The following is a 57671-nucleotide window of genomic DNA, read 5'->3' as shown; positions in this document are numbered from 1 at the left end:
TGAAACGCCAGAACCGTCTCTGTGTTTCACGCTTTTAGGTTTATCTTTGATAAATTACCTAAATTAATCCCAGGTTGTGCAGAAACCACTTGGAAAAATTTAAGTGATTTTTTTAAATCAGAACGCTGCATCAAATATTTTAAATAATTCGGTTCATAATGTGACGAAGCACGCATTATAGCTACACTTCTTAGAAAGACAATTTCTTTATCCATAAATTTTTTATAAATTGCAATTTCTCCAATAGATCCTGGACGTGGGGACGGTTCTTCTGCTTCATCACATTACATAATTTAACAATTTGTGAAACGCTAGAACCGTCCCTGTGTTTTACTGAGATAGAACCATCTCTCTATTTCTCTATAACTGAGAGCATTTTTACCTGAAAACAACACAGCAGCAATCCATTTTAGTGGATTGCTGCTGTTTTTAAATGAATAATTGTTGCATGAAAGCCTGTTTTTGGTGTTTAAGAAAGCTCAATTTTATTTCTTCATGTTGAATTTTATTTTCGAATGCTATAAAGAAATTAGCTATTGCCAATTGTTCTTCTCTTTGGGGGAGAAATATCTTTAAGGACTTTAAGATATTTGCAGATAAATTCCCTTGTCCACCTTGTAAATATATATTTAAGATATTTTCTTTCATGTATTCTAACCAATATTTAATAAAGAATTTATTTTCATCAGTTCTAATACAAAGAATAGCTTGATTAATAGCCCCAGTTATCTTAGAAATAGCGACTTCACCACTAGTTGCTCCATATAAAGCATATAAAAGATCACCTTCATTTACCATTTTAGCTGAGGATTTAGTCAAGGCTTCTTCAGTTATAAATAACTCTGTTTTATTAGAATGAAGTTCACCGGATCTAATAAACGGAATAGAACCATTGTAATATTTCCGATTTGATACAGATGGGGTACCTCCTGAAAACGTATTTGATATTTCTCCTAGTTTAAAATCTTTCCATTCAGAATAATTTTGTCCGTTCTCATCATGAAATCGCAATTCCTGATTAAAAATCTTATCCATATAGCCTTTCTTCTGCTGTTTAAGTAAGTCAATTTTCTCTTGTTGAAGGGCTACTTTTTGAGTTAACTTTTTAAATAAAGATACAACTTTTTCTTGTTCTTCTATAGTAGGTATATAAACAAATCGTTTTTTCCAATCTTCAATATTAAAAACCATTTTTTCGATATCTATTCCGTAACTACATAAAAAATAAAGTTTCTTCATAAAAGTGGTTTTAGAAAGCAAATTAAAATACTCTGTTAAAGTTAAATCTTCTTTCCCTCTAGCAATGGTGTATTCATTTGAAACAATAGCGCCATCAAATTCTTCAGGAACTATTTCACAAGCACCATGTACTATTTGACGTTTTGAAATAAGAAAATCCCCACTTTTTATATAAAATTGAGTTGGGGTTTTAATATTTGATCCCTTATATATACCTCGACTTACAATACCCTCATTACGTCTTTTAACAGTTACAAGTTGGTATTTTTCTTCTGATACTAATTTACATGGTCTTTGATAAAAATCTAACAGGTCACCGATTTTATACTCTTTAAATTTAGTGGGATTAGTAAAAGTTTTAGACGGTAACATAAACTACACCCCTAACTCTTTAAAGAACTTCTCTAACTCTCTATCCACTTCTGCAATTTCTTCATCGATTTCCTTCAGACGTTGTACCACTGCTTGTAAATCAATTGGCTCTTCTTCTTCAAATGTATCGACATAGCGAGGTATATTTAGATTGAAGTGATTCGCCTTAATATCATCCAATGTTGCTGCATAGGAATATTTGTCAATTGTTAAGCGGCTTTGGAAACTTGTAATTATTTTTTCAACATGTTCGTCTGTTAGATGGTTTTGGTTTTTGCCTTTTTCGAATTCATTCGAGGCATCAATAAATAATACATTATCGTCATGCTTACGCCATTTTTTAAATACAAGTATACATGTGGTAATACTTGTACCGTAGAAAATGTTTGGGGGTAAACCAATCACAGCATCTAAGTAATTTTTCTCTTCAATTAAATACTTTCGAATTACTTCCTCTGCGGCCCCGCGGAATAGGACGCCGTGTGGCAATACAACTGCCATCGTACCGTTATCATCTAAATGATGGATAAAGTGCTGGATAAAGGCGAAGTCTGCCTTGGATTTTGGCGCTAGTTTTGCATAGGCACTAAAGCGTTCATCATCCTTGAATTTGTCATCTGCGCTCCATTTAGCTGAGTATGGAGGATTAGCGACAATTGCTTCAAATCGTTGGTCGATATGTTGAGGTTCTTCTAATGTATCGGCGTTACGAATATCAAAACGCTGGTATGGTACGTCATGCAGTAGCATGTTCATTCGAGCTAGGTTGTATGTTGTTGATACTTTTTCTTGCCCGTAGTATTTGTGAACCCTTGCTTCTTTCCCTACACGAAGCAGCAATGAACCTGAACCGCAAGCCCCGTCATAGACATCACGAATTTCTGTTTTTCCGGCAGTAACGATTTTTGCTAAGATCTTTGAAACCTGTTGTGGTGTATAGAATTCGCCGGCCTTTTTACCAGCATTTGCTGCGAATTGAGAAATCATATATTCATAGGCATCGCCTAGTACATCAATTTCAACATCGTCCTGTAAAAACGGGATGTCAGCAATGTTCACAATGACTTTACTTATTAGGGTCGTACGATCCTTTACTGTACGTCCCAAACGTGATGATGTTAAGTCCATATCATCAAATAGATGTTGGAAATCGTCCTGGCTGTCTGCTCCTAGAGTAGAAGATTCAATTGCTTTAACACCGTTTTGAAGCATTTCGATATCGAAGCTGCCATTGGCACCTTTTTTGATTTCTTCCAGGAAGTGAGAGAATAGGAATTGTGGCTCGACAACATAGCCTAATTCATCGATTAGGTACTCAGCTAAATCATCTCGATATTCTTCATTTTTCCATGCTTCAGCATATGAAATATTGTCTTCTTGTAACAAGACATTTGAGCGTGCTTCTACTTTTTCAGAAAGGTAGCGGTAGAAGATTAATCCTAAAATATAATCCTTAAATTCGCTGGCATCCATCTGGCCTCGAAGATCATTTGCCATTGCCCATAATTTTTTATGCAGCTCCGCCTGTTGAAGGCGTTGTTTTTCGCTTGAAGTCATTAAAAATTCCTCCTAAAATAATTTTTCAAACTAAACTTTGAATGAGCTTTTGCTGTATATACACCTGTTGTAAATCTGTTCTTTCAGCCATCAATGCAGCTTTTCGTTTTTTGAGCTGCGCGATTTTGCCAATGATGACCTGTTGATGGACAGGTGGTAAATCTATTTCTATATCTTTAACATTTGATAATTTTAATGAAGGAGTCACTGTGCCTTCACATAATACCGCCAATTGCTTCTGTATAAATGGGTGTTCATTAAAGTACCATTCAAAGAAGGCTCTATCTACATTACTGGTTAATTGAATTTTAATAAAGTTATTTGTTAACAATAACCCACTGTATTTCTCTGGTAACAAAGCGATTTTCTGTGTTTGCGTATGTAGAATAAGACTATTCGAATCGGTTAAAAGCTGAGGTGTCATTTTATCCTTTGGTACAGTAATTACCCCATTTTTTTCTTTTGAAATACGGTAAGTAAAGCCGAGTGTCTGGTTAAATTCCTTTAAAGAAAGAGGTTTAACTTTAAATGTCATCTCATCAGAAGAAAAGGTTTCTAAACGGTTTGTAAAAGCACCCTGGGTAACTTCTGCGATTTCGCCGAGTTTCATCATACACCTTCTTGATATTTTTAAATATATCATAACATAGATGGTGATTGAAAATGATATTTTTAAAAATATCACAAAACGAGAAGAGCGCTTTGCTAGCGCTCTTCAGAATTATGCTCCATACTTTTCAGTAAAGTCTCGAATAAATGTGGTTATCGCTTTGATGGCTTTGTTCTTTTTGAGGAAGGAGCCTGATAAAGAATCCATGATTGCATTCTTTTCAATCAGATTGGAATACTCGTACGTGGAGACTTGTTCGCGTAATACGCTGTCTTCAATATCTACTGTTTTCGCAAACATGGCGAGTTCATGCTCGCTCATTTCTTCTTCGTAACGATTGTAAGCATCTATAACTGATTCATTAGGAGCAAGTTTTGGTGCTACCTTATCCAAAAATCCTTTAATCAGTTCAATCTTAAGACGAAGCTTTGGATCTGATGCATGATCCAGTTCCTGTTTGATGAAACGAATCTCTCTGTCACGTTCTTCATAATTTTCAGTGTTGAGGTTGGCGATAAGATTCAAGATGTAGCTGACATTAATTTTGTCTGTGTGCATGAGTTCCAACTCGAAATCGATGTCATGCAAAATCGATTCTTTCGGCACTTCGCTACGCTTGAAATCTTCGTATACTTTGAAGTATTTGCTCTTGTAATCCTCATATGATTGCTGCGAAATTGTCAACTCTGTCTCGTTAAATTCAAAATCAGAAAATGATTGCAAGCGCTGAAGGAACTTCGTTATATTCTTGAATGCAACGATAAAGCTTCGTTTATCTTCTTCTCGTTCTAGTTCGTCAACTTCTTCTGGAATGACTGCAATCTCCCGTAAATTTTTCACCGCTTCTTTGAATGCGTTTAAATATTCCTCGTAGCTGCCCATTAAAACGGTATCAACATTGTCAGTTCGAGAGAATAACTTGATAGCATCATCTGTATTTTCTTTTAAGTTGCGGTAGCAAACGATATTTCCGTACGGTTTCGTTGCCTTCTCAACACGGTTCGTACGGCTGTATGCCTGCAGCAGGTCATGATACACCATGTTCTTATCTACATAGAGAGTATTGAGCGGCTTACTATCGAATCCGGTCAAGAACATTTTTACGACTAGCAGAATATCAATCTGAGCATTTTTCACTTTTTTCGATACGTCAGAAAAATAACGATCCCAAGTTTCTGTCGAGTAGTCTGTGTCGTACATTTCGTTATAATCGTCAATCATGCGGTCAAGCGCTTCACGAGAATGTTCGCCTGTTCCATCGCTTTCCTCATTTTGTCCATATGAATAGATACCTGCGATTTTTAAGTTGTGATCTTTCGACTTAGAAATATCGTAATACTTAATTAATGTAGGAATAGAATCGACTGCGAACATGGCGCAATATCCTTTGCTCTTCGAACGCCGTTGATGATTTTCAATGATGTGGTCAGCAACGAGATTCAAGCGGCGTTCATCATGCCAAACTTCATCGGTATCAATTCCTGGTACTTTTGTTTTATCATTTTCATTAATCTTGGCGTTGAACGTACGAATATATTCAACTGAGAAACCTAATACATTTCCATCTCTGATTGCATCCTTAATGAGGTAATAATGCAGACACTTTTCAAAAAGGTCAGCAGTGGTACGTCCGTCCTGGCTCTTGTTCTCTTTGAAGCGAGGCGTTCCTGTAAAACCAAAGTACTGGGCATTTTTAAAGTGATGATCAATTTCCTTGCGCATGTCTCCGAATTGACTGCGATGGCATTCATCAATGATGAAAACAACACGTTCCTGTTTATATGGTTCCATGATATGAGCGTACTTAGGATTCTTAATCGCATTGTTCATTTTCTGGATGGTGGTCACAATGAATCGCTTCATTGGATTCTGAATCTGTTCGATTAGAACCTCTGTTTTATCAGTCCGGTCAACAGCGCCTTTTTGGAACTTGTTGAACTCTGCGGTCGTCTGGCTGTCCAGGTCTTGCCGGTCCACTAGGAAGAACACCTTAGTGATGCTTTCCTCATCAGCTAGAATTTGCCCGGCTTTAAAAGAAGTCAAGGTTTTACCAGAACCAGTCGTGTGCCAAATGTAGCCGTTATTATTTGTTTCCGTTGCTCGTTTTACCAAGGCTTCTACTGCATAAACCTGATAAGGACGCATAACCATCAAGGCCTTGTCCGTATCATTAATGACCATATAGCGACTGATCATTTTTGCCAGATGGCGTGGCTGCATGAACGCTCTTGCAAAATCTTGTAGGTTTGTGGTCAGTTCATTGTTTTCGTCCGTCCAGAAGAACGTAAAGCCAAACTGGATGTCATAGTCGGAGTTAGAGAAGTACTTTGTATCCACTCCATTACTCACCACAAAGATTTGCAAGAAACGATACAGGCCATTGAAAGTATGACGGCGGTAACGCTGGATTTGATTGAAAGCTTCTTTGAAGTCCAGTCCACGTCGCTTCAGTTCGATTTGAACAAGGGGCAGGCCATTGATCAGGATTGTCACATCATAACGATTAACATAGGTGCCTTTTACCGTAGTTTGCGTCGTCACCTGGAACAAGTTCTTGCACCAATCTTTTGTATTCATAAGTTCAACATATAGCTGCGTGCCGTCTTCACGCTCAATCAGCAATTTGTCACGCAAGATTTTCGCAGAATCGTATATGCTTTTACCTTCAATGAGTGTAAGGATTCTAATAAATTCTTTATCAGTTAACGGCTGCCCGTTTAATTTATGATGGTTGAACGTATTTAGCTGCTGTTTGAAATTAGCTAATAACGCCTCATAGTCAGCAATTTTTACTGCTTGATAACCTAGATTAACAAGTTGAATATGTAAGTTCTTTTCAAGCGCTGCTTCGGATTGGTATGCCATGCTTATAACCTCCTTTACATGGTCTTGATTTTATTATACTTAAAAATTGGGGACATGGTTTCATTTATTATACAAATTTCCATATATTGTTTTTATCTGATTATATCTTCCCCAGCCTTAAAGATCTAATAAAGAAAGTATGGATAAGCCCACCCTTTAAAGTGGCTATAGGGAATTATAATGCAAATAATTGGAATGAATAGGGTATTATTCAGTCAGATGAAATGGTACAATTTGGATAACAAATGTAATACAAAACTCAATTCTAAAAATCTAAAGAAAAAATTAATTAATCAAAGTAAAGTTGGAAGGCTGATAGAAAATGAGTAGAATATTAAGAATGTCCAGACTGGAACCAGAAGATGTTTTTAGTCCTCGTAAAGAATATGATCCAGAAATGTATGTATCTCGCCCAGTACATGAACGACAATTTAAAAACGCTCTTAGAAATGATTTATGTATCTTGGTTCATGGTCAGAGTGGTACAGGAAAGACTTGGCTTACGAGAAGGGTTTTAATTGAAGAAGAATATTATTTTAAACCGATTAACTTAGCTAGTGCATCATCAGCACAAAGTATATCTATATGTTTTAAAAACATAATGGCTAGAGAAAATTGGCAAATAAGGACTAAATATACTGAGACAAAGAAGGCAAATGTAAAAGTAGCTGTAGCGGATGGTGGAATAAGTCATACATCGGAATATATTAATGATATTGATTATTTTTTAGAGTTCTTAAAATTTATGAAATATCGAGCAAAAAATAAAGATAAAAAGAGATACATAGTATTTGAGAATTTTGAAGCAATCGCTAATAATGAAGAACTGTTAAAGGAACTTACCAACCTTATCATTCTAATTGATGATGATGAGGTCCTTAAATATAACACTAAAATTATTGTGGTAGCTGCAACGAGTGATATACAGAGTTATTTTAAAAAGGTCTCTAATATTAATACTATTGATAATAGAGTCATGGAGCTTCCGGAAATAAGAACACTTTCAACACAGCAATCATTTGAATTGGTTGAGAGAGGTTTCTCTAAATTAGATATAACTTTTCAGTCTATTGCGGATAAGCAATTATATAAAGAAAAAATTGCGTGGGTCACAGGTGGTGTACCTCAAAGATTACATGAATTCTGCCTGGAATTAAGTTTAATGTGTAAAGAAAATGACTGGACCGCAAAGAAAGAATATTTGCTGGAAGCAACTAAAACTTGGTTAACCACTTCTTTAGGCAAGAATTACGCAGCAATATCTAAAATTTTTATATACGATTCACAGAAAATATCTAGGAAGAATCAAGTTTTATTTTGTTTAGGGTTAAAAGAGAAAGATCAGTTTACTTCAGGTGAAATTGCTCAAGACATGAGCGATGAATTTCCTAATTCAATAGGGGACAAAAAACCGAATGTTACACAAATAATGAATAATCTCTGTAAAACAGACCCTGTAATACTTTATAAAGATGAAGATACAAGGAAGTATAGGTTCGCGGATAATAAATTCGCTCTATGTTTAAGATCAATGTTATATAAGCAAGAAGGAGAAAGTATTGGCATATACGATTTGGATGAAATTTAATATTCGATATTGGATTGGTCATTGGTTCTGCTTTAAAGATCTTAAAGGCATTGAATCGAAAAAACGATAAGCATTTCAATCTGCTTATCGTTTTTTTTTTAGGAAACGTGGCGACGGTTCTTTTGTTTCAGTAAATTTCATATTTTTACAATTTATTAACCGCAGGAACTTTCCCTCTGTTTTCGCACTGAGAACTAGGGCTTGATTGGTTAGTCTTCCTTCATATCCATCTGGATAGAATGTCTACACTTAGGGCATTGTGCTCGTACTTTAAATGTTTTTTTCTGAGGATTAACAATCTGAGCAAGTTGTTCTGCAATTCCTGGTAAAGAAAGTATCGCTGTTACTATTGCTACTGTATTTATTAACTCTGCATCTTTCAAAGAATTCTTATCTATTAATAGTAGATAAAGCAAAAACATAAATCCAACAATGAATAGTGCTAATGACACTCTAGAAATAAAATTAATAAATTTCTTTATTTTTTTCCACATTTTATCTCCTCCTAAAGGTAATACGAAACGACTTACAGGGAGGATTCAATTTAATGTTACTCTCAAAATTGTCAATAACATCGTAATTACCAACCAACTTGCTAAAATTCGACTAAACCCTCCAATTTCCTCTTTTTTCCTCGGTAATAACTCTCTATACAAATCCATATTATGTTAATATTTAATTATAAATGGGTGAAATAGGGAGTGGGGTTATGTCTGCTGATCCTTCAAAAGTAGCTAGGATATTCGAATATTTACTTGCGGTGAAGAATTTAAAGGAAAAGGTTATTCGAAGCGTAAATGAATATGAAAAATTATGGTGGGAAAAGGACTTCCCTAAATTCGATGGTTTGTATATTGGGGGGAACGGAACGAACGAAGAGGCCTGGTATGAGGTTCATAAACAAGAAATCCCTCCGGTACCTAAACTGCCTACTGAGCTTAAAAAGTGGGTCCAAAAATATGATAGTCCAGAAAAAAAGCCTGAATTACATACTAGCTTGGTAAATGGTACAGATGAAGAAGGGAATGACATTATAGAGTCGTTTGAAGATGATTCCGATAGAGTCGATGTATATCATATCTGGTTAAAGAGCTGGGAATCATGGGCTGAAGAAGCTGCACCTAAAAATAAGATTCAAAAAATTTATATGGAGCTCTTTACCTTGTTCCAACGTTTTCAACGTGAGGGAGAAGATTTGGAGCTCGGCTGCGGGCATGGACTTCTACAATGGGACATCGAGGGCCATCAAATTTCACGACATGTATTAGTTACAAAGTTGGAACTAATTTTTGATCCAAAGAAAGGGATCTTTTATTTAATCCCAACAAGTAAAGGTACAGTCATGGAGACCGATATGTTACTTAATGTTGATTTTCCAAATGCAACAAGGCTAATACAAATGGAAAATCAGGTGAGGGAGTTTGATTTTTCTCCTTTAGAAATAAAACACATTAAGCCATTTCTCCAAGAAATTGTTCATACAATTAGTCCTGATGGGATGTATGGTGAAGATAAAAAAGAAATTGTAAGGGGTTTAAATACTCCAACTATCTCATATAGCCCTGGTTTATTTTTGAGAAATATAGGCGGTAGGTTATGGCAACAGGAATTAACTAAGGTTATTGAAAAAGTTAAAGAGGGTTTTCCTGTTCCAAAAACAATTGAGGTATTGACAACTACAGAAATCGAAGGTTCAAGTGATACAACTCATCAAGATAATGCTAATCACGCTTGGAATTCAGTTGGAGAAGAGTTACTATTTCCTCTGCCAACTAACAAAGAACAACAATTGATTGCTCAAAAACTTGCCTCTAATACTGGTGTTGTTATACAGGGACCACCTGGGACCGGGAAAAGTCATACGATTGCAAACCTGATTAGCCATCTACTTGCTCACGGTAAGAGGGTACTTGTTACAAGTGAGAAGGAAAGGGCACTTAAAGTATTAAAAGACAAAATTCCAAAAGAAATTCGTTCACTATGTGTTAGTGTTTTAGGCGGAGATTCTAAGTCAGTTAAGGAAATAGAGGATTCGATTCGGATAATTGCTGAGAATCTAGATACGAAGCAACCGGAAATACTTGATAAAAATATCAATCGGTTAAAGATAGAATTGAAAACCGTAAAAAGAAATATCGCTAAATTCAATACACTGATTAATGAGGCAGCGGCTAGAGAAAATGAAACAGAAACCTTTAGTGGCTTGAACTTAAATCCACTTGAGGGTACGAAGTGGTTACAAAACAATACAACCCATTCGTGGATCCCTGATCAAGTTAAACCGGCTACTGAATTTCCGTTATCACATAAACAACTGTCTCAATTCTTTGAGTTCTTAGGCACTCTTTCAAAAGATGATATTCATTCACTTGAATTGACTAGACCAAGAAAAGAGATATTGCCCAACCCGGACACATTTTCTCAAAGAGTAGATGAGTTCCTTGGAATGGAAAGTGAAAGGAACAAAACAAAGAAATATATTGAAGGTTGGACACCAAAAAACATTAACACGATAAACTTTGATGAATGGATCAGTAAAACCAAAGCTGCGCTCAATAAATTAGAGGAGCTACAAAGTCAATCATGGCTGGCGACTATAATTGATGATTGTATAAAGAGCCCGGAACAATCAAATTATTGGAAACAGTTGGTTGAAGAAGTCCGTGCATCAGTAAATGAAATCCAAGCTCTAGAAAAAGAGTTAATTGAACACAAATTCCATCTACCATCAAGTAAGAGTATGCCGCAGATAAAAGAAGACTTATCAATCCTAAAAGAAAGATTAACTGTAAAACCGAAAATTGGTTGGGTATATAAGAATCTTACAGGAAGGAAGCTGAAGTATTTATTCGAAGAAATAAAAGTCAATGATGTTCCTATACGTGGCTTAGAAGAAGTAGAACTACTGATAAAGAACATCGAACTTAACACACTTAAACAAAAGTTGACGACTAAATGGAACAGAATGTTAGCTGAAATCGATGGACCAGTGATTGAGGTGGATCAGCGAAGGTTTGTGGTTTATTTAAAGGAAATGTGTTCTTCTATTGAGGTTGCTTCAACGTGGGTATTATCTTCGGATAAAGAATTCTCTGAATTGATTGAAGCCATAGGGAAGCAAGGAGTATCGAGATACGCCGATTCTCAATGGTTCAATGAACTTGTTAATGGCTTACTTGCGTTGAAAGTTCAGGAAGACTGGAAAAAGGCGAAGGAGTTCTTTGAAAAGATTGAAGCTTTACTAACCAATGGTAAGAACGAATCATCTTCCCATTCAATCTGGAATGCGTTTTATAATGCATTGAAGAACTTGGATAAAGTAGTTTGGAAAAATAGTTATATAGAAGTCTCCAGGTTAGAAGATTTAGAAGAGGATTATAGAAATTTTGTAGAGTTAAAAGAAGCATTATTTGGAGTTGTCCCTAAGTGGACAATGGAGTTGATGGAAAAAGGCGGTCAGGGAACTCCACTCCTTCCACCTGCTGACTTTAAGGAAGCCTGGTTGTGGAAACAAGTCGACTTTTGGTTAAAGGATTTGCAATCAAAGCCAAAAGTTGAACAGCTAGAGGAACAAAGAAAATTAGAACAATTAAAAGAGCAAAAAGTTATAAAAGAATTAGTTGCTGAATCCACTTGGAAGGAACAAATTCTTAGAACTACAAATAGTCAAAAAAGAAGTTTGTTTGCATGGTTAAAGGCAATTAAGCGTATAGGAAAAGGCACAGGCAAATATACAAACGTATATCGTAAAGATGCAAGCAATGAAATGATGAATGCAAAGGGAGCAATACCTGTTTGGATCATGCCAGTACAGAAAGTGATTGAAAACTTTGAGCTGGCAGAGGATATGTTCGATGTGATTATAATCGATGAAAGCAGCCAAAGTAATTTATTTGCACTCAGTACCTTAATGAGAGCAAAGAAAGCAATCATAGTTGGGGATGAAAATCAGATAAGTCCTGAAAGTGTAGGTACTGAGATTAGTGAAGTTCATGACTTAATCGAACGATATCTGTTTGATATTCCAAATAGCATGCAGTTCGATATTCGCACTAGCTTATATGACACAGCTAACAGGGTTTTCGATAGTAAAATCGTATTGAAGGAGCATTACCGCTGCGTGCCAGAAATCATTCAATTTAGTAATGATTTGATGTATGGCGGTATGATTGACCCTCTTCGTTTACCTCTGGCCAAGGATATGTTTGATCCACCAGTGAAAGCTGTCAGAGTTAAAGATGGATATCGTATTGAGGGTACTTCTAAAGCCATTAATGAACCTGAAGCGGAAGCAATTGTTGATTATATATCAAAATGTGTAGAAGATCCAAAGTATAAAGATAAAACTTTTGGTGTCATCTCTTTACAGGGTCCTGATCAAGCAAGAATTATTGAGAACTTATTACGAGAAAAAATTGGTGAAGAAGAAATGATAAATCGAAAGCTCATTACTGGAGATGCATATGCTTTTCAAGGTGATGAGAGGGATATCATTTTCCTATCCATGGTGATCGCACCGAATGTTCGTTATGCAGCTCTTGCAAAGACATCAGACAATCAACGATTCAACGTTGCAGCTAGTAGGGCAAGAGACCAAATGATACTATTCCACTCAGTAGATGCTAACGATTTGAATCCAAACGATGTTCGATTCAGATTGCTTCAACATTGTAAGAATCCACATCGTGTCCAGGAAGAATTGGAGAATTTTAAAGATGAGTTTGACTCCAATTTCGAAAGAGATGTTTATTCATTGATTTCTTCGAGAGGTTATCGAGTGATACCACAAGTTAAAGTAGGTACCCTAGGTAAGCGAATTGACTTAGTAATTGAAGGTGTGCGCACGCGATTAGCTGTTGAGTGCGATGGCGACAGGTGGCATGGACTAGATAAATGGGAAGAAGACATGGAACGTCAACGTGTACTTGAAAGAGTGGGCTGGACATTCTGGCGTGTGCGAGGAAGTGCTTTTTATGCAAACCCAGCTAAAGCAATGGAATCTTTATGGACTAAGTTAGATGAGATGGGGATAGAACCCAACGTGATAACAGCAGAAGATATTCCTGATGAAAATATTTCTAGACCTATTAGGACGCAAGAGATAGTCCTAAAACCGTCATCTACTCGACAAGTTGAAACAAAATCAAAGTCGGGAAAAAACGCTATTTTTAATGTAGAACAGAAGGATTTGTTTACTTTAGAGTTAGAGGGGCTTCATAAACAAGAGAATTTGTTTGATTTCTTGGAGGAAGATCAGAAAGGATCTTGATATTTTAAATTAATTAAATACATTACTGCCCCTTGTCCTTAAAGGATAAGGGTATTTTTTTGTTATCATGTATGAGAATATTTATAAAATAGGAAACTATATTTTATACAAACTAGAAATGTAGGATGAGTACTATAGAGTATCAAGTTTTTGGATAATTTTGTTAAGTGGTATAGTATAATAGTGGAAGAGTTCTCAAATTACTTTCAAAATTAGAGCTATTCTATTTAGAAAAAGTTGAGTTCTTAAGGTAGGTTTAAACATAGGGGGAGTAATATGGATTTAAAACGAAAAGACTTAACTTTCGAAAATATTTATAATGGGCTACCACAAAGACTCAATGAATTAACCAGTGCTCCTAGGTATGAAATAAAAAATTTAACTCAAGGAACGATAAAGAAGTTGTTAGGTGAAGAGAGTTTGCCGATAGAGGGAGTATTCCTTATTAGTGACCATGTCAAAGGTCAAATGGTCTACGTTGGTCGTTCAAGAAATTTAGCTACAAGAATAGGTGTAGACCTTAGAGCAACAACAAGAGAGCAGGCAACCATATCTTATAAATTAACCACATTAGCTGAATATCCTAATTTGAAAACAATTATAGATGCTAGAGAATTCATGTATAAACACTACTCTGTACAAATGATTAAAATACCTGATGAAAATGAACGAGCGATCTTTCAAATATATGCTGCAATGAAATTGGGAACGATAAAAGTTTTTAATAGTTTTCGAGAAACTTAATCGTTTAAAGGTTAGGTACCATTTAAATTGGATGACTTAAAGGTGTGTTGAAAACCATGAAGATTGATTTCAATATTAAAGAAATACTGACTTTACCTATTTCGATAATGGCTGCATTGTCATTGGCTAGTGGGGTTCTTCTTTTTTCTCCTTCAACATTTGTAGAAAAAATGTTCATGATTGAGTTTCGAGACAAATACGGTTTTACAATTGGAATAGTTTTCATAGTTTCTATTTCTATACTCATTGTCAACCTTTTATATACATTAACTAAATCTATTACTAGTGTAAAAGCGAAAAAGAAATTTTATGCATCAGCAGAAAAAAGGCTAGACAACTTGAATCATTACCAAAAGGCTATATTATTTGCTCTATATCAACAGGATAACCGAACATTACCTCTTCCTTTACATGATGGTGCTGTATTAGAACTTGAACAGAAATTCATGATTGGGAAAGCAACTTCACAATATATGGTAAGTGACCTGAATAATGCAGTTTTCCCATATTTATTGCAACCCTGGGTGTCAGATGAATTGAAAAATAAACCTCATTTACTGGATGATTTTCGAAACGCTTTTGAAAAACAATATAATTGAGCATAAACAAGGGACACATGTCTAACAATAAGAGGTTAGATATGGTAGGAAAGGTCCTCTGTCTTACTAATAATAACTAAGAAAAGAGTGAGATAATGAACGATGGATTAAATTCTTACTTGGATCGAAAAGAGTTGGCTTTGTTAGAAAGCCTCACAAGGGAATATGAAAAATTTATTGAGCCTGGACCAATACAAAAACAATTAATAAAAACAAAGGAAAAGGTTTCAGACATATTGCCAGAAAAGTTTAAGGAGATGACATCTGACGCAATAAATAAAGCGAGTGATTGGACGGTTATAAAAAAAGTTATAGAAAGTGCAGGTAAAGGATTCAGTGTAGTTAATGAAAATTCAGCAAGATATACTTTTAATAAGGACAGTATACTGAAATCTCTGAGGGATGATACCAATCAACTTTATAAGTTTGAGCAAATATGTCAATTAAGAAGTTACTATATAGAAAGTAATGTTATTAATAGAAGAAAATTATTAGATTTACCAACTACTTTCTTAGGTGGGGGAATTACCGGTTTTTTTGGGATATGGGGAGTTCCCTTTAACTTAGCATACACTTTTTTTATGTATTATAGATCTGTACAAGCAGTTGCTTTATATTACGGTTATGATGTGATAGATGATCCTAGAGAATTAGAATTTGCATCCAGTGTTACAATTACATGCTTATCCCCTCAGTTAGAATCAAATGTTGAAAATCTAGGCTCTATAATTTCTAGGATGATGTTTGCTGCCAATATAACAGCCTTAAAAGATTCCTTGTCAAAATTAACTTATCAACAAATGGCTCAAAAAGGTGGAGCTGAGTTATTGTATGTTCAAATACGAGCATTAGCAAATGCTCAAGCAAAAAAAGCACTTGAAAAGGCGGGAAAAGAAGGAGTAGAGGCAGGAATATTTAAAAATCTCCTCGAACAGATTGGAAAAAGGATGGGGAAAGAAACTGGAAAAAAAGCTGTCCCTGTATTAGGTGCTGTTGTGGGAGCTTTATCAGATACTCACACAATGAATAACATAATAAAAGGAGCAAACTTGATTTATCATAAAAGGTTCCTATTTGAAAAAAATATTAGAATGAATGAATTAAATCAGGATAATAGTGTTGATATATTAGATTATGATGAAATTATGAGAATTAATAAAAAAGAAATTGATTAAAAAAGTACTTGGAGTACTGTATTGCACCCGAAAAGTTAGAGTGAAATTTAACATTGGGGTGTTTATTTATGGCTATTTATAGTGATACTTGCAGAGTTTGATTAAATGCTCAGCAATCAATAAATACGATAAGCATTAACATTGCTTATCGTATTTTTTGGCATGAACCAGCAAACTATTTAAAAGCTCCTATCTAACTTGTTCACAAAACCGCCACAATCTTCCCTATCTCACCCTGTCCTTTCCACCCTTTCATCCATATATAAAGGGTGAAAGGGTGGTGCATTAGCATGACAATTAAATCAGCGGTTGTTGAGAGTTTTGCGGAGTATTCACAGTTTGGTTCGTTGAAGGAGTTTAACAATCATTTTGAGATGTGGATGGCGGATAAGAAGCGTTTTTTCAGTAAGGGTGAGTTGATTGGTTTGAAGCGGCTGGCTCGTTTTGCTGCGAAGGTTCCTGGGGTGGCGAATGCCAAGATCGGGACTGTCCTTAAGGCGATTTATGAGGAGTATGGGGAGATGGGGATTTCCCGTTCTACTTTTAAAAGGATGATCCAGAAGGCTAGTGAAATTGGTATTTTCACTGTATATGAAACTGCGCGCAAGAACGGCTCGCAGTCTAGCAACCTGTATGTGTTCAATCGTTTCCCGATAAATGAACTACCGGAAGGCGAGCAATTGAGCCACCAATATAAAACTATCATTCCTTCTGAAACTAACATAAAAAAGAATAATAAACGTGAAGAAAAGGCTGCTGAAGAACAATCTTCTGAAATCACAGAGGTAAAACGCGTTGCTGAAAAAGCACCGGAAGACCATCTTTTTGTCAGTGACCGAGTTCCAAGTGATTTCGTCAATCTTGTAAAATACTTTTATCCAACCGCAAAATCGATCGAAGAATTCTGGCGGATGAGCAAGGTCGCTGCCTACCGTAACAACTATGAAAAAGAAACGGATCTCCTGTTATCACTGTCCCTTGACTCCTTCAAACAGCTCGTCCGAAAGTTGAAAACGAAGGTGGAAGTTAAGAATCCGATTGCTTATTTTACCGGGATCCTGAATAAGAAGTTCCAGGAGCGTTATTTTGAAGAGCTTTATGGTATGATTCCGGTTTGTTGAATTAAGATAATTTTTTTTTAAGGGACATGGGGGCGGTTTTCAATGTCTCGTATAATTCCTTTAGACAGTGGAACCGTCTCTAGGTGTCAGGGGTACTAGAACTCCAATCCGTTACATTGATGGCGATGACGGGAGAGTAATTTTCGCCAAAAGATAAATAGGGTGTTCAAAAGCATTTTTCTAAAGTTACCTATATATAGATATAAATGTTTAAAACTTAATAATAAATGGATACACAAGGAATGGAGGGATGATGATGAAAATACTTATTATTGGTGGAGATGCGGCAGGTATGAGTGCTGCGATGCAAATGGTACGAAACAGCTCTGGACATGAGATCACTGTATTGGAAAAGGGAGGCGTGTATTCATACGGACAATGTGGCCTGCCTTATGTGATCAGTGGGAAGATTGAGTCCACCGATCAGTTAATTGCTCGCACTCAGTCTACTTTTAAAGAGAAGTATGGCATTGATGCACGTGTATTTCATGAAGTCCAAAAGGTGGACATAGAAAATAAAATGGTAAGTGGAATAAACCATAGTAATGGTGAAACGTTCAGCCTTCCATATGACCGTCTTCTGATTGCAACTGGTGTAAGCTCGGTCATTCCAAAGTGGGAGGGCGTGACACTTCCTGGTATTTTCTCATTAAAGACTATCCCCGATGCAAAGGCAATCATGGATTATCTGGAAAGAGATATACATAATGTGACGGTGATTGGCGGCGGATACATTGGGCTTGAAATGGCCGAAAGTTTTGCGGAGCTCGGCAAGAAGGTAACCATCATTGAAAGAAATGAGCAATTAGCCAAAATATTTGATACAGATATGGCCGAACTGATTCATGAGGAAGCAGTAAAGCAAAACATTGTGTTAAAAATGGGTGAATCCGTGGAAGCATTCGGTGGAAGTGACCATGTGGAATCTGTGAAAACCGATAAGGGAGAGTATGAAACAGATTTGGTGCTGGTCGCTGTAGGTGTGAAGCCCAATACTTCCTTTTTAGAAGGAACAGGAATCAAAACAATTGGAAATGGTGCGATCCAGGTAAATGCCTATATGCAAACGAGTATTGAGGATATCTACGCTGCAGGAGATTGTGCTACACAATATCACCGGGTAAAAGAAAAGGATGATCATGTCCCATTGGGAACACATGCCAATAAGCAAGGACAAATCGCCGGATTGAACATGGTTGATGTACATAAAACCTTTAAAGGAATTGTCGGCACTTCCATTATTAAGTTTTTCAGGTTAACCCTGGGGAGAACAGGTCTATCAGAAAAAGAGGCAAAAATAATGAACATCCCCTGTGGCTTTGTAACCATTACAGCAACTGATATCGCTGGTTATTATCCGGATGATAAAAAAATGAAATTGAAACTTGTCTATCATAAAGAGACACATAAGGTTCTAGGCGGGCAAATTATTGGGGAGAATGGCGTCGATAAACGAATCGATGTACTAGCGACGGCCATATATCATTCCATGACAACCGAAGAGCTGCTTGATTTAGACCTGGCATATGCTCCGCCGTATAATGGGGTGTGGGATCCTATTCAGCAAGCAGCTAGGAGAGTGGAGTAGAAACAGAGGGACGGTTCTTGTGTTTTGGTAGTTATTGCTACTTGAAACAGTAGAACCGTCCCTCTGTTTTTTTAAAAAAAGGGATATTTGGATATTTGTGGAATTATATATTGGTTATGTCTAATTTTCAGGAGTGGTTATGAAGAGTAATCATATGAGCGAGTCTTTTGATGATTTGCTGTCTGCGGCTATTGAGGAGCCTTCTAGGCGATTTCATTTTTATAAAGCATTGGTTGAACTTGAACTGGTCGTGATTGGGTCGGTTGCGAATGATGAGACTTTGAATTTAAAGTACATCGAAGAGGATGGCGAACTTGCACTTCCAGTTTTTACAAGCTGGGTGAAGTTCGATTCGGTAATCCAATCAGAGTATCCATATGTGAAAATCCCGGCAGAGTTGCTTTTGGAAATGGTGGAGACGGACATTCCGTGGGTGTTGAATCCTTTTACCGGTTTGAGTAAGAAGGTCATCTGTGAAGAACTGGAAACAATGAAGGACGGCAGAATTCTGCACTATTTTTTCGAACAGTTAAGTGACGAAGAGAAGGAAAGGATTCTGACTGAACAAATAGTGGAGCTTCCGGAAGGTGTAACGGAAAGGTTGCGCTCATGCCTTAAGAAGTTTCCATCTGTAAAAAAGGCCTACATGGTATATATATATAACCCATCGGCTGCTGAACGTCCTTTTCCTCTAATGGCATTGGATGTGGATGCCGTTGAAGAAAGTCTGACTCGAGCAGTTTTTGACGCTATAAATCAACAGGTAGAACAGCAGGTCGAAGTAATGATTCTCGATGATGCCATCCCACTGTCAAACTCCATTGTCGAAGACACTAGGCCATTTTATTTTCGTGAATCGTTAGAAGGATTTCGGACGATGTTTGAGTAGGGGGTAACCGAGTGTCCAAGATTAATATAAATGTGAAGCAGGTGAAGGCTGCCAATAAGGATTTAGTCAACCTATCGTTCCGGGTCGATGTGGTTGGAAACCAGATCTCGTCCGTCAGGCATCAGGTTGATGGCAGGATTGCCTCCCGAAGGAGCATAGGGAGGAATTTAAATGAAGCGGCTGCAAAGGTAAGAGAGGCTGAAAAGAAACTGAATAAAATTCATCAATTCGTTGATGTATCCATGGATTTGTATGTGAAGGCCGATAAGAAAGCGGACCGATTAAAGGAACCCGAGAAGAAGTCGGTCTGGGACAAGATGAAAGATGTGTTTGGAACGGCTAATGATGTCGTATCAGGATTTCGCAAAGGATTAGCTGAGTCAGTTTTTTCTACTGTTGAAGGAATTTGGAACGCCGTCACCCATCCGATTGAGACCGCCAAGGGAATCGTGTATGCCATCAGCCATCCAGTGGAAACAGCCAAAAGCATCTGGAAGTCGATCTCGGATTCCTGGAAGAACGACGTCATAAACGGCGATGCCAAAAGCCGGTCGCAGTTGTTTGGCCGTGCTATAGGAGAAGTCGCCCTGGCGATCATCGGAACCAAAGGTGTCGACAAGGCTGTTAAGATGGCCAAAGGGGCTAGGGTTGTGAAGGAGGGTGGGGGAGTTAGGTTAGTAAAGCCTGAGACTGTGGAGAAAAAGGACGGTGGAGCAATAGTTGAAAAACGCGTAACACCTGAGAAGAAACACAGCGGAGCGGGAGTTGAAAAACAAGAGGTTCCTCAGAAGATAGACGGGAAAGGGGGAATTGGGGATAATGGTGTTAGGAATATAGGAAAAGACTATAAAAACTATAGGGCTGTAGAATATACAGGAACGACAAAGGTGAATGGAGAAATAAGAGATATTAGTAGAAGGGTTTTCCAAAGGGTGGACATTGATTATAAAAGAATTGATTCTAATAGTGGTCTGACAAATTTTGAATTAATGAAAAAGGGCAGAGCACCCATTTGGAAGGATGGAACAACTATTGAACTTCATCATTTAATTCAAAGAGAGCCGGGATCAATGGTGGAAATTCCGGCGAGCATGCATGATGAATATAATAGAATTTTGCATGGTTTGGTGGAGAATGGTGGAAGTTTTAGAAATGATCCTGTTTTAAAAAAACAATACGATAACTTTAGGAGTAAATATTGGAGATGGAGAGCAAAGCAAATAGAGACAAGTGAATTGTAAAAGGAGGGTTCTTGGATGGGTAAAGAGGAATTAATAATTTTTATTAATGAAAATAAGGAATCAGACGACTTTACAGGAGGAGTAGATGAAGGTCAAATAGAACTTGTTCAAAAAGAGCTAGGTGTGGAACTGCCAGATAGTTATAAATGGTTTTTAGCTAGCTATGGATCTGGCGGGTTATACGGAGTAGATATTTTAGGAGTGGGTAAGTCAAATAGAGCTCCTGTCGTCGATAATACAAGGAGATATAGAGATTTAGGACTCGATAAGGATTTAGTAGTTATCGAAGATGCTGGAGAATATGTTTATTGCTTATATACAAGCAACATGGATAATAAGGAGTGCCCAGTGATAGCGTGGAATAGGCCAGATGGGCTGGATAACTACAACACAGCAAAGGATTTTTATGAGTTTTTGTCACAAAGATTGTTGGATGCAAAAGAAGCATGGGAAGAAGATTTTTAAGATAGGTAACTAAATTAAATGGGACCAGTCGAATAAAAAAGACAAGTCATTGTAACGTTTTTGATACTGTAAAAGGCAATAAGGGTGTGAAAAAGGGAGGGTTCTCGCGTTTCATGAGCAATTGCTACTTGAAACAGCGGAACCGTCCCTCTGTTTTTCGTAGATATAAATCAAAATTGAAAAGGTGAATAAAATGATCAGGAACGGTAACTATTGCATTTACAATGGTAGAGAATTTGAACTCTCAGAAGATATGGATGAAAACTTAATAATATTATCTGAGGATCCTGCTTCACTAAAAGAAAAGGGGTTTATCGACCGATTTAATAGCGGCGTTTATAGTAAAGTTGTTAAGCCGAGTGAGTTAACAAAATGTTATAGGATTATCACTAAGGGGAAGGTGGATGGAAAAGACGTTAATATATCGAGCGAAAATGGTGATGAATATTACGTTGGTACCCCAAATGCAGAAATTGCGAAAGATTTGGGTGCAGAACGAACAGATAAATACTATTACGAAAAATGGGTTCCAAAAGAGAGTGTAGAGGTTTTTGAAGAAATTCAAGAAATCAATCTTTAGGTTGGACAATCTAAGATAATAGAGACCATATGAACCTACTTTTTTTCTCTAAGTAAAGGCCTGGTGGCGAGCGAGGGGACAGTTCTTATGTCCCGCAAATGTGAAATGTTAATTGGTGGAAAGCAGAACCTCCATCTGACCCATTGGAAGGATAGTAAAGTGAAATGAAAAAAGAAGAATTACAGCAATCCTTAATCAATGCGAATGTACCCAATGATTTATACAACTTGAATATCGGACTACCTAACGAAGCTTTTGTTTAAATAAAGAAGGTGAAATTTGGGAAGTTTACTATAGTGAACGTGGTGTTAAATCTCAATTAAAGCAATTTCACTCTGAAGAAGTAGCATGTAATTATTTCTATCAAACAATCTTAGAAGTTTTAGGTATATAAAGATTTTGTTTCTCGCAGTTCATTTATACATTAGTGTTGTGAAAAGCATAGGGGATTGACCTTATGCTTTTTTGCATTAGTGCCGGATTGGAAAAATTCTAGACAATAGATGCTAATTGAAGACCAAAAGGGCAAATTTTAAGTATTGGTAGAGTTGAAAAGCAATACACAAATAACGGTGTATTACTAGAAGGTGAAGGCAATCATATATTGTTATCCCAAGGTCGGCCATCAGATCATTATCAATTGCTACTTGAAACAGCAGTACATTCCCTCTATTTTTTTTGCGCGAGGAGGAAAGTTAAATGAATGAAGAAAAGTTAGGGAAATATTATCAAAGAATAGCAGAGGTAATAGTAGAAACTATTCCAGAGATATGGTCCAAGGTTTACCTTTACGGCGAAATTGTTGAGGGTTCTCAAACTGCTTACTTTTATTATTATCCAGAAAATAGTGAACAACCAATATACAGCCATGACATCCCAGAGTTATTCACAATGAGTGAAGTCGAGTACTCTGGAATATGCTAGTTAACCACATTCAAAGTCTGTGGAATGAATTTAAGGATGACGATCAAGAGCCTTGGACGAATCTCACTTTATTTTTGGACAATGAAGGCAATTTTAAAATCGACTATAATTATGATTACTTATCTAATGCAGATTCACACGAAAGAAAAACCATTTGGAAGTATAGACATCTTGGTCTTATGCCTAAAAGTAACTCAGGACGACAGTTTGTAGAAAAATATCTAGAATTGCTTAAATAAAAAATCAACCTATCTTGGAGTTCTATCCTGAATTTATATTAAACGCTAAATACCCTTAAAAACCTTGAATTCTTCAAGGTTTGTTTTTTATAGTGTAGCTTAGGACTGAGCCTGAACAATATTGCATGGATAGTGGGCACTTATATATAAGTAACACAGGAAGAGGTTTAACAATGATTCAAATTGTTCACCAGACAAAAGAATTGTATCTACAATTAAAATCTATCTTAATAAAAGAAAATGATAGAGAAGCCCAAAATATTATAGATCAAATTGAAGCAGGATTAAGGATTATAAACGAATTTGAAGACAGTAATATAAATGAGGATGACTTGATTAGCTTATATAAGGATCTAGAAAGAGTTTATATAAATATCAACCAGCCACATGTTGGATTATCTGATTATTTTATTTGGAAAGATGATTATGAAGAACGAAATAAGGCGAATAAGGACTTAGATTATATTAAAGATAGTCTTCATAAATTATTTGCAAATCACTAACTAAATAGGGGCGGTGTGAAATTATTGAACCGTGAACAAGCGTTGGAAATTATTAAGTTAGAGAAATTGGAAAATTATAACTGGTTCAATGATCATGATCATAAACCTAATGAAATTGTCATTAGTGAATATAAAAATAAATGGCTGGTCGTTACAACAGATGAGAGGTCAAATGAGGTCTCGAAGAAAGAATTTGATAATCTCAATGAGGCACTGGAAAATTTCATTAAACGTCTAAGAGCACAAAAGAAATTTAACGATTTGTATAGGTAAAAGAGTAATGAAGAAGAGACTTAGGGACGGTTCTCGCGTTTCATTAGCATTTGCTACTTGAAACAGCAGAACCGTCCCTCTGTTTTACCTCTGTTTTATCATTGTAAGAATTGACCATATTCTATATATTTGTAAAAGAGGGGGGGAAAAACATGGTATGGTTCTTTATCTCAATATTTCTTGCGGATTTAGTTTTAGGCTTGATGCAAGCACCCGTATGGGCATTTATTTTGGTTAATCTTATTTTTCTCTTAATCTTCATGTTCAAGAGTTTTTATCCGGTTCTTTTTGAAAAGGATTCGGAAAAAGTGTTGAACTTCTTGAAGAATTCGAAGCATCCGCATTTCCAGTTTTTTTATTATTTTTTCAATGATCAGTTGGAAGAGGCGGAGAACAAAATGCATCAAGTCAAATCTCCTTTTTATAAAAGGCTGAATCATGTGAACTTGCTTGTGAAAAGGAAGCAGTTTGGTGAGGCTGAGGAGGTGGCAAGGGGTTTAAAGAATAATATGTATAAATGGTATTCCCTTGCTGGGATTGCACTCGAGCATGGGGATCGTGAATCTTATAAAGTGTACAAAGAGAAAGTCAGGAATCCTTTTTATCGAAGGCTTTTGGAGCTGGAAGAAATGGTCCATGATGGGAAGAAGGAAAAGGTGCTCGCAGAATTGGATCATATGATTCCAAATCTGAGGGGATCAAAGCTGCTCAGTGTTATTCAATATAAAAAAGATCTATTAAAAAGGCATGAGTGAACACAGGGAGTGAACACAGGGACGGTTCTTGCGTTACAGTAGACAGTGCTACTTGAAACAGCAGAACCGTCCCTCTGTTTTAAGGAGGGAGTCTAGTAAATGCTAACAGAAAGAAAAGTTCAGTTATCTAATTCAATAGAATTGAATGTAAAGTATTCGACTTCAAATAAACCTGTGATCTTGTTTCTTCATTTTAGTGGCGGGACTTTGAATATGTGGGATGGCATTTTGCCGATGTTTAGTGATGATTATCGGATTATTGCCCCTGATCTCAGGGGACATGGGAAATCGGACAAACCAATGACTGGCTATCACATTGATGATTTTGCCAAAGACTTATATTTGCTGCTAAAAGCTCTTGAGGTCCAAAGCTGTCATATTGTTGGCAGTTCGATGGGAGCAGAGGTTGGGTTGAGTCTGGCTGCGTCTCATCCTGACATGGTTAAGTCGATTGTTTGTGAAGGTGCTCTATTCAATGAGTTTGGAGAATATGGACTCTTCAATGGGACAACTGAGGAGATTAACGCTGAAAAAGAAAAGCAAAGAAAGAAGTTATTGGAGAGAAGAATGCCTGAATATCCTTCCCTCACCAATTTCTTGGCTGATGCAAAGGAACCTTTGGAACGGTTGGGGATTTTGAATGAACATTTCCTGAACTTCCTTGAGAGCACAGCAGAAGAGCAGGCAGACGGCACAATAACAAGCCATTACCGCAATCACGTCAGGAACGAGTACATTCAAAAATATTGGGACGTTCAATTCCAAGAGTATTACAAGAGAGTTAAATGTCCAGTCCTCTTTATGCCAAGTGAAGAGGACTGGGCCAATGAAAAAATCAGGAGAAGCATGGATGCTTTTTCAAAGTTCGTGGATTCTTTTGAGATCATCAGAATTGAAGGTTCAATGCATGCCTATGTTTGGATGCAGCTTCCAGGACAGGCTGGGATGGCAGTTAAGGATTACGTTGGGACACAGGGACGGTTCTAGTGTCTCATCGATGAGCTATACGTGATAGCGCAGCTAACTTGACGAGTGGGTTTGCCTTTAATAGTTGGAATGGTCTTAGCCGATTGTTTCCCTAATTGGGAATAAGATTATGCCTCCAGGAGAAAAATACAGAATAAACTTTGGAGGAAAACGATGAGAGACAATAAACAAAAACGCAAGGGTAGCCAAGTGATAAACAATTTCCAAAACGAAGAGCAACTTGAGATCAGCCAAACAGAATGTGGCTTGGAATCCGTTGCAGAAGGAACTGACTATATGGAGGGAGATCAGAAGAACTCCCCAAACTGTGGCGGGGTATGACACAGAGGGACGGTTCTCGTGTTTCATTGGCAAAAAAATCAGAGGGACGGTTCTTGTGTTACAGGAATCAGAGGGGCGGTTCTCGTGATTTAGTAGCTCGGGCTACTTGAATCAGTAGAACCGTCCCCCTGTTTTTGCCTCTGTTTTTGAATCAGTAGAACCGTCCCTCTGTTAGGACCTGAGGTTGAAACCTGCTCTGAAAATGGCTGGAAGGAGAACCTTTATTGGGTTCTTTTTTTTATTTAGAAACCCGAAAAAATAGATTGTGATAATTCTTGTAGAGTTTTAAAATGGGGGAGAGAAAGTGATAGAGAAAGAAGGATCAGCATGTGGATAGTCGCGGCATTTGTAACGACGTTAAGCTTTGGGATCAATAATACAATTTTTAAATGGAGTACAGCTCGACATCTATCAAAGGTACATATTCAATTTTTCTTTTACTTGGTAGCCTTTCTGGTCACCCTTGGTTATGGAGTGATGGCTGGGGCGCTGGAGTTTAACTTCCTGGCAATGGTCCTTGGCGGCCTGATTGGAATATTGAATGCAAATGGGAATATCCAAATGTCGAGGGCATTTGAGAAGGGACCGGCCAGCCTGACATCGCCTCTGGTAGGCGCAAACGCGATATTTCCCATTCTCGGTGCAGCGATTATTTTTCACGAACAGATCAGCCTGCTCCAGTGGCTGGGCATTGTTTTCATTCTGGGCTCGGCCTTAGTGATTCAATATTCGCCAGGTTCGAACCGCGGAACCGAGTATGGTCCATGGCTTTTCCGGGTGCTTTTGGCCATTCTTTCGTTCGGGATTCTTGGAATCTTGATGAAGACTACTTCTTATTTGCAAATCAGTTCCCTTAATACATTAATTTGTATGTATGGAGGCGGAAGTATATATTTGGGGATTAACAGCATTCGGGAAAAAGAGCATTGGCAGCGGACAGAAGCCAATATCGGTTCCCTTGTTGGCTTAATCAGTGTTATCGGGTACAGCTGTTACTTTTATGCGTTGCAAGTGGGTACAGCCAGCATCATCTTCCCGATTGTCAGCCTGAATTGCCTGGTCGTCATACTTGCTGGCATCTGGCTTTTTAAGGAGAAAATCAAGATGTACCAGATAGTTGGGATTTTTTCAGCTTTGCTTGGTATTATTTTTACAAAAATTTGAGTTAAAAAGGCAGCCGCCAATGAAGTGACCCCATAATGGAGTAAGGGCAGTAAGGTTATTGAGGGGCTTAGCAGAGAAGATTGTGTTTCTAGGGAGATGCCGAGGGTGTCGGAGAATAAGGAGAATGATGAAAATTAGAAAGGAAGGCTTCTTTATTTAAGAGGCCTTCCTTTTTTTTTATTGAGATAGCAATACAGAAAACAATACCAGAAAGTTAAATTTAAAATATTCTAAATATTTGTTGACTTTAATAAAAGAAGGTGATTAAATAAAAATATAAATTGGTTGGGTCACTGAACCATTGGAGGTGTGAAAGATATTCTATGAAAGTCTTGATTACTGAAATGATATGGCCTGAAGGGATTGCAGAGTTAGAGCAAAATGGGTTCCAAGTAGTTTATGACGAATCTTTATGGAGAAATAGAGATGAGCTTTTGGCAGTCATAGGAGAGTATGATGGGCTTATTGTACGGAATCAAACAAGAGTCGACAAAGAACTGTTAGAAGCAGGGGGTAACCTGAAAATTGTCGGAAGGCTTGGCGTAGGTTTGGACAATATTGAATTAAAAGCAGCAAAAGAAAAGGGAATTAAAGTAGTTTTTGCCCGGCATGCAAATGCAACATCTGTAGCTGAGTATGTAATGGCTGCGCTATTAAGTGCAGTAAGGCCGCTTCAGCTGGCGGATCTTGATATCAGGAGCGGTAACTGGGATCGCAAGACTTTTACTGGCAGCGAGCTTAGCAATAAAAAACTTGGTCTTATCGGATTGGGTGAGATTTCACACCGAGTTGCGAAACGAGCAAATGCTTTTGGTATGTCTGTTATTGGCTATGACCCATTCATCACCTCTTATGATCATATTATCTCTGAAACCGGCGTGAGCTTAAAAAGTTCATTGGAGGAATTACTCAGTGAAGCACACTTCGTTTCCCTGCATGTACCTTTGACAATGGAAACCAAACATTTGATTTCAAGCAATGAATTTAAAATGATGAGGGATGATGCTTTTATCATCAATACCTCCAGAGGCGGCATTATCGAAGAAAATCATCTTGCTGAAGCTTTAGACAATAACCTTATAGCAGGTGCTTTTTTGGATGTGCTGGAAGTAGAGCCTGTTACCTCAACAAATAAATTGTTAAACTGCAGCAATGTCGTTTTAACACCTCATATTGCTGGGTTAACAGAAGAATCGCAGCTAAGAACTTCTTTACTCGTGGCAAAGGAAGTCAGCAAATCCTTAAACGGTGAACCTTCGTTATGTGCTATTTAGCAGATTTATAGATTTTAAAATAATTAAATGATAGGAGGAAGTTTTATGACTAAATCTGTCCAGACAGAAGCAGTGGTTAATGAAGAAAGAAAGACTAGCACTCACAAGTTCTTGATTCATGAACAGGGGGACCATGTAGGTGTGGCAACCTCACCCATCCAGGCTGGTGAACGAGTGAAGGGCATATACATGAGTGACAATACGGAAGTGGAATTCCTTGCTTTGGGGGACATTCCTCTAGGGCATAAGATTGCTCTGGTTGACTTAGAGGAAAATCAGCCAGTGCTTAAATATGGCATACAAATCGGGCTGACAACAAAGAACTGGGTTGCAGGGGACTATGTACACACTCATAATATCAAAACGGCGAGGTGGTAAGGATGGGAAATCAATTATTCGGTTATCGCAGAGAAAATGGCAAAGTAGGTATTCGCAATCATGTCATCATTTTACCAGTGGATGATATTTCAAATGCAGCTTGTGAAGCAGTTGCAAGGCAAATTCAGGGGACAATGGCACTGCCACATGCCTATGGCCGTCTTCAATATGGTCCCGATTTAGACCTTCACTTCAGGACGATGATTGGGATTGGATCCAATCCTAACGTAGCCGCAGTTGTGGTAATCGGTATCGAGGAAAACTGGTCCAAGCTGATCGCTGATGGGATAGCAGAGACAGGAAAGCCAGTCTCGTATTTCTCTATCGAGGGGAATGGAGATTTGGAGATCATCCGCCAGGCTTCATGGAAAGCGAAGGAATACGTACAATGGGCATCAGAGCTTCAAAAGGAACCGATCGAACTGAGCGATTTGACTGTGAGCATTAAATGTGGCGAGTCTGATACAACAACAGGACTGGGTTCATGTCCAACCGTTTCGCAGGCAGTCGATCGTCTGGTGGATGCAGGAGCAACAGTGTTCTTTGGTGAAACATCAGAACTGACAGGCGGTGAGCACCTTATCTATAACCGCATGGCAACAGATGAATTAAAGGAAAAGTTCATGGGAATCTATAAAAATTATGTTGGGGAAATAGAATCAAAAGGTGTGGACCTGCTTGGTTCCCAGCCGACACAGGGCAATATTGCTGGAGGGCTTTCCACTATTGAGGAAAAAGCGTTAGGGAACATTGCTAAAACAGGAACAAAAGAGGTAATTGGTGTTCTTGATCCAGCCGAGAAACCTCTAAACGGGAATGGACTATATTTCATGGATACTTCCTCTGCAGCAGCAGAATGCATCACATTAATGGCTGCGGGCGGAGCCGTACTCCACCTATTCCCGACAGGACAGGGCAACATTATCGGTAATCCAATTGAGCCTGTCGTGAAGATTACAGCAAATCCAGTTACCGCTGCAACGATGAGTGAGCATATCGATGTAAACGTGCAAGGTCTGCTTTCAAGGACAATTACTTTAGAAGAAGCAGGTGATCAGTTAATGGAGGTCATCGCCAGGACAGTCAATGGCCGTTTAACTTGTGCGGAAGCCCTGGGACATCGGGAATTTGTCATGACAAAATTATATAGAAGCGCTTAATGTGTCCGTTCTCCCGGCCTGTTGTGCAGGGAGAACTTTTTTAATCGAAAATAGTAGGGGGTACTTTAATGCCTAGATACAAAGCAGAAGAATTGGTAACCTTTTGTTCTGATCTCTTGACGAAAATAGGAATGAGCAGTGAAAATTCAGCCATCGTGGCAGATTCTTTAATTAAGGCCAACCTAGAAGGAGTAGACAGCCATGGGATAAGCAGGCTGCCGATTTATATTAAAAGGTTTTTGGATAAAAGAATCAATCTGGAACCACAGATAGACTTTGATCAAAAAAGTCCTTCTGTACTAGTTGTTGACGGGGATAACGGACTTGGCCATGTTGTCAGCTATAAAGCTTTAAAGAAAGGATTCGATATGGCAAAGACCTCAGGCATATCTGCGATTGCGGTTAAAAATAGCAATCATTTCGGTACCGCCTCCTATTTCTGCCAATTAGCTTGCAATGAAAATTTAGCCTGTGTCGCTTTTACCAATTCACCGCCGGGCATTGCCCCCTGGGGAGGTAAGAACGCATTTTTCGGAACGAATCCGATCGCGTTTGGATTCCCTACTGGAAATGATGTACCAGTCATTATTGATTTATCAACTAGTATTGTAGCAAGAGGGAAAATCATCTTTGCAGAAAAACAAGGTACCAGGATTCCGGAAGGCTGGGCCATCGATGAAAACGGTTATCCAACAACAGATCCAGGAGAAGCGCTTAGAGGTTCTGTTCTTCCCATGGGAGGAGCAAAGGGAGCTGCTCTGGCCATGGCTGTGGAGATATTAACGGGTGTGTTATCCGGAGCCGCTTTTGGACCTAACGTCAAAAATATATATAATGAAAAAGAAGAGGGCAGTGCGAATGTTGGGCACTTTTTTATGATTATCGATATCGAAAAATTCATGGACTTGAACTTATTCTTTCATTCCATTAATGATTTGATTACGGAAATGAAGCTGGTCCCATCCAGGCCGGAGATTGAAGACATCAGGTATCCCGGAGAGAGAAGGAAAAGTGCAGCAGATCAAGGAAGAATAAACGGGATTGAGTTATCAGGGAATGTAGAAAAGGAATTAAGCATGCTTGGAGAGGCCTATAATGTCTTTTTTCCGAGTTGTATAGAAAAGAGTGCCGCTTTATAAATAACGAAAAGGCTGTGTGGTTAAGGATTGCTCCTTTCTCACACAGCCTTTTTGTTAATTGGCGATATTATTATTTGTTATCGAGCGTTCAACACTTTCTAAATGCTCTCTCATATATCTTTGTGCCTGAATGACATCCTTATTTTTAATTGCTTCTAAGATCTTACTGTGTTCTTTGACAGATTGAATCGACCTGCCTGGGATTTGAACAGACTTTGTTCTGGATTCAGACAATAGATCAATTAAATAATACATGATTCTTATCAATACCATATTTTTAGAATAATTGGTGATCGTTAAATGAAATTTATAATCTAAGTCAGATAGTCTGTCATGATCGTTGTTTTTGGCAGCTTCTTTTGCTTCTTTAACGATCTCTTCCAGTTCACTGAAATCATCAGTATCCGAATTTTCTATTGCCCATTTTACGGTTGATTCCTCCAGGATTTTACGTACCGCAAAGAAGTCTTTAATCTGGTCTGTAGAAACAAAAAACGCTTCGGCCATTTTTTGCATTTGCTGTTCAGGCGAAGCAACAAATACACCTGTTCCATGCTTGGCAGTCAAATAGCCATAAGCCTCAAGAATTTTATAGGCTTCTCTTACTGTGTTTCTGCTTACAGAGAGCTCTATGGCCATATCTCTTTCTCCCGGAATTCTTTGGCCGGCTGTAAAGACTCCATCATGGATTTTTTTCTTAATACTGTCTGCAACTTGTTCTGAAACACCTTTCCGGTTAAATTGCATTGCGCACAATCCTCTCAAAACGCGATTTTTATTGATCAAATCATTCCGCGGGATATGATGTTTTATGTCGTAATTTGCTGAATATCTAGTTTTATTAAAGCACGATAAAATGCAGCAGGCAAATGCTAATCTTTTATATATTTATATATCAATATAGTAGAAGGTATATGATTTATTAAAAAATTTTAGTAATCAATATTCCAAGGAAGATTAAGGACACAGAACCTGCTATACCAGTGAATATAACCTTACTGTTCAGGTTTTTAAATTCTGCAAAATTCACGCCTAACCCCAAACCTGCCATCGCCATGGAAAGAAGGAATACACTGGATGCAATTAGTCCACTTGTAAGTTGAGGTGGAAGTAAACCAATTGTGTTTACCAGGCACATAGCTAAAAATCCAAATATAAACCATGGAACAGGAAGGTTTTTTAACGTCATTTTTTTGTCAGAAACGGAATCTTTTTTATAAAAGTAGGCTAATATCAGTGCAACTGGTATCAACAGGGCAACACGCCCTAACTTTACTAGAATGGCAGTATCGCTGCTTTCAGCCCCCCCTGGTGCTGCAGCTGCAATGACGTGTGCCAGCTCATGTAATGTCGAGCCGGTTAATAGGCCGAAATCATATGAATTCATGCCCAGGTAGGGGTGCAGAAATGAGTAGATTATAGTGACAACAGTACCTGCAATGGCAATGAATGCTACTGAGATGGCAGTTAATTCTTTTCTTGCGCCTATTAAAGGCGCTACAGCAACGATAGCGGCTGCACCACAAACGGCTGTTCCAACTGCAATAAGGGCAGAAAGGTGTTTATCGATAGAAAGGAGCTTTCCAATATAGAGCATTACCGAGAGAGTGAAAATGATAACAGCAATATCAATTATTATTATTGAATACCCAGCTGATATAATCTGTTCAAAGTTAAGCCGAAGGCCCATTAAAATGATCCCTGCACGAAGGAGGATTTTACTGCTGAAGGTAATGCCAGCCTGGCTATTTTCCGGGATGCCCATCAATCCTTTCCAGGCCATTCCCAGGATTATTGATATGATCATTACACCCATAACTGAAAAAAAAGACAGTTTGGCAAACGATCCTGCTAACACAGCCAAAACAGCCGTTAAAATAACTCCTTTCACCCACCCCGTACGATTTCCCAAAGCTTTTTTAGTTCTTAAGATAAAAACTTTTGTTGGAGTTAACTGTTCTATTTCACTTTTTTGCTTCCTGGCTCCTGTCATGCTCAAAGAATTTCCCCCTTATTAAAAGACTATGTAGTATGTGATCCCAGATTTCCGGTCTTTCACGCCATAATTTGAAAACAACAAATTGGTTTAGTGACCCAACCAATTTATTCATATTAAAACATTTTTTTTGCAGAACAGCAAGATTTTTTAAAGATTTAACATTGAAAATTAAAAAGATAAAAAATATTCAAAAAACAGTTGCAAGTGAAAAAAATGCATGCTTTACTATAAATATATTGGTTGGGTCACTCGACCAGAAGGATGGAGGTTTCTTAATGAGCACTTCGGCACAAAAAGTTTCAGCAGCTGATGAGAGGCAAACAAGTACTCACAAATTTCTGATTCATGAGAAGGGGGATCATGTAGGTGTAGCAACTTCGCCGATTAAGGAAGGCGAAACAGTAACCGGGATTTACATGAATGACAATACGGAAGTTGAGCTAGCGGCACATGGTGACATCCCGCTCGGCCATAAGATTGCTCTAGTGGACTTAGGCATAAATCAACCGGTGCTTAAATATGGAATTCAGATTGGGCTGACTACCCAATTATGGAAGCCTGGGGATTATGTACACACTCACAATATTAAAACAGCGAGGTGGTAAGGATGGAACAAAGATTGTATGGATATCGCAGAGAAAATGGAAAAGTCGGAGTAAGAAACCATGTTATCATCTTACCGGTTGATGATATTTCAAACGCAGCATGTGAGGCAGTGGCAAGACAAATCCAGGGAACTATGGCCCTGCCGCATGCATATGGCAGGCTCCAATATGGACCGGATCTTGATCTGCATTTCAGGACGATGATTGGAATCGGATCCAACCCTAATGTCGCTGCAGTTGTAGTCATCGGTATTGAAGAGAATTGGTCCAAGCTAATTGCAGATGGTATCGCTAAAACTGGAAAGCCGGTCTCATATTTTTCCATCGAAGGAAATGGGGATCTTGAAACAATCAGGAGAGCATCATGGAAAGCGAAGGAATATGTACAGTGGGCTTCGGAATTGCAAAAAGAACCAATCGAATTGAAGGATCTGACGATTAGTATAAAATGCGGTGAGTCTGATACGACAACAGGTCTAGGTTCGTGTCCTACAGTTTCCCAGGCTGTTGACAGGCTTGTAGAAGCAGGTGCAACTGTATTCTTTGGAGAAACCTCAGAATTGACTGGCGGAGAACACCTTATTTATAACAGGATGGCAACGGATGAGCTAAAAGAAAAGTTCATGAGGATTTATGACAACTATGTGGGTGAGATTGAATCTAAAGGAGTAGACCTGCTTGGCTCTCAGCCAACACAGGGCAACATTGCCGGAGGATTATCAACGATAGAAGAAAAGGCATTGGGCAATATAGCTAAAACAGGTACAAAAGAGGTCATTGGAGTATTGGATCCTGCAGAAAGCCCGGAGAATGGCAGCGGACTATATTTTATGGACACTTCATCTGCGGCAGCAGAATGTATCACCTTGATGGCAGCAGGAGGAGCAGTACTTCATCTGTTCCCGACGGGGCAAGGCAACATCATTGGCAACCCAATCGAACCAGTCGTAAAGATTACAGCGAATCCAATCACCGCTGGTACGATGAGTGAGCATATCGACTTGGATGTGCAAGGACTTCTTTCACGCAGCATTACCCTGGAGGAAGCTGGGGACCAGCTCATGGAAGTCATCACACGCACAGTAAATGGAAGATTGACATGTGCTGAAGCATTGGGACACAGGGAATTTGTTATGACGAAATTATATCGTAGTGCTTAATGAATAATTGTTTAATCGTTCGGCAGTGGAATAAGTATCAAATTCCACTGCCGCCATTAAACTCTCCTATAGGTTGAATTAACTGAATAGTTAGAATAGTATTGTTATCTGCAGCCCTATATGATAATTTAAATAAAATATTGCATCTGATTTTTTTATCCTTAATATGTAAGGGCTTACATTTATAAAGGAGAGGACCGACTTGAAAAATTATTTAACTATAGTGATAGTGCTTATCTTGATAACTTTAAGTGGATGCTCAAATGCTGTTTCGGGCGAAGAAACAAAAGCAGAATATGTTCTTCGGTTAGGACACTTACAGACTGAAACGCATCCATATCAGCAGGGTGCACTAAAGTTTAAAGAGTTAGTTGAAAAAAAGTCAGATGGGAGAGTACGGATCGATATTTTTCCAAGCAGCCAATTAGGGAATGGACGAGATCAAATTGAAGGAGCACAAATAGGTTCCATTCATTTTCACATCGGTTCGGTAGCTCCTGTAACCAATTTTGCTCCCAAATTTAACCTATTAAATTTACCTTATCTATTTGAAAGCCGTGAACATGCATTCAAAGTGCTTGATGGAGAAATTGGTAAAGAAATATCAAGTGGATTAGATAATAAAGGTCTTATCAATCTTGGCTATATGGAAAATGGCTGGAGACATATGACGAATAATAAAAAAGCGATAAAAACAGCACAAGATGCCGCAAATTTAAAGCTGCGTGTACAAGAATCACCTCCCTACATTTCTTTTATTAAAGCCCTTGGTTCCACCCCTGTTCCTATTCCTTTCGGAGAATTATATACAGCACTAGAACAGAAAGTTGTAGACGGTCAAGAAAATCCATTAGCTCAAATTTACTTAAATAAATTTCAGGAAGTTCAAGGCCATCTCACATTGACCGCACACAATTATGATGCAGCGATTCTTTTAATGAGCAAGACTACCTTCGATACCTTACCTGAAGATCTCCAAAAAGTGATTCTCGATGCTTCCAAAGAAGCAATTCAGCATGAAAGAAAAGTCGCAATGGAAGAAGAAAATAAACTTTTAGAGCAGCTTAAAGCTACTGATATAGAAATTGAAGAAAATCCGGATTTGGAATCATTCAGGAAAGCAGTAGAACCTGTCTATAAGGAATTTGAAAAAAGCCTTGGCAAGGATTTAATACAGAAAGTGAAAGACATGAAATAAGGAGATGAGGAAATGAAAAATAATTTTCAGAAGTTAAGTTCTAAAATTGATGGAATTACCCGTTCGATTATCATTTTCTTATTTGCACTTGCATTCATTTGCACAGTATATCAGGTGTTTTCACGGTTTGTATTACAAAGCTCAGTAACGAAGGAGCTTTTACCATTCATCGATTTTTCTATTTTCAATTTTACCTGGATAGAGGAGTTGATTCGTTATTTATTTGTTTGGATCGTCTTCCTGGGGATCGGAACAGTTTATAAAAACAATGGTCATGCAAAGGTAGAAATATTGATAAATGCTTTATCCGAGAAGTGGAAAAACAGATTATTAATTGTTATTGAGTCCATCAATGTTGGGTTGTTCATATTTATGGCCATTTTTGGTTTAAGAATCCTTAAATTTACAACTCTGCAAATATCCCCTTCATTAGGACTTAATATGACATTCATATACGGCGCTGTCCTATTATGCTCGATGATCTGTATTGTACATTCATGTGCTCGCTTATTTGTACTTCTTTCTAAGGAAGAAACACGAATACCATTGCAGAACGTTGAAGTGATTCCAGAAAACACAAATATGGGCTAAGGAAGTGAAACTAAGATGACAGTAGCACTTGTGGTTGTTGCGATATTATTTTTGCTGATGGTCATAGGAGTTCCAATAGCTATATCCCTTATCTGGGCCAGTATAGGTGGTTTTATTGCCAGTGTCTATTACATTCCATTAGAAGTGATTCCTCAAAGGCTGATTACCTCTACCGATTCATTCCCGTTGCTGGCGATTCCTTTTTTCATGCTGGCTGGTGAATTCATGATGGCAGGCAGTATGGGCCAGCGAATAGCGGGGTTTGCGTTTGCTTCTGTCGGGTGGATAAGATCGGGTTTGGCTCAAGTCTCAACTTTAACTAGCATGTTTTTCGCCGGAATTTCAGGTTCGGGTGCTGCAGATACGGCTGCTGTCGGTAAAATGATGATTCCGATGATGGAGAAAAAAGGCTATGACACAGGATTTGCTGCTGCAACGGTGGCGAGTGCCGGAACAATAGCTGTTGTTATACCGCCGTCAATTCCTATGATTGTTTACGGTGTAACAGCGGGAGTATCTATAGGCGATTTATTTACTGCTGGCATTATCCCTGGAATACTGATCGGCTTGTCAATAATGATGGTGAATTACTGGATTACTAAGAAGAACAATTATGCTGAAGAGAAAGGGACCTTTGAGTTTGTGTCTTTCAAGAAGGCATTTTTTGAAGGGATCTTAGCATTAATCCTTCCACTAATTATTATTTTCGGTATTCGTGGAGGAATCTTTACTCCTACGGAAGCTGGTGCAGTAGCTGCTGCCTATGCATTCGTTATAAGCAAATTTGTATACAAAGATTTAAAGTGGGAAGACGTGCCAACTACTTTTCTGAATGCGGCTAAAATGACAGCTATGATTGTTTTCATCATTGCAGCAGCGAATCTATTTGGATGGTTATTGACAGCGGAACAAATACCACAGTTGATCGCAAAGGCTGTCATGGGTATTTCAGAAAACAAATATATTATCTTACTAATCTTTAACATTATTTTCTTCATTGCTGGATGTTTCCTTAATGCATCTGCTGCCATCACCATTTTAACTCCATTACTCCTTCCAGTCGCATTGGGAGTTGGAATCGATCCAGTATTCTTTGGTCTAATTATGGTAGTTAACCTTTCTATCGGTTTAATTACTCCTCCAGTTGGTCTTGATTTATTTATCGTACAAGGAATCGCTAATGTTAAATACGATAAACTTGTAAAATCAATTGTGCCATTCATTTTAATTATGGTATTTGACTTAATCATCATCACTTACATTCCAGCGATTTCAATGTTTTTAACAACGTTATAGAAAGTATAGGAAGCATAGGTCACACTATGCTTCTTTTGATTTGATAATAAAACAGGTACCAGAAACACCTGTCACCAGGTTCCTCACACTTTATGAGGAAGCAGAAAAATGGCATCCTTTCGATGATCCGGAGTTGGATCATATCGAAATAGATACGGAAGATGAATAACAAACGGAAGCTAGAGTGTTATGACTCTAGCTTTTTCTATTGTAATTAAGTCCCGTGAACAAAATGAACAAAATGTTTACTAAGTTTTTAATGCTGTTTAAATGGATAATCTGTTCAATTTTCTAAAACTTTGTAAAATTAAGAAAACGCTTACAAGGAGGAGTTACTCATGTTTTCTATGAAAAAGATTTCAGCTGTTTTATGTGCGGGTGCACTGGCGGTAAGCCTTGGTGCTTGCAGCAGTGATGCGCCTGCATCGTCTGCTAAAAAGGATGGTTCGGGTTATCCTAGCAAAGCTATTACGGTGGTGGCGCCATCTGGAGCAGGCGGCGGATGGGATTTAACAGCACGTTCATTTACAAAGGTTCTGAGTGAGACAAAGATTGTTGACCAGCCTTTGACTGTTGAGAACAAGCCGGGTGGCGGCGGTGCGGTGTTTATGGCTGAATACGCTACTGCGCAAGCTGAAAATAATGAAATGCTTTTTGTCAATTCACCTCCGATTATCATCAACAATCTGAAAAAAGAAGGAAACAGCCCATATGGGGTTAAAAATACAACGCCATTGGCCCAGTTGACAAAGGATTATGGTGCGATTGTTGTAAAAGAGGACTCGAAATTTAAAGACTTAAAATCTGTTCTGGAAGAGGTAAAGAAAGATCCTAGTAAACTTACATTTGCCGGCGGATCTGCACCTGGTTCCATGGACCATCTAATCTCTATCCTTCCAGCTTATGAATATGGTGTTGATCCGACGAAAGTGAAATATGTGTCTTATGATGGCGGTGGAGAAGCGATTACGGCTCTGCTTGGCGGGAACGCTGATGTCATTGGTACTGACGCATCCAGTGTTAAAGAGTTTTTAAAGGCTGGTAAGGTAAGAGTTTTGGCGGTAACTTCTGCTGAACGTTTAACAGGTGATTTCAAAGATATCCCAACTGCAAAAGAACAGGGAGTGGATGCTGAATTCACGATTTGGCGCGGTGTTTTTGGCCCTGAAAAAATGTCTGATGAAGCAAAGGCTTATTGGGATAAATCACTTGAAAAGCTCGCAAACTCCCCTGAATGGAAGAAAGAAGTAGAGACACAGGGATGGGATCTTGATTATAAGAACGGCGAAGATTTCAAAAAGTTCCTGGACGAGCAGGAAAGCCAGGTTCAGCAATTATTAAAAGCCCTGGGTATGCAAAAGTAAGAAAGGAGGGGGAGGGTGTTCTCCCTTCCCCCGTTCTTGAAAGGAGTAAGCAATGAGTATTCAATTCGATCGGATTGCCTCGGTACTATTTTTGGCTACAGGTGTACTTTTTATTGTTGGGAGCAAACAGCTTGCGAGTTCATCATATGGCAGCTCCGTCGGTCCTGATATCTTTCCTTTATTACTAGGTAGCATTCTTGTTCTGTTAAGCATTCGTTTGTTTTATGAAACGATGGTCACTAAAACACAGTATGGGTCGAAAGAAAAATTACTGTATAGACCTTTCTTGATCATTTTTTCCGCTACATTGGTTTATATTTTGACTTTGGAAACAATGGGGTACGTCATCACAACGTTTTTATTTTTATTTGTTTGTTTTCAAACGATGGAACGCTCAAAGGTGATTTCTTCCCTTTTCATATCTTCTTGTTTTTCAGGGCTGGTTTATTTTTTGTATGTCGAAGTATTAAAAGGCACACTGCCAGGATGGCCAATTTGGCTTTCATAGTTTTGGTGTAGCCTTTTCGAAGGAGGTCGTACAAAATGGATACACTCGATTATTTATTTCAAGGCTTTGGAACAGCCTTCATTTGGTATAACATCATTTTTGCCTTCATTGGAGTTTTGATTGGGACCGCCGTAGGCGTGCTCCCGGGGATTGGGCCGATGAGCGGAGTTGCGCTGCTTATTCCGGTAACCGCATCAGTTACTGGCTGGCTGCCGCCGGAATCGGCTGCAACAAGTGCCATCATTTTACTTGCAGGTGTTTATTATGGAGCCATGTATGGGGGTTCAACCACCTCCATTCTTTTGAACACACCAGGAGAATCATCTTCTGTCGTCACAACTCTGGATGGTTACCAGATGGCCAAGAATGGGAGAGCAGGCAGTGCCTTATCGATTTCGGCCATTGGTTCATTTGTCGCCGGGATCGTTACGCTTTTCGCCCTTATTGCATTAGCTAAGCCTTTATCAGCCGTTGCGCTAAAATTTGGTCCGGCAGAATATTTTTCACTGATGCTTTTAGGACTTGGGGCTGTCAGCGGCCTGGCAGGAAAATCCGTGACAAAGGCTTTGATCATGACCGTTACTGGATTATTGCTCGGAACAATCGGAATTGATAGTGTGTCAGGTATTGCCAGATTTACTTTTAATGTCCCTTGGCTGTATCAGGGAATTGAGTTCTTGACGATTGCCGTTGGATTGTTCGCGCTTGGTGAGGTTTTTAAGACGATTTTGGAAAAAGATGAAGAAGAGGGAGAAATCGCTAAGATTAATAATTTGCTGCCTTCAAAGGCTGAGTTGAAAGAATCGGCTGCCCCGATTGCGCGCGGTTCCATATTAGGCTTTTTTGTCGGGATTTTGCCAGGGGCAGGAGCGACTCTAGCATCCTTCTTTTCTTATATTTTAGAAAAAAAGATCTCGAAAAATCCTTCGAAATTCGGGACAGGGACCATTGCAGGTGTGGCAGCACCAGAATCGGCGAATAATGCTGCATCCGGCGGTGCGTTGATTCCATTATTAACATTGGGGATTCCAGGGTCAGGGACGACCGCTATTTTAATGGGAGCATTAATGATGTATAACGTGCAGCCCGGCCCCTTATTATTTGAAGACCACCCGCAGGTAGCATGGGGACTGATCGCAAGTATGTTTATCGGCAATGTCATGCTCTTGATCTTGAATCTTCCGCTGGTAAAAGTGTTTGCAAAAATTATTCAAACACCTAAACAATTCCTGATCCCGATTATTATTGCGATCTCGATTTTTGGTGTCTATGCCGTCCAGGTATCAACAAATGATCTCTTGCTTTTATTAGGCTGCGGGATTTTAGGTTATTTCCTAAGTAAAAATGATTATCCAATCGCTCCCCTTGTACTCGGGTTAGTGCTGGGGCCGATGGTGGAGAATAACCTGCGCCGAGCGTTGACGATTTCCAATGGGGATTTCAGTGTATTTATATCCCGTCCCATTTCTCTCGCGTTTCTCCTGATCACCGTCCTGTGGCTTGTGATTCCGCTATTGATGAAAAGGCGGGGGAAAGAAGTCATTATTAATGTAGAAGGTTGAATAGTTAAAATAGTAAAAAAACTCCTTTCTATAAGGAGTTTTTTTACTATAATGAGGATAGAGGTGTTGGTGTGAAATTACATGCAAAATTAATGCTGCTAATTGTTATCCTTATTGTCTTGATTGGGGGTATTTTTGAAATAACCTTCAAGAATATCCTGGAGACTAATATGAAGAAGGAAATTGGCTCTAAAGCGCTGGCTGTGGCTGAATCAATCGCCAGTATGCCAGAAATAGAAGAAGCTTTTTATGACGATAACCCAGCTTCTATTATACAGCCGATCGCCGAAAGGATCCGGAAACAGGTAGGAGCAGAATTCATTGTTATTGGAAACAGAAATGAGGTGCGTTATTCTCACCCCAATCCTGTTCGATTAGGACAAAAAATGGTCGGGGGAGATAATGGCCGTGTTTTTAACGGAGAAGCTGTTATATCCGAATCTGTTGGGACATTGGGGCCTTCATTAAGGGGGAAAGCGCCCATCTTCAGCAAGGGAGAAGTAGTTGGTGTGGTGTCTGTAGGTTATCTTCAGACCGATATCGAAAAAGAAATCTCAGCTATACAGAAAAAAATGTTCACTGCTACGTTTCTTATTTTAATAGGAGGCTTACTGGTGGCATTCCTGATTACTATGAATATAAAAAAAGCGCTGTTTGGTCTTGAACCAAAAGAAATTGCCTGGATGTATCAGGAAAAGCACGCCATATTAGAATCCATCCATGAAGGAATCATTGCCATTGATACCGATGGCCGCATCACGGTCGTCAATGAAAACGCCCACAAAATATTGATGGTGCCGAATGAGATCCTCCTTCGTGGAAAAAGAATCGATGAGGTGTTGGAAAATACGCATCTTCTTGCAGTCGTTGCTACAGGACAAGCAGAATACGATCAGGAGATTATGATATTAGGAGAAGTATATTTAGCCAATCGAATCCCGATTTTTAATAAGAAAGGTGATGTGATCGGGGCAGTCGCAAGCTTCCGGAGCAAGTCAGAACTGGCGAAATTGCTGCAGGAACTATCCCATATAAAAGCCTATGCAGAAGGATTGCGCGCCCAAACCCATGAATATTCCAACCGGCTTTATACCCTTCTCGGCCTGATTCAGCTTGGATCTTACAAGGAAGCCATCGACTTTATCTCTAAGGAAGTCGATGTTGCCCAGGGATTCATTCAATTTTTAATGAAGGAAGTGCCCGACCCAATCATTGCTGCATTCGTCCTTGGAAAAGTTAGCCTGGCAAGCGAATTGAAGGTTGATTTTACAATAGACAGGGAGAGCAGCTTTAAAGATGTGCCAAATGAAATTGACAGGGACCATTTAGTGACGATTATTGGAAACCTGGTCAATAATGCTTTTGAAGCGGTTAGGGAGAACGGGAAAGCTGAAAAAAATGTTATGTTGTTCCTGACCGACCTTGGCAAAGAGCTGATTATTGAAGTAGAAGATAATGGCCGAGGGATCGAAAGTGAAAATAGCGAACAGATTTTTCAAGAAGGTTTTACAACGAAGAACAAGAACAATAATTCAGGTATAGGTCTTAGTCTTGTTCAAAATGCGATTCATCAATTAGGGGGATCGGTCACCTTTTCATCTAATCCGGGTGAAGGCACAATTTTTACTGTGGCGATACCAAAAAGCAGGGGGAAATGAACGATGGGGAAAAGGGACATTGAAGTTTTAATCGTGGAGGATGATTTAAGGATCGCCGAAATCCAAAAACGGTTTATTGAACAAATTGAAGGATTCCAGGCCGTCGGGATCGCAGCCGGCTATGTCGAGGCTAAAACCTTAATCGAAATTTTAAAGCCGGATTTGCTGTTGCTCGATGTTTATTTTCCCGATATGAACGGCCTCGAATTGTTAAGGGAACTCAAGCTGCAGTCGAAACAAACCGATGTCATCATGATCACAGCAACGAAGGAAATCGAAAAAGTCCAGGAAGCCATCAGTATTGGAGTCTTCGATTATATTATCAAGCCTTTAGTGTTTGAACGATTCAAGCAATCCTTACTGAGATATCAGGATTACCATGAGAAGTTATTACAATTAGGCACAGGAAATCATGTCGTCACACAACAACAGGTCGACAAACTGCTGCGAAAAGAAACGAATGATGTGATCAGTGAGAAATCCTACCTTCCAAAAGGGATCGACCCGTTGACACTTGAAAAAGTAATGGAAGTCATTGGAAAGGGTGGGACGGGACTTACGGCAGAAAGTGTCGCAAAAGAAATCGGAGTCAGCAGGACAACCGCAAGACGATACCTTGAACACCTTGTATCCATAGAAAAAATAGAAGCAGATTTAACATACGGAACCGTCGGCCGGCCCGAACGAGTTTATATGAGTATAGGGTGATGGACATGGGGGCGGTGAAACACGGGGACGGTTCTACTGTTTCAGTAGCTAGTGCTATTTGAAACAGTAGAACCGTCCCTCTGTTATTCCCTCTGTTATTCCTTGGACATGGCATTATAGTTTTTAAGGTTTTTGAAGCGTTTTTTCTTTTTGAGGTATTTTTCGTTTAGGACGAGGACTTTGCCTTGTTCTGTTGGTGCGTATTTGCGGTAGACTTTTTTATATTTTTCGAATGCGAGGTGCGCGATTAGATAAATGGGTGAGATGATGGCCATAAGAATGAGTATCTCCCGAATGACATGGAACCGCTGCTCAAAAATATAAATGGTCAGCACCGCCTGAGCTGCAAAAGCGACCATTAGCGTAATCAACACATTGCATATGTGAAACGCAAACACTTCTTTTCCTTTCAGGAACATCTGCTCCAGCTCATTTTTAAACATGAGTGAAATAAAAATCGAAATCACAATGAAAATAAGGGAAACAAAATAAGATATGGTCACCATTTTACCTGTATCCTCCCTAGAAAATCCCCTTTTCAGCATTGTAACACATACTAAGAAAATCACGGGGACGGTTCTAGTGTTTCAGTGGCTATTGAATCACAAGAACCGTCCCTCTGTTTCACTCTGTTACATAAAAAAAGCGATATAGGAAAGAATTATTCTCAGTGATGGGATTGCCTGAAGTGAAGATCATCGGGAGGTTTTATAAAATGAGAAAACTTTTGTCTTTGTTATTTGTTGCATTTTTCCTTACTGCATGTGGTGAGGAACCGGTTGAGGAGAATGCGAAAGAGAATGAACCTACGGTAGAAGAAACTGATGAGAAAGCGACTGACGAAGAAAAGGATGAGTCTGCTGAATCGGGGATAGAAGAAAATACTGTTTATGGTCCGCTAAATGATGAAGGGCTGAAAAAGCAGCATGATATGATGTACACCGATGAGGAGAGAGGTGTGGATTACCTTGTAGGGGATGGTGATGTCTTCCAGGTGGAAGTCAAATTGGATAAGGAACTTGGAATCAATATGAATCAAGATAAGTCATTTTTACTGGAACATGCCTTTGACTACATGGCCGAAGATGCTACGTTAATTCAAACGAAAAGTGATACAGAATTTGTATATGAATCACCTAGCTTAGGAAAGAAATACGATGTATTGTTTGCCAGCGACGCAGAACCAGGGATCATTACACGAGTTATTGTTGCACAACATCAAGAATAGATAGGAAAACACGGGGACGGTTCTAGTGATTCAGTGGCTATTGCAATCTGAAATCATAAGAACCGTCCCTCTGTTTTTACCTCTGTTTTTACGCATTTTTCCCCGCCTTTTTTAGTTGGTTACGAGTGATTATTAATCCGGTCAATCCTGCAGCTAAGGAAGGTGGAAGACTCCACGCCAGATAACCCCATTGCCCTGTATACAATGATATGCAGAGAAAAAGGATTGGAAAACCTACAAATACTACTAATGAAACAATAAGTGCAATCTTGTGATTACTTTCCATAGCTAACCCCCACTTTGTCTTTTTCAAAAGCCGCATATTCGCTTTGCATATGTATTCTAGGGAATGGAATGAATTACCTTCTTAATTGGCGAAAACGCGAGAACCGTCCCTCTGATTCGAAAATCACAAGAACCGTCCCTCTGTTTTGCTGTTTTGCCAAAAACAGGAGAACCGTCCCTCTGTTTTTTTATAGCATCCAATGATACACTAGTGGGTATGTGAGTTTTGGGAAGGTAGGTGATATTTATACTTAGCAAGGGGACTGCCATTAGTCATTTTTTTATTCTATTTGCCCTTTTATTTAGTTTTATGATTCCGCAGGAAGTCTTTGCGCATGCGACGCTTAAGATGGCTGAGCCTGCTCCTGATAGTGAATTAAAGGATTCTCCGGATGAAATTGTTCTGTTATTTGATGAAAGACTTGAAGACGAACTTTATTCGATTAAGGTTTTTAATGAAATTGGGGAAAGGGTCGTCAATGCCAAGCCGGAGATGAGTAAGGATCAAAAATCGATAAAGCAATTTTTGCCTGACTTGCCTGACGGAAATTATGTCATTTCCTATAATGTCATTTCAGCGGATGGCCATCCGATTAGGAGTTCCTATGTCATCTCCATAGGGGAAGAAACGGTTCTCAAAAGGGATATTAACCAGGAAGTTTTAGAAAAACAAAAAAGTTCAGCTGGTTTTACTGTTTTCAGGTCGGTGGTGAGGGTTCTTTTTTATATGGCATTGATCCTGACGACTGGCTGGATTGTCTGGGGATCCATCTATACTTTAAAACCAGAAATGAAGCCAACTTTTAGACAGAGGGCTTTTCTATTACAAATTGCGCTGTTCCTGACCACTTTGGGATTGGTAACCGTACAATTATCAGATATACTGGAACGCTGGACATTGACTGAGATCCTGTCGATTTTAACCGGCACAACAGTAGGTCTATCTTTGGTATTTTCTGTGCTTTTATCTCTAGTAGGTTTTCCACTCTTAAATCGATTCAAATGGATCGATTTAAGTTGGGTAGTAATGGTGATTATAGCAAAGAGTTTTAATGGACATGCTGCAGCCTTTGAATCGGAAATCCGCTCGATGTCACTTGACCTGGATGTCGTCCATTTACTTGCAGCCGCCATTTGGGCAGGTGGCCTGTTGTATATTCTGACCTACTGGAAAAAGCAGAGGGAACATATTATACAATTCCTTCCCTTCTTTTCGCAAGTGGCACTAATCAGCATGCTGATACTGATTGGAACGGGATCAGCTTACACGTTAATCTTTGTGCCGCAACTCGATTATCTGCTCCAAACACTATGGGGAAAAATGCTTCTGGTTAAAATTGCCTTGGTCCTGCTTGTAATCACAATTGGTGCAATTTTACGGAATACGATGAAAAAGAAAAATGAAGATTTAATCAGCAGCTTGGTAAAAATCGATTTCAGCATGATGATCATCATTTTAGGGATTGTTGGTGTCATCACTTACTTAAATCCACTCCCGGAAAACGAACCTTTGGAATGGAAAAAGCAAGATCAGTACCTTGAATTCACAGCAACGATCTCACCAAAGACACCTGGGTATAATCATTTCAAGGTTACAGCAAATTCGCATAAGGAAGACTTAGAGATTAAACGGATTGAGCTGTTTTTAATCTATCAAGACAACCTTGAAATCGAGCCGATCCAAGTTCCTTTTTCCGAAATCGAACAGTCCAAGAACGTTCAATTTAAGATCAATGGTTGGTATCTTCCAATTGAAGGGAACTGGACCGCAGAGCTTCGAATCGTAGATTCAGAGGACAATGAGAAGGTTTTCCATAAGGATTTTATTGTTTATTAAAAAATATTGGATTTGTTAAAGGACAAGTTGATTTTAAGCACATATTGATTGAAGCGGAAAGCGAATCGCATGGAGCGGAAGTCAACAGACCAGTTTAACTGAGCCAAAAATATAGGAGATTTCAACATGAAAAAACTTTTAACATTAACGATCGCGATGATTGGTGCGATCACTCTTTTTGTAGGTGCGGCAAGTGCGCATGTAACCGTGCAGCCACAGGAAACTTCACAAGGAAAATATGAAGTGTTCACTGTCCGGGTTCCTTCTGAAAGTGAAGATGTTCAAACAATGAAAGTGGAAGTGAAATTCCCTGAAGAAGTGAATATCACCCGCTTTGAAGCAAAGCCAGGCTGGACATACGAAGTTCAAAAGGATGACACGGGAAAAATCACGAGTGCTACGTGGACAACCGAAGGAAAAGGTTTAACAGCAACTGAATTCGTTCAATTCAATGTGCAAGGTAAAGTTGCCGATGATGCTGAAGAGATTGTTTGGAAAGCCTATCAAACCTACAGCGATGGAAGTGTAGTTGAATGGGTTGGTGCACCTGATGCAGATAAGCCAGCTTCTGTTACACTAGTAAATCCAGCTGATGGATCTGATCACGGACATGGAGGTACTTCAGCTGATTCTTCCAAAGATCACAGTGCTGTTGGAGACCTCACAAATGACACGGAAGCAAAAACAGCAGCCAGCAACGTACCGCTTTACCTTTCTATCGGTGCTTTAATTGCAGGATTGTTAGCATTGGTTATTTCTCTAAGAAAAAGAGCTTAAATGAACTCATTGGCAGGGGAATTAGATTCTCTTGCCTTTTTACTTAAATGATCGGATGGGTGATAAGGTTCCGAACAAAGAAAACTCGCCATGTTGAACTGGAATTGTCAGACCAAAACTAACAATTTCAGTTCATTACTGTGGCGAGTTTTTGCTATTTTATATTCCTTTACCGATTTTAAGTACGGTTAACTTCGTAAGAAAAGCGCCAGCGCCATAGTCAGCCTCGACAAGAGATGGTGGACCTGACCGTGAAGTCGTTTTTGGTGTAATGAAGATTACGCCCCTATTCAGGTCATCCCAAAGGAACAAATTAAAATGAGGTTAGAAAACGGCCATCGTGTCACGATTTACACTTCCTTTTGGATCTCGTGGTACGTTCCTATCCTTCTTGAAAGACCGACCTTCTAGCAAAAAAAATAATAGTATAATAGGAATAACAAGGTTTGTTCTAAATCGGACTACTAAATGCTTAAGGAGAGGATTAGACGATGGGCGATAAAGTAATCAAATGGGGAATATTAGGAACAGGTTTAATAGCTAGTGCTTTCGCGAGGGATTTAAACTTTGCTAAAAATACGGAGAAGGCTGCTGTTGGTTCACGTACAAAAGAGAGTGCTGCAAAGTTTGCTGAGGAGCATGGCGTTTCCCGTGCTTATGGAAGCTATGAAGAACTAGTGCAAGATTCGGATGTCGATGCGATTTATGTTGCGACGCCACACCCTTCTCACAAGGAAAATGTATTGGCGTGTCTTCGTGCTGGGAAGGCTGTCCTTTGTGAGAAGCCATTCACTATAAATAGCGGAGAATTAGAAGAAATCATTCAGTTTGCCAGAGATCAAAAGCTTTTCTTGATGGAGGCGATGTGGACACGTTTCCTGCCTCCGATTGTTAAGGTTAGAGAATGGATTGACAGTGGGAAAATCGGTGAAGTCCTTTTAGTAAAAGCGGAATTTGGTTACCGTGCACCGTGGGATCCCGAGTGGAGATTGCTTAATCCGGCCCTTGGAGGAGGAGCATTGCTTGATCTAGGGATTTACCCCGTATCATTAGCATCAATGATTTTTGGAACAAAACCAGAGAAGATTCTGAGTACTGCTCATATTGGAGAAACAGGTGTTGATGAACAGTTTTCCATCATCATGTCCTTTCCTTCTGGGAAGACAGCCACCCTTAACGGCGCACTTCGAGTTGGTTTAACGAACGAAGCTTACATACATGGGACAGAAGGATCTATTCGGATTCCATCCTTCCACAGTGCAAAATCAGCAACCTTATATAAGGATGGTGAGGAAGCAGAGACATTTAATGATGACAGACAATCAGCGGGTTATGCATTTGAAATAGAAGAGGTAGGAAAATGCCTGAGTCTAGGGCGTTTAGAAAGCTCTGTCATTCCATTGGATGAATCATTAGAAATCATGAAACTGATGGATGAAATTCGTGGGCAGTGGGGATTGAAATATCCGTTTGAGTAGGTTCAAAAATATATAATATCCATACTTTTTGCAGACAAGAGGGACATAGGCCCGGTGTTGGCTGAATTGAAAATGATTCCGAATAAGAGGATCAGATATAAACAAGATCTATTAAAAAGTCATGAAGACTGATTCTTTATGCAAAAACAGGACGGTTCTTATCTTTTATGATAGGACTGTCCTTTTTTCTGCCGCCTATATTAACGAGATAGCTAGACCGGTTTTATTCTCTCTTTTAAAAGAGTGAATTCTTGTCAATCATCCAGATATTCCTATAATATGGAAATGGATAATTTTATTAAAAGAGGGGTTCTTGTGGGGAAAATAAAGAGAAGGCAGAAGCCAACCGTTAAGAAACACGGAAGTGAATATATAAAAATGGCTTTTGGTGATGAGTATTATTTTAACGAAAAGAAGGTAAACTTTTCTTTTGCCTGGAAACATCCCATCTTAACGTGCTTTATGGGGATAAAGTATATCTTTCCTAATTTCTATATGATGTCTACGCCTTCCTATATGAAAGCGTATGGATGGGGATTATACATGTGGGCGCTGTATTTACAGATGCTGCTGCTGTTTGTGTTTGGGGAAATCATTGGATTCATCCTCAATAATCAATTTACATTCAATGGGTGGGTCGATGGTTTATCTTATGTATTTGCAGGTCCGTTTTTATTCATGTTTGCCATGTTCTCGGCTTTCAGGTTGGTTATTTTTATTCTAGAATTAACCCGGTTATTCAAGAAAGATAGCAAGTTATTATATGGATTAAGTGCTTTTATCTTTTTTTGTTTCATCCTTTTGATGGTAACCGGGCAGATGACCGGGGAAATAAAGGAATGAGAGCTTGAAGACTACTAAGTATTACTGACCAAAAGGCGGATAATGATCCTTCTCGAAAGTGAAGAAGGATATAGAAAAGGCATTCTCTATCCTGAATAGTGCGGATAATGGTCGCTTTCTATGCTGGAACCAATCTCAAGGTTTTTGGAGATCACCCGAACAAGAAGATTGCGGTAGATGTTACAAATGATGCTCCGATCAATGTGGTGGATCAAGTGGCAGACGGTTTTCGTAAGCTTGATAAGGTATTATGGCAGAAAAAACTCATGATGATTATTTGAAAAAATTAGACTTTGTTAGGGGAAGAAGAATGTGAGTACGATTACTGAACAACAATTGCAAAAAGTAAAAGATGTCGGATTAAACCGTTTGAATCCGGACGGCTTGCGGGCCTTCCTGTTTGCATCTTTTATTCTGAGTTCATGTTTTACGCTGATTCCCTTTTTTGCAGATCGGACGAACAGTTTTCAAGTGCCGTGGATTACTGCTTTTTTAACGATGTTATTTATCTTATGGGTGCTGCAAGGAATCACCTCTGTTTTCTTTCTTTCAGAAGAAAGGGCATACCGCTATCAGAAGTGGCTAGTGATGGTGGTCAACATTTGGTATGTGAAATTAACTTTGGAAGTGTATGGTCTATATTTTCTCAGCGTAAAAGGAGAGCACCCTTATCTGATTGCACTCGGATTCGTTTTCGTTGGTTTCACAATTTCCTATCTTCTCTGGTCCATCCAAAGAGCGAAAATAAATATACAAAAAGGAGAAGGGACTACTGATGGAAAGGGCATCCTTTATTCCGGCCACTTGAAGTTATGGGCTTGGCTCCCGGTGCTGGTGTATGTCATCCTTCTCGCAGTGCTTACATTGTTTTTCTTCGGGGGTATCGGAAACGGCTGGTTTTTGGCGATTGTCATGCCGATGGTTCTCGGCCTAAGTTACGCCTATCCGGAATTTTACTTCCTTGCGTACGGCAAGTGGAAGTTCTCTTCTTTTATCGATACGAACATCCCAAGTAAAAAGAAACCAGGACCAAGTGTGAAGGGGAGAAACATAAGATGAAGATTGGTTTTACGCCAGATTAGTTCTAACAAGGGGCGGTTCCAGGTCTGATAGATAGAGAGGGGAACACGATGAAAACGGTTAAAACTCGGTCTATATATCCAAACCATGAAGTGATGCAAAAAAATATTAGATTTGTGACGATAGCGTTCTTCGTGATCAGTCTGTTTATTTCACTAATAAATTTACAGTCATTCTCAATCCTGCCAAGTTGGTTTAATATAAGTTTTATCATACTACTAATCTGTTCGATTGCACTCTTTGGCTATGGATTATCACTTTCCAAAAGGTACAAAACCTGGGTAGAGTCAGGTCGCTTTTTATTTTTTTACCTTCTAGTAATAAGCATCCAACTCCTCCTCACATCAAATGGGATGTATATGATCGGAGTCAGGGAAGGACAAATTAGTGAGGAAGTAAACTATTCTCAGTTAACCTTCCTGCTCTATCTTGCAGGTGCTGTCATTCTGCTTGTGTTGTCTTTTTTCATCTCTTCTCCAAGACTAAGAAGAGTTAAAAGACGCAAAGCATATGTGACAGGGTCTATTTTGGCTGTGGGAAATATTGCTCTAATATTTGCAGCTTTAATTATCATTAGAGAGGCAATCTTCATCCATCCTGATACTGTAAAGTCTTCTTATCAGTTCTTTATGGGGTCTGTACTAGCACTTTTTCCAGCTACAGTATTAGGGATGAGCATGATACGCGCATAAAAAGGACAACGGGACGGATCCTGTTTCCCATGGAAAATGAGAACATGTAAATCTGCGGGACAGCAGAATGATCACTCTGTTCCACGTCGGAACCTTCGAGATAAGTGATCAAGCTTATCTCTTTTTTTAATGGCCCATTATAATCATTGTGAACTCCCGATACTTATTTCGGATCCGGTTAAGTTGGTTATTTGAAGTTTTAGAAAACGAACAAAACGGATAGGCAATTTATGTTAAGATTTTAATACAGTAAATACTTTGTTTCATTACCTTCTAGATTTGGAGAATAACAATCTATTTTCAAGTAAGTGGGACAAAGTTTTGGGGGAGACGAGCAAAATGAAATTCCGGATAGCCAAAGAATTAAACGAAAGTTATAAAAGCCATGTTAATAATAAACTTTACGAATATAATTTAAGACATTTTCCTGAGGATTTAAGAGGAAGATACAAAGAAGTGAATCTATTTCTTTTAGATGAGAACGATCAAGTTCGTGGAGGTATTTTAGGAGAAGTGTGTTGGAATTGGTTGGAAATACATACACTTATGGTTGATGAAGAATTACGAGGATCAGGTTATGGAACGAAATTATTATTAGAAATTGAACGAGCTGCCATAGAGAGCGAATGTGATTTTATCAAGGTGGATACTTTGAGCTTTCAGGCGTTAGAATTTTATCAAAATAATGGTTATGAAGTTTACGGTACATTGGACAATGTGGGAAGAGAATTTAAGCATTTCTATTTGAAGAAGGATATTTTAAGAGGGGAATCATTGTGAATATAGCTGAGGCACAACTAACGGATTTAAATGCGATTGTGCAAGTAGATCGAGAGGTTATAGGTAATACGAGCAGACAAGATTTTATTGAGGATGCTATTAAGCAACGACGTTGTATTCTTGTAAAAGAAAATAATGATGTTGCCGGATTTTCGATTTATGATGCAAACTTTTTTGAATGTACTTTTATTGCATTGATTATTGTGTCTCCAGCAAAAAGACGAAAGGGGTACGCAAGCCAAATGATGAATCATCTGGTTCGTACTTCTCCTACTGATAAAATATTCTCGTCTACCAATCGTTCTAACCAGAGTATGCAGAAAGTATTTGAAGCGAATGGATTTGTTGAGAGTGGTATAGTCGAAAACCTGGATGAAGGCGACCCTGAAATCATCTACTTTAAATCAAAATAATTATTACTTTGAGAGATGTGGACGGTTCCTGTGTCCCGTGAAAAGTGAAAATACATAAATTTGTGGGACAGCAGAACCGTCCCTCTGTTCCAGTCATGATTGCCCCCGCTCTTTTTTATGAAGTCGTTTTGTTATGAATGTTACACCAAAGAGAATTAATACTGCAGCTGAGAAGCCGATGATCATTTGTGAACCTGTTATGGAGAATCTTTCTGCCAGTTGTACGGAGTAAGCGAGTATTGATGCAGTGATCAACTTTGAGACGGTGGCTATCAGCAAGAACTTTTTGGGAGATACTTGCCCGATGCCTGCTCCTGCACAGATGATTTCATCTGGGAGGATTGGAATAATGAATAATATGAACATAATCAATGTTTCATTTTTAGAGACATGTTTTTGGTATTTTTGTAACTGTTCTTCCTTAATGAGCTTGGAAATGTATTTCCTTCCACCGTATCTGGCGGCAAAATACATGGATGCGATGCCAAGGAGTGTTCCAGGAAGAGCAATTGCAGATGCTGCAGCGGGACCGAATACCGCGCTGGCACCTGGAATGGTCACTGCCTCTGGGATTGGAAGCAGAATGGGCTGGGCAAAGCTGATGAAAAAGAAAATATATTTGGCTGTCTTAAGATTTTCTTTTAACAAGCCTTCAAATCCATACGTATCAGTAAGGACAACTATTGTTGTTATATAAAAGATTGCCAGTGTTAGAAGCAAGATCCCTCCCAAATATAAAAGGATCAGCCTATTGATCTTCAGTAAGTTTCGATTAGCTTTTATCAAAAAATATCCATCCATTAACAAAACTAAAAGCACTATGCTCAAGAAAAGCCATTTATATATGGAATGTACAGTAGGCATTAAAGCAAAGAAAAGATAGATGGATAGTGCACTAATGGTTATATGGAGGATTAATTCCGATGCTTCATTGAGGTTTCTTTTACATGTGAACAAGTTGGTTTCTCCTTCATGATCATTTTTGCTTGTAATTACATTTTAATGAAGAAGGAGATTGGATTCGACGCTCCTGGGGTTGAACTTTTGATAGGACCAGAGGCTGATGGACATGGGGACGGTTCTGGTGTTTCAGTATCTATTTGAAAACAGAAGAACCGTCCCTCTGTTTCGACCACCAAAACAGCAGAACCGTCCCTCTGTTTTGAAACTTTATATGTCCTGATTCGTATATGATAAGTACAAACTGATAAGGGGATTTTATGATGGGAAATATGGTTCTTTTTGCGTTATTGGTTGGGTTGGCTGCTGCTCTGGTTCTTGTTCCTTTTTCAAGCAGAGAGCATGAGGGCAGGAAAGTGAAGTCACCATTGCTGATTGCGGCTGTTCTGCTTATTACGATTGTGATTTTTGTGTTTTATTATTTGTTTAATTTGGACAGGAATCTTTCTTCTTTATGGCCGTTTGCGATTCTGGTTGCGTTTGGCGGAACGGTTTTTTCGGCTGGAAAGGAGCAGATGGTTAAAGGGAGCTTGTTTTTGCTGAGCTTGCTTGTTGGTGTGTATTTCATGATTGCTTTTCTTTTTAACGCCGAGGAGAAATATGAAACTTCGAAGATGGCGGAAAAGATGGAGATCTCGACGTTTGATGAGAAGGAAACACCGGCGAGTGTCCCTCCACATTTTGCGCGTAATAAAATGAAAAAAGCATTCGGACAGGTTCCGAATACGAGTTATTATGAGCTTGGGAGTTTGCAGATCCAGAAGGTGAATGGGGAGTATGTGTATATCGCTCCTGTCGAGTTCTCGGGCTTTTTCAAATGGTGGAACGGCGAGTCGACACCGGGTTATTTTACCATCAGTGCGACCGATTCATCAGCCAACCCGAAATTCAAGAAGTCGAAGATGGTTTATACACCTTCTTCCTACTTCAATAAAAATATCGAACGGCATATCCGCATGCAGTATCCTGAGGCAATTTTTTACGGAGGGATGCAGCTTGAGATCGATAACGAAGGAAAGCCTTATTATATCAGGACTTTCGGTGAGTTCATCTCAGCCCGCAACGGTTTTAAAGTGACAGGGGTTGTGGTCGTTGATCCGGAATCGGGGAATACGAAGGCGTATGCTTTGAAAGATGCACCTGAATTCATCGACGGCGCCGTTTCTCCGGAAGCAGTCAGTCTGCAAAACAGCTATTACGGGAATTATATTCATGGCTATTGGAACAGCGTGTTTGGCAAAACGGATGTGAAGCTGCCTTCCGATGAAGGAACCGAAGCCCAGGTTAGCCCGATTTTTGATGAAAATGGCGATATGTATTATTTCACCGATTTTACCAGCCCCAAAGAAGGAGTCGACTCCATGCTCGGTTATTCCCTGACGAATTCACGGACGGGTAAAGCGACTTTCTATACGGGGAATCTTGAGGAGTCCTATATGGATTCCGAAGGCGCGCTGCAGATTATCGAAAAGAAATTCATCGAGAAAAAGTGGCATGGCGAAATGCCGATTCTCTACAACTTTTATGGAGAAGCCAGCTGGTTGACGCCTGTTTTGGATTCGAACGGCTTCCTGCAAAATTACTTCATCGTATCGGCAGCCAACCCGGAGATTTCGGTATATGGAAACACTCCGAATGAAGCTCTGAGAAAATATAAAACAGCGCTGCAGCATGGCGGTGGAACGGTGGATGGCAGTTCGAAGGCTGAAGAAAAGCAGGCGAGCGGAACAGTCGTGCGCGTCTACAAAGAAAAAACAGGCGATTTCACGATTGTCTCCATCCTGTTGGACAACAAGAAGAACTACATCATCTCATCCGAAACCAACCCATTGGCGATATATCTAAAAGAAGGCGATCAAGTCGATCTCAAGTACATGGACACTGGCGAAACCTTCCTGCCGGTGAAGGAATTGGTGATTCGGGGATTGGAATAAAGAAAAGAGGAGCCAGACCAACGGCGTTGCAATGCATCGCGCCGGGGGTCTGGCTTTTTGAACAGGGGGACGGTTCTTGTGTTTCTAAAATAGTTCAAATCTGTATACTTGTGAAACAGCAGAACCGTCCCTGTGTTTCTACCTGATATAAATCTCTCTAAATTCATCTTCCAAAATACTCATCTTAATGCAGTCATGGTATTTATGATTATAGTAGAGATAATCACGCTGGATTCCTTCCTGCTTGAATCCTAGTTTTTCGTACATTTTAAGAGCACGGGTATTGTAAGAAAAGACTTCTAGTTCGATCCGGTGCATGTTCAAAATGCCAAACCCGTAATCAAGCATGAGCGGCATGGCTTCGCTTCCGTATCCTTTTCCTTGATATTCGCTTTCAATCGCGATTCGGATGTTGCAATTCCTGTTGATGGGATCAAGATCTTGTAAGGCAATGTCACCGATGACCTCATCCGTGTCCTTCAGGCAAATGAGCAACAGGACCGTGGAGGAATCCTGGGATTTTGCGTCGATGTAGCGCTGGATGCCTTCTTTTGTAAACGCGCGGGTCGTTCCAGTCAGCCTTCTTACCTCTGGGTCGAACAATTGCTGAAAATAGGTTTCTGCATCCTCCTGGCTTAGCGGCCTTAAAAAAACCCTGTCGCCAGTAAGCAGCCTGACAGGCTTTGATTTGTTTTGCATATAATAACCTCCGACTATGTAAAAAAATATCACCAGCTATCATGTTGATTTCTAGACAGAGACTCCCATTTCCTTTTTTATCGCAAAAAAGGGACGGTTCTTATTTTTCTAGTAAGAACCGTCCCTGTGTCTATGAAACAGCAGAACCGTCCCTGTGTTTCAGGACAAAATCCGTTTTTCCCCTTCGATTGCCTGGATTGGGTTGATGTTCTGAGTGAATTCGAGTGTACCCATGTATTCCCCGTCTTCATCGCGAATTGCAAAATAGCGAATGTACACGTATTTATCGCCGAATTTGATCCAGAAATCTTCGGTATCCTTTTTGCCTGATTTGAAGTCGGAGAGCAACTCTTCAACCACATGGACGCTGCGTGGCGGGTGGCAGTTTTGGACGGTGCGGCCGATGACCGCTTTTGTCCTTGCGAAGATTCTCTCTTTTCCATGAGAAAAATAGCGGACGACATCATCCTGGTCAATGAAGGTGATGTCTACAGGCAGGTGATTCATGAGCAACTCGAGCTGCTTCAATGAAAGGATTCCTGTCTCCATTTTGATATAGCCCTCAGAAATGGCGTCAGCGTCAATCGCTTTACGGGCAGGCTTCCATTCCTGTGCAGGTTCGGTCAGACAGTAGCCGATCTCGTCACTTTCATGGGCGATTTTTACCCATTCATCTTCCGTAAAGTTTTGCATGGCCATCGGGAAGAGGATGTTTTCTTCTCTGTAAATCATTTCACTTACTTCTCTGAGGACAAACTGGACCTCTTCGGCGACGCCATTTTTGTCCCCGTCATAGGTGGCCAGCTTCTGCTTTGCCAACTTGATCCCGTCCCGGATGAAATCATCAATCCGCCACATATTTGTCGTTGGGCCATAAATCCCGTACTTTTCCAGGTAAGGGAAGATCAAGTTCTCCTTACGGCTGTAGTGCTTATCCAGGTCATAGAGCAGGTTGCAATCCTCCAGCAAAACATTGATATTTTCAGCACTGTCGTCT

Annotated in this window: 54 protein-coding genes and 1 pseudogene (1 of these 55 running past the window's edge); 43 read left to right on the top strand and 12 right to left on the bottom strand. The window is 39.2% G+C overall.

The window, feature by feature from the left end:
• Positions 1-429: 429 nt before the first annotated feature.
• From ACXAEA_RS21225 to ACXAEA_RS21210, 4 genes are all read right to left on the bottom strand, one after another.
• Complete coding sequence (locus tag ACXAEA_RS21225) at positions 430-1611, bottom strand: restriction endonuclease subunit S (RefSeq protein ID WP_475097831.1); 1182 nt, start codon at positions 1609-1611, stop codon at positions 430-432.
• A 3-nt stretch (positions 1612-1614) separates the two neighbouring features.
• A complete protein-coding gene (locus ACXAEA_RS21220) occupies positions 1615-3168 on the bottom strand; it encodes a type I restriction-modification system subunit M (RefSeq protein WP_475097830.1) in 1554 nt (517 codons plus the stop codon).
• Between the two features lie 25 nt (positions 3169-3193).
• Positions 3194-3778, bottom strand: a complete 585-nt coding sequence (locus ACXAEA_RS21215; RefSeq protein ID WP_475097829.1) for a restriction endonuclease subunit S — start codon at positions 3776-3778, stop codon at positions 3194-3196.
• A gap of 111 nt (positions 3779-3889) precedes the next feature.
• Entirely contained in the window at positions 3890-6643 is a 2754-nt protein-coding gene (locus ACXAEA_RS21210; RefSeq protein ID WP_475097828.1) for a type I restriction endonuclease subunit R, read from the bottom strand.
• Between the two features lie 322 nt (positions 6644-6965).
• Between ACXAEA_RS21210 and ACXAEA_RS21205 the strand changes: the two genes are divergently transcribed.
• Positions 6966-8231: a hypothetical protein gene (locus ACXAEA_RS21205; protein WP_475097827.1), complete on the top strand. Its 1266-nt coding sequence runs from the start codon at positions 6966-6968 to the stop codon at positions 8229-8231.
• Between the two features lie 209 nt (positions 8232-8440).
• On the opposite strand, the gene ACXAEA_RS21200 is transcribed toward ACXAEA_RS21205, so the two are convergent.
• A complete protein-coding gene (locus tag ACXAEA_RS21200) occupies positions 8441-8725 on the bottom strand; it encodes a hypothetical protein (RefSeq protein WP_475097826.1) in 285 nt (94 codons plus the stop codon).
• A 215-nt stretch (positions 8726-8940) separates the two neighbouring features.
• On the opposite strand from ACXAEA_RS21200, the gene ACXAEA_RS21195 reads away from it, so the two are divergent.
• The 21 genes and pseudogenes from ACXAEA_RS21195 (at position 8941) to ACXAEA_RS21095 (ending at position 31019) form a co-directional block, all read left to right on the top strand.
• On the top strand, positions 8941-13500 hold the full coding sequence (locus ACXAEA_RS21195; protein ID WP_475097825.1) for an AAA domain-containing protein: 4560 nt from the start codon (positions 8941-8943) through the stop codon (positions 13498-13500).
• A 276-nt stretch (positions 13501-13776) separates the two neighbouring features.
• Positions 13777-14244, top strand: coding sequence for a hypothetical protein (locus ACXAEA_RS21190; RefSeq protein ID WP_475097824.1), 468 nt, complete (start codon positions 13777-13779; stop codon positions 14242-14244).
• A 56-nt stretch (positions 14245-14300) separates the two neighbouring features.
• On the top strand, positions 14301-14843 hold the full coding sequence (locus tag ACXAEA_RS21185; protein ID WP_475097823.1) for a superinfection exclusion B family protein: 543 nt from the start codon (positions 14301-14303) through the stop codon (positions 14841-14843).
• 95 nt (positions 14844-14938) lie between these two features.
• On the top strand, positions 14939-16018 hold the full coding sequence (locus tag ACXAEA_RS21180; RefSeq protein ID WP_475097822.1) for an EcsC family protein: 1080 nt from the start codon (positions 14939-14941) through the stop codon (positions 16016-16018).
• A 290-nt stretch (positions 16019-16308) separates the two neighbouring features.
• The gene (locus ACXAEA_RS21175) at positions 16309-17139 is read left to right on the top strand and encodes a hypothetical protein (protein WP_475097821.1); all 831 of its coding nucleotides are present in this window, start codon (positions 16309-16311) and stop codon (positions 17137-17139) included.
• A 256-nt stretch (positions 17140-17395) separates the two neighbouring features.
• Complete coding sequence (locus ACXAEA_RS21170) at positions 17396-18727, top strand: CoA-disulfide reductase (protein ID WP_475097820.1); 1332 nt, start codon at positions 17396-17398, stop codon at positions 18725-18727.
• A 139-nt stretch (positions 18728-18866) separates the two neighbouring features.
• A complete protein-coding gene (locus ACXAEA_RS21165; protein ID WP_475097819.1) occupies positions 18867-19616 on the top strand; it encodes an enhanced serine sensitivity protein SseB C-terminal domain-containing protein in 750 nt (249 codons plus the stop codon).
• Between the two features lie 11 nt (positions 19617-19627).
• On the top strand, positions 19628-20857 hold the full coding sequence (locus ACXAEA_RS21160) for an HNH/ENDO VII family nuclease (protein ID WP_475097818.1): 1230 nt from the start codon (positions 19628-19630) through the stop codon (positions 20855-20857).
• A gap of 15 nt (positions 20858-20872) precedes the next feature.
• Positions 20873-21322 (top strand): SMI1/KNR4 family protein, encoded by a 450-nt coding sequence (locus ACXAEA_RS21155; RefSeq protein ID WP_475097817.1) that lies wholly within the window; start codon positions 20873-20875, stop codon positions 21320-21322.
• A 193-nt stretch (positions 21323-21515) separates the two neighbouring features.
• Positions 21516-21902: a hypothetical protein gene (locus tag ACXAEA_RS21150; RefSeq protein WP_475097816.1), complete on the top strand. Its 387-nt coding sequence runs from the start codon at positions 21516-21518 to the stop codon at positions 21900-21902.
• Between the two features lie 699 nt (positions 21903-22601).
• Positions 22602-23065: pseudogene (locus ACXAEA_RS21145) on the top strand (antitoxin YezG family protein).
• 173 nt (positions 23066-23238) lie between these two features.
• Positions 23239-23568, top strand: coding sequence for a hypothetical protein (locus tag ACXAEA_RS21140; RefSeq protein WP_475097815.1), 330 nt, complete (start codon positions 23239-23241; stop codon positions 23566-23568).
• Between the two features lie 24 nt (positions 23569-23592).
• On the top strand, positions 23593-23841 hold the full coding sequence (locus ACXAEA_RS21135; RefSeq protein ID WP_475097814.1) for an Imm59 family immunity protein: 249 nt from the start codon (positions 23593-23595) through the stop codon (positions 23839-23841).
• A 152-nt stretch (positions 23842-23993) separates the two neighbouring features.
• Entirely contained in the window at positions 23994-24596 is a 603-nt protein-coding gene (locus ACXAEA_RS21130; protein ID WP_475097813.1) for a hypothetical protein, read from the top strand.
• A gap of 99 nt (positions 24597-24695) precedes the next feature.
• Positions 24696-25583: an alpha/beta hydrolase gene (locus ACXAEA_RS21125; RefSeq protein ID WP_475097812.1), complete on the top strand. Its 888-nt coding sequence runs from the start codon at positions 24696-24698 to the stop codon at positions 25581-25583.
• 153 nt (positions 25584-25736) lie between these two features.
• Positions 25737-25904, top strand: coding sequence for a hypothetical protein (locus ACXAEA_RS21120; protein WP_475097811.1), 168 nt, complete (start codon positions 25737-25739; stop codon positions 25902-25904).
• 327 nt (positions 25905-26231) lie between these two features.
• Positions 26232-27068 carry a DMT family transporter gene (locus ACXAEA_RS21115; RefSeq protein WP_475097810.1) on the top strand — a complete coding sequence of 279 codons (837 nt, stop codon included), beginning with the start codon at positions 26232-26234 and terminating at the stop codon, positions 27066-27068.
• Positions 27069-27391: 323 nt separating this feature from the next.
• Positions 27392-28342, top strand: a complete 951-nt coding sequence (locus tag ACXAEA_RS21110) for a hydroxyacid dehydrogenase (RefSeq protein ID WP_475097809.1) — start codon at positions 27392-27394, stop codon at positions 28340-28342.
• A gap of 45 nt (positions 28343-28387) precedes the next feature.
• The gene (locus ACXAEA_RS21105) at positions 28388-28720 is read left to right on the top strand and encodes a UxaA family hydrolase (protein WP_475097808.1); all 333 of its coding nucleotides are present in this window, start codon (positions 28388-28390) and stop codon (positions 28718-28720) included.
• A 2-nt stretch (positions 28721-28722) separates the two neighbouring features.
• Complete coding sequence (locus ACXAEA_RS21100; RefSeq protein ID WP_475097807.1) at positions 28723-29880, top strand: UxaA family hydrolase; 1158 nt, start codon at positions 28723-28725, stop codon at positions 29878-29880.
• A 68-nt stretch (positions 29881-29948) separates the two neighbouring features.
• Positions 29949-31019 (top strand): Ldh family oxidoreductase, encoded by a 1071-nt coding sequence (locus ACXAEA_RS21095; RefSeq protein WP_475097806.1) that lies wholly within the window; start codon positions 29949-29951, stop codon positions 31017-31019.
• Positions 31020-31073: 54 nt separating this feature from the next.
• On the opposite strand, the gene ACXAEA_RS21090 is transcribed toward ACXAEA_RS21095, so the two are convergent.
• Together ACXAEA_RS21090 and ACXAEA_RS21085 are read right to left on the bottom strand one after the other, a co-directional pair.
• Positions 31074-31766: a FadR/GntR family transcriptional regulator gene (locus ACXAEA_RS21090; RefSeq protein WP_475097805.1), complete on the bottom strand. Its 693-nt coding sequence runs from the start codon at positions 31764-31766 to the stop codon at positions 31074-31076.
• Positions 31767-31941: 175 nt separating this feature from the next.
• Positions 31942-33012, bottom strand: a complete 1071-nt coding sequence (locus ACXAEA_RS21085; protein WP_475098186.1) for a YeiH family protein — start codon at positions 33010-33012, stop codon at positions 31942-31944.
• A 281-nt stretch (positions 33013-33293) separates the two neighbouring features.
• Here ACXAEA_RS21085 and ACXAEA_RS21080 point away from each other — a divergent pair, with 281 nt between their 5' ends.
• The 10 genes from ACXAEA_RS21080 (at position 33294) to ACXAEA_RS21035 (ending at position 43668) form a co-directional block, all read left to right on the top strand.
• Positions 33294-33623 carry a UxaA family hydrolase gene (locus ACXAEA_RS21080; RefSeq protein ID WP_475097804.1) on the top strand — a complete coding sequence of 110 codons (330 nt, stop codon included), beginning with the start codon at positions 33294-33296 and terminating at the stop codon, positions 33621-33623.
• Positions 33624-33625: 2 nt separating this feature from the next.
• On the top strand, positions 33626-34783 hold the full coding sequence (locus ACXAEA_RS21075) for a UxaA family hydrolase (protein ID WP_475097803.1): 1158 nt from the start codon (positions 33626-33628) through the stop codon (positions 34781-34783).
• Positions 34784-34985: 202 nt separating this feature from the next.
• On the top strand, positions 34986-35981 hold the full coding sequence (locus tag ACXAEA_RS21070) for a TRAP transporter substrate-binding protein (protein ID WP_475097802.1): 996 nt from the start codon (positions 34986-34988) through the stop codon (positions 35979-35981).
• A gap of 12 nt (positions 35982-35993) precedes the next feature.
• Positions 35994-36572 (top strand): TRAP transporter small permease, encoded by a 579-nt coding sequence (locus ACXAEA_RS21065; RefSeq protein WP_475097801.1) that lies wholly within the window; start codon positions 35994-35996, stop codon positions 36570-36572.
• Between the two features lie 15 nt (positions 36573-36587).
• A complete protein-coding gene (locus ACXAEA_RS21060) occupies positions 36588-37868 on the top strand; it encodes a TRAP transporter large permease (protein WP_475097800.1) in 1281 nt (426 codons plus the stop codon).
• 338 nt (positions 37869-38206) lie between these two features.
• A complete protein-coding gene (locus ACXAEA_RS21055; RefSeq protein ID WP_475097799.1) occupies positions 38207-39232 on the top strand; it encodes a Bug family tripartite tricarboxylate transporter substrate binding protein in 1026 nt (341 codons plus the stop codon).
• Positions 39233-39284: 52 nt separating this feature from the next.
• A complete protein-coding gene (locus ACXAEA_RS21050; RefSeq protein WP_475097798.1) occupies positions 39285-39740 on the top strand; it encodes a tripartite tricarboxylate transporter TctB family protein in 456 nt (151 codons plus the stop codon).
• A gap of 35 nt (positions 39741-39775) precedes the next feature.
• On the top strand, positions 39776-41302 hold the full coding sequence (locus ACXAEA_RS21045; RefSeq protein WP_475097797.1) for a tripartite tricarboxylate transporter permease: 1527 nt from the start codon (positions 39776-39778) through the stop codon (positions 41300-41302).
• Between the two features lie 71 nt (positions 41303-41373).
• Positions 41374-42960 (top strand): ATP-binding protein, encoded by a 1587-nt coding sequence (locus ACXAEA_RS21040; RefSeq protein WP_475097796.1) that lies wholly within the window; start codon positions 41374-41376, stop codon positions 42958-42960.
• Between the two features lie 3 nt (positions 42961-42963).
• Entirely contained in the window at positions 42964-43668 is a 705-nt protein-coding gene (locus tag ACXAEA_RS21035) for a response regulator (protein ID WP_475097795.1), read from the top strand.
• 95 nt (positions 43669-43763) lie between these two features.
• On the opposite strand, the gene ACXAEA_RS21030 is transcribed toward ACXAEA_RS21035, so the two are convergent.
• Complete coding sequence (locus ACXAEA_RS21030) at positions 43764-44174, bottom strand: hypothetical protein (protein ID WP_475097794.1); 411 nt, start codon at positions 44172-44174, stop codon at positions 43764-43766.
• A gap of 209 nt (positions 44175-44383) precedes the next feature.
• Between ACXAEA_RS21030 and ACXAEA_RS21025 the strand changes: the two genes are divergently transcribed.
• On the top strand, positions 44384-44896 hold the full coding sequence (locus ACXAEA_RS21025; RefSeq protein ID WP_475097793.1) for a hypothetical protein: 513 nt from the start codon (positions 44384-44386) through the stop codon (positions 44894-44896).
• A gap of 88 nt (positions 44897-44984) precedes the next feature.
• Here the strand turns inward: ACXAEA_RS21025 and ACXAEA_RS21020 are convergent, their stop codons facing one another.
• Positions 44985-45182, bottom strand: coding sequence for a hypothetical protein (locus ACXAEA_RS21020; protein WP_475097792.1), 198 nt, complete (start codon positions 45180-45182; stop codon positions 44985-44987).
• Between the two features lie 237 nt (positions 45183-45419).
• Between ACXAEA_RS21020 and ACXAEA_RS21015 the strand changes: the two genes are divergently transcribed.
• The 9 genes from ACXAEA_RS21015 to ACXAEA_RS20975 all read left to right on the top strand — a co-directional run bounded on the left by ACXAEA_RS21015 (position 45420) and on the right by ACXAEA_RS20975 (position 53081).
• Positions 45420-47018 carry a copper resistance CopC/CopD family protein gene (locus tag ACXAEA_RS21015; protein ID WP_475097791.1) on the top strand — a complete coding sequence of 533 codons (1599 nt, stop codon included), beginning with the start codon at positions 45420-45422 and terminating at the stop codon, positions 47016-47018.
• Between the two features lie 126 nt (positions 47019-47144).
• Positions 47145-47795 carry a YcnI family copper-binding membrane protein gene (locus tag ACXAEA_RS21010; protein ID WP_475097790.1) on the top strand — a complete coding sequence of 217 codons (651 nt, stop codon included), beginning with the start codon at positions 47145-47147 and terminating at the stop codon, positions 47793-47795.
• 491 nt (positions 47796-48286) lie between these two features.
• Positions 48287-49273 (top strand): Gfo/Idh/MocA family protein, encoded by a 987-nt coding sequence (locus tag ACXAEA_RS21005; RefSeq protein ID WP_475097789.1) that lies wholly within the window; start codon positions 48287-48289, stop codon positions 49271-49273.
• A gap of 315 nt (positions 49274-49588) precedes the next feature.
• Positions 49589-50116, top strand: a complete 528-nt coding sequence (locus tag ACXAEA_RS21000) for a hypothetical protein (protein WP_475097788.1) — start codon at positions 49589-49591, stop codon at positions 50114-50116.
• 107 nt (positions 50117-50223) lie between these two features.
• Positions 50224-50397 (top strand): hypothetical protein, encoded by a 174-nt coding sequence (locus ACXAEA_RS20995; RefSeq protein WP_475097787.1) that lies wholly within the window; start codon positions 50224-50226, stop codon positions 50395-50397.
• 31 nt (positions 50398-50428) lie between these two features.
• On the top strand, positions 50429-51175 hold the full coding sequence (locus ACXAEA_RS20990) for a hypothetical protein (protein ID WP_475097786.1): 747 nt from the start codon (positions 50429-50431) through the stop codon (positions 51173-51175).
• A 71-nt stretch (positions 51176-51246) separates the two neighbouring features.
• Positions 51247-51888 (top strand): hypothetical protein, encoded by a 642-nt coding sequence (locus ACXAEA_RS20985; protein ID WP_475097785.1) that lies wholly within the window; start codon positions 51247-51249, stop codon positions 51886-51888.
• 339 nt (positions 51889-52227) lie between these two features.
• Positions 52228-52668, top strand: coding sequence for a GNAT family N-acetyltransferase (locus tag ACXAEA_RS20980; RefSeq protein WP_475097784.1), 441 nt, complete (start codon positions 52228-52230; stop codon positions 52666-52668).
• Complete coding sequence (locus ACXAEA_RS20975) at positions 52662-53081, top strand: N-acetyltransferase family protein (protein WP_475098185.1); 420 nt, start codon at positions 52662-52664, stop codon at positions 53079-53081. The genes ACXAEA_RS20980 and ACXAEA_RS20975 overlap by 7 nt, the downstream gene beginning before the upstream one ends.
• 93 nt (positions 53082-53174) lie before the next feature.
• On the opposite strand, the gene ACXAEA_RS20970 is transcribed toward ACXAEA_RS20975, so the two are convergent.
• Positions 53175-53801 carry a TVP38/TMEM64 family protein gene (locus ACXAEA_RS20970; RefSeq protein WP_475097783.1) on the bottom strand — a complete coding sequence of 209 codons (627 nt, stop codon included), beginning with the start codon at positions 53799-53801 and terminating at the stop codon, positions 53175-53177.
• A 503-nt stretch (positions 53802-54304) separates the two neighbouring features.
• Between ACXAEA_RS20970 and ACXAEA_RS20965 the strand changes: the two genes are divergently transcribed.
• Positions 54305-55975 (top strand): hypothetical protein, encoded by a 1671-nt coding sequence (locus ACXAEA_RS20965; RefSeq protein WP_475097782.1) that lies wholly within the window; start codon positions 54305-54307, stop codon positions 55973-55975.
• Positions 55976-56113: 138 nt separating this feature from the next.
• Here the strand turns inward: ACXAEA_RS20965 and ACXAEA_RS20960 are convergent, their stop codons facing one another.
• Entirely contained in the window at positions 56114-56674 is a 561-nt protein-coding gene (locus ACXAEA_RS20960; RefSeq protein WP_475097781.1) for a GNAT family N-acetyltransferase, read from the bottom strand.
• 159 nt (positions 56675-56833) lie between these two features.
• Positions 56834-57671 carry the 3' portion of a DUF438 domain-containing protein gene (locus ACXAEA_RS20955; RefSeq protein ID WP_475097780.1) on the bottom strand. It continues 383 nt past the right edge of the window, so only the last 838 of its 1221 coding nucleotides appear in the window; the start codon falls outside the window, past its right edge — the gene reads right to left on this strand; it ends in the stop codon at positions 56834-56836.

Source organism: Mesobacillus sp. ABV4_180, from assembly GCF_056158485.1.
Note: the sequence above shows the minus strand (reverse complement) of the source record. Positions and strands in the feature narration are given on the sequence as shown.

Excerpts from the sequence above, each read along its gene's own strand:
- ACXAEA_RS21225 (WP_475097831.1), bottom strand. The coding sequence starts at position 1,611 with ATGTTACCGTCTAAAACTTTTACTAATCCCACTAAATTTAAAGAGTAT.
- ACXAEA_RS21220 (WP_475097830.1), bottom strand. The coding sequence starts at position 3,168 with ATGACTTCAAGCGAAAAACAACGCCTTCAACAGGCGGAGCTGCATAAA.
- ACXAEA_RS21215 (WP_475097829.1), bottom strand. The coding sequence starts at position 3,778 with ATGAAACTCGGCGAAATCGCAGAAGTTACCCAGGGTGCTTTTACAAAC.
- ACXAEA_RS21210 (WP_475097828.1), bottom strand. The coding sequence starts at position 6,643 with ATGGCATACCAATCCGAAGCAGCGCTTGAAAAGAACTTACATATTCAA.
- ACXAEA_RS21205 (WP_475097827.1), top strand. The coding sequence starts at position 6,966 with ATGAGTAGAATATTAAGAATGTCCAGACTGGAACCAGAAGATGTTTTT.
- ACXAEA_RS21200 (WP_475097826.1), bottom strand. The coding sequence starts at position 8,725 with ATGTGGAAAAAAATAAAGAAATTTATTAATTTTATTTCTAGAGTGTCA.
- ACXAEA_RS21195 (WP_475097825.1), top strand. The coding sequence starts at position 8,941 with ATGTCTGCTGATCCTTCAAAAGTAGCTAGGATATTCGAATATTTACTT.
- ACXAEA_RS21190 (WP_475097824.1), top strand. The coding sequence starts at position 13,777 with ATGGATTTAAAACGAAAAGACTTAACTTTCGAAAATATTTATAATGGG.
- ACXAEA_RS21185 (WP_475097823.1), top strand. The coding sequence starts at position 14,301 with ATGAAGATTGATTTCAATATTAAAGAAATACTGACTTTACCTATTTCG.
- ACXAEA_RS21180 (WP_475097822.1), top strand. The coding sequence starts at position 14,939 with ATGAACGATGGATTAAATTCTTACTTGGATCGAAAAGAGTTGGCTTTG.
- ACXAEA_RS21175 (WP_475097821.1), top strand. The coding sequence starts at position 16,309 with ATGACAATTAAATCAGCGGTTGTTGAGAGTTTTGCGGAGTATTCACAG.
- ACXAEA_RS21170 (WP_475097820.1), top strand. The coding sequence starts at position 17,396 with ATGAAAATACTTATTATTGGTGGAGATGCGGCAGGTATGAGTGCTGCG.
- ACXAEA_RS21165 (WP_475097819.1), top strand. The coding sequence starts at position 18,867 with ATGAAGAGTAATCATATGAGCGAGTCTTTTGATGATTTGCTGTCTGCG.
- ACXAEA_RS21155 (WP_475097817.1), top strand. The coding sequence starts at position 20,873 with ATGGGTAAAGAGGAATTAATAATTTTTATTAATGAAAATAAGGAATCA.
- ACXAEA_RS21150 (WP_475097816.1), top strand. The coding sequence starts at position 21,516 with ATGATCAGGAACGGTAACTATTGCATTTACAATGGTAGAGAATTTGAA.
- ACXAEA_RS21140 (WP_475097815.1), top strand. The coding sequence starts at position 23,239 with ATGATTCAAATTGTTCACCAGACAAAAGAATTGTATCTACAATTAAAA.
- ACXAEA_RS21130 (WP_475097813.1), top strand. The coding sequence starts at position 23,994 with ATGGTATGGTTCTTTATCTCAATATTTCTTGCGGATTTAGTTTTAGGC.
- ACXAEA_RS21125 (WP_475097812.1), top strand. The coding sequence starts at position 24,696 with ATGCTAACAGAAAGAAAAGTTCAGTTATCTAATTCAATAGAATTGAAT.
- ACXAEA_RS21120 (WP_475097811.1), top strand. The coding sequence starts at position 25,737 with ATGAGAGACAATAAACAAAAACGCAAGGGTAGCCAAGTGATAAACAAT.
- ACXAEA_RS21115 (WP_475097810.1), top strand. The coding sequence starts at position 26,232 with ATGTGGATAGTCGCGGCATTTGTAACGACGTTAAGCTTTGGGATCAAT.
- ACXAEA_RS21110 (WP_475097809.1), top strand. The coding sequence starts at position 27,392 with ATGAAAGTCTTGATTACTGAAATGATATGGCCTGAAGGGATTGCAGAG.
- ACXAEA_RS21105 (WP_475097808.1), top strand. The coding sequence starts at position 28,388 with ATGACTAAATCTGTCCAGACAGAAGCAGTGGTTAATGAAGAAAGAAAG.
- ACXAEA_RS21100 (WP_475097807.1), top strand. The coding sequence starts at position 28,723 with ATGGGAAATCAATTATTCGGTTATCGCAGAGAAAATGGCAAAGTAGGT.
- ACXAEA_RS21095 (WP_475097806.1), top strand. The coding sequence starts at position 29,949 with ATGCCTAGATACAAAGCAGAAGAATTGGTAACCTTTTGTTCTGATCTC.
- ACXAEA_RS21090 (WP_475097805.1), bottom strand. The coding sequence starts at position 31,766 with ATGCAATTTAACCGGAAAGGTGTTTCAGAACAAGTTGCAGACAGTATT.
- ACXAEA_RS21085 (WP_475098186.1), bottom strand. The coding sequence starts at position 33,012 with ATGACAGGAGCCAGGAAGCAAAAAAGTGAAATAGAACAGTTAACTCCA.
- ACXAEA_RS21080 (WP_475097804.1), top strand. The coding sequence starts at position 33,294 with ATGAGCACTTCGGCACAAAAAGTTTCAGCAGCTGATGAGAGGCAAACA.
- ACXAEA_RS21075 (WP_475097803.1), top strand. The coding sequence starts at position 33,626 with ATGGAACAAAGATTGTATGGATATCGCAGAGAAAATGGAAAAGTCGGA.
- ACXAEA_RS21065 (WP_475097801.1), top strand. The coding sequence starts at position 35,994 with ATGAAAAATAATTTTCAGAAGTTAAGTTCTAAAATTGATGGAATTACC.
- ACXAEA_RS21060 (WP_475097800.1), top strand. The coding sequence starts at position 36,588 with ATGACAGTAGCACTTGTGGTTGTTGCGATATTATTTTTGCTGATGGTC.
- ACXAEA_RS21055 (WP_475097799.1), top strand. The coding sequence starts at position 38,207 with ATGTTTTCTATGAAAAAGATTTCAGCTGTTTTATGTGCGGGTGCACTG.
- ACXAEA_RS21050 (WP_475097798.1), top strand. The coding sequence starts at position 39,285 with ATGAGTATTCAATTCGATCGGATTGCCTCGGTACTATTTTTGGCTACA.
- ACXAEA_RS21045 (WP_475097797.1), top strand. The coding sequence starts at position 39,776 with ATGGATACACTCGATTATTTATTTCAAGGCTTTGGAACAGCCTTCATT.
- ACXAEA_RS21035 (WP_475097795.1), top strand. The coding sequence starts at position 42,964 with ATGGGGAAAAGGGACATTGAAGTTTTAATCGTGGAGGATGATTTAAGG.
- ACXAEA_RS21030 (WP_475097794.1), bottom strand. The coding sequence starts at position 44,174 with ATGGTGACCATATCTTATTTTGTTTCCCTTATTTTCATTGTGATTTCG.
- ACXAEA_RS21025 (WP_475097793.1), top strand. The coding sequence starts at position 44,384 with ATGAGAAAACTTTTGTCTTTGTTATTTGTTGCATTTTTCCTTACTGCA.
- ACXAEA_RS21020 (WP_475097792.1), bottom strand. The coding sequence starts at position 45,182 with ATGGAAAGTAATCACAAGATTGCACTTATTGTTTCATTAGTAGTATTT.
- ACXAEA_RS21010 (WP_475097790.1), top strand. The coding sequence starts at position 47,145 with ATGAAAAAACTTTTAACATTAACGATCGCGATGATTGGTGCGATCACT.
- ACXAEA_RS21005 (WP_475097789.1), top strand. The coding sequence starts at position 48,287 with ATGGGCGATAAAGTAATCAAATGGGGAATATTAGGAACAGGTTTAATA.
- ACXAEA_RS20995 (WP_475097787.1), top strand. The coding sequence starts at position 50,224 with ATGGTCGCTTTCTATGCTGGAACCAATCTCAAGGTTTTTGGAGATCAC.
- ACXAEA_RS20985 (WP_475097785.1), top strand. The coding sequence starts at position 51,247 with ATGAAAACGGTTAAAACTCGGTCTATATATCCAAACCATGAAGTGATG.
- ACXAEA_RS20980 (WP_475097784.1), top strand. The coding sequence starts at position 52,228 with ATGAAATTCCGGATAGCCAAAGAATTAAACGAAAGTTATAAAAGCCAT.
- ACXAEA_RS20965 (WP_475097782.1), top strand. The coding sequence starts at position 54,305 with ATGGGAAATATGGTTCTTTTTGCGTTATTGGTTGGGTTGGCTGCTGCT.
- ACXAEA_RS20960 (WP_475097781.1), bottom strand. The coding sequence starts at position 56,674 with ATGCAAAACAAATCAAAGCCTGTCAGGCTGCTTACTGGCGACAGGGTT.